We start from the raw sequence: 57671 nt of genomic DNA, 5'->3' as shown, positions 1-57671 counted from the left end.
TTCGGATCGGCTGGCAAGAGTTCGAAATTTTAGCGCGCTGGGCCTTGGGGCAAACGGAAGCGATTGCCCAAGCCGTGAACCGCGAAACCACTTTGCGTCTCGATGCGAGTCAGGTCGGCGCATTCGCTCAATTTTTATTGCACAACAACCTGCTGCGCCTGAGCGGCGATGCCGGGCTGCAACGGCTGCGGCAACAGGTGGCGATGCGCAAGCAAAGCTGGGCGCAATGGCTGTTGCATAATTATCTGTTTTTTAAAATTCCCTTGCTAAAACCGGATGCCTTACTGGCTTGGCTGTATCCGCGCTTGGCCTGGATCTACAGCGGGCAATTCGCCGTGTTGTTGATGGGTTGCGCGCTGCTGGCCGGGTTTTTACTGTCCCGGCAATGGGAACGCTTCTTGGCGACATTTCCGCACTTTTTCAATTGGTCCGGGTTGGCGCAATATTTTTTGGCTTTAATGCTGGCCAAGACGCTACATGAATTCGGTCATGCCTTGACCGCGCATCGCTATGGTTGCCGAGTACCGACCATGGGTGTCGCGTTCATGGTGATGTATCCAATGCTGTATACCGACGCCAGCGAAACCTGGAAGCTCAGTTCGCGTCGGCAGCGGGTGGCGATTGCCGGGGCTGGGATTGCCGCCGAGTTGGGCTTGGCGGTATTTGCGGCCTTGGCCTGGAGCTTCCTGGCGGACGGTCCGTTACGTAGCGGGGTGTTTTTATTGGCAACCTCAACCTGGATCATGACGCTGGCCATCAATCTCAGTCCGTTCATGCGCTTCGATGGTTATTATTTGTTGGCCGACTGGTTGGGAATCGAAAATCTGCAACCACGGGCATTTGCCTACAACCGCTGGCATTTACGGCGTTTGCTATTTGGATTGGATCAGACGCTGCCGGAATCGTTACCTAAACACTGGCACTGGTTTTTTATCGGCTATGCCTGGTGCACTTGGTTGTATCGTTTCTTTTTGTTTCTGGGTATCGCACTACTGGTCTATCACTTTTTCTTTAAGTTGTTGGGGCTGTTGATGATGGCGGTGGAAGTGGGGTGGTTTATTCTGCGTCCGATCTGGTCTGAGCTGGCGGCCTGGAAAAACCTGGGAGCCGATGTTTGGACTAGTCCGCGGAGTCGAACCTCTCTGTTGGTACTAATCCTGGGCATCGCGGTTTTGATTGTGCCGTGGCAAGGCCATGTCAATGCGCCGGCACTGATTAAGGCGGAGCGTTACGCCGAAATCTATTTGCCAACCGCGGCGCGCCTGGATGCCTGGCAGGTCAAAACCGGACAAGCGGTGAAAAGCGGCGAGTTGTTGGCGCAACTAAGTTCGCGCGAACTGGATTTTCAAGCCCGCAATTCCTCGCTGGAAGGGCAGTTGGTCGAATGGCAACTGGCATATCAGGGATTGGAGCAAAACTTGAATCAGCGCCGGCAGGTGTTGCTGAAGGAACTGGAATCGGCCGGCGCAAAGCAAGCCGGTTTTCGGCATCAGCAAACCCAGTTAACGATACAAGCACCGTTTGACGGCTTGGCGTTGGATTTAAACAACCAGGCCCAAGCGGGGCAGTGGTTGAAGGAAGGCGAGGCCTTATTGATTGTAGCCGATCCGCGCAGCCAATTGATCGAAGCCTATGTGGCCGAAGAGGATTTACAGGCGGCGGGGCAGGCCGATGGTGCGGTGTTTTATCCCGATCAACCGGGGATGTCACCGATAACCTGCCGAGTGGAGCGTATCGATCAAGGCGGGGCGGCTCGGATCCCGGCGCTGTTGGCTTCGATGCACGGCGGCGATATTGCTGCCCGGTCCGATGCGCAGCAACAAGCTGTGCCGGAAAGCGCCGTTTACCGCATCATCTTAAGGCCGGAGGCTGAGAGTCAGAACCTCGCTCATTTTCCGGGGGAAAGGCGTGGTAGTGTCAGACTGGATACTCCCGCCACTAGTCTGTTGCATCGTCTTGTCCGGCAAGTGGCGACGGTGCTGGTACGCGAATCCGGGTTTTAAGCAAATGCCTAAGCTTGATTCCAAGAAAGCCAGCGTTTATAGGTTCAAACTAAATCGCAGGTATCGAAAAACAGTTCCAACCTATCCAATTCGCTGTTGGCCATTTCCAACGCCGCATCGAAGGTTTGAAAATCGTCTGCATTCGACGCGATGTCCAGCATTAGATCGCACAGGGTTCCGGTTTTAAGCAGTGAATCGTGCTTTTTGCCGAGGTTTTCCAGTTGGTCTTCCGTTATCAGATAAAATTTCATTTCTATGTCCTTGTTAGTCCGAAGTGAATATTCACGGCCATTTGCGAAGTCTTGCCGATACAAATTAATTTTTTAGGCAACTTTCTTTGTATGATTTTGCGATGCAAATAACAAATGCCGAGCGTTGCGCATATCTTCGCCTTGATGGTAGTCAGTTCGGTATTGTTCTAGCGTACAGGTCTCAGCGATTTTTTTGGCAAAAGCACGGGTGTGAAGTGATTGCTCAAGCCGGGTTCCGACTTAGGCGTATTAACTGGGCCAATTCGTTTTAGCTGTCATTGCCATATAAGTGGGAGCGATGATATTCAATAGTCGGGTTCAATTAGGATAATTTCCCATTTGGCGAAAGGATGTAATCCCGCCGAGCTTCAGGTTAAACTTCCCAGCTCTAAGGGAGGATATTTGTTGTGAAATAGCGTGTTATGGGTTTTATAACCATTCATCTCCGCGGATTACATCGATTTGTTAGTAAAGCGCAAATCCTCGTTACCCAATAGATCAGTAAAATGACATCAGGCATACCAAGGAAAAATTTATGCACCCGATAAAAATGGCCGGAATGGCCGCCGTCTTATTGGCTTCGGCCGCGCAAGCCGAAACCGTATTCGTCACACTGGAAAAAGATAATGCGATTGCCGTGCTCGATCCCGTCGAAGGCAAGCTGGTCAAAACCGTTCCGGTCGGCCAGCGGCCACGCGGCATAGCGATAAGTAAGGACGGCAAGACCTTGTTCGTTGCCACCAGCGACGACAACACCATTCGCATAATCGACTCGGAAACGCTGAAGGAAATAGGCAAACTGCCGTCCGGCGAAGACCCTGAAACTTTCGCGTTAAGCCCGGACGGCAAATTCATGTACGTGTCCAATGAAGATGATGCGGAAGTGACGGTGATCGACATTGCGGCGAAAAAAGCCGTCGCTAAGGTCAAGGTAGGCGTCGAGCCGGAAGGCATTACCGTCAGCCCTGACAACAAATGGACGATTAGCGCTTCTGAAACTACCAACATGCTGCATTGGATCGATACCAATACTCGGCAAATTTCGGATAACACGCTGGTCGATCCGCGGCCGCGCGCTGTGACGTTTACCGACGACAGCCAGCAATTGTGGGCCACCTCGGAAATGGCCGGCACGCTGACCATCATTGATGCGGCGTCCAAACAGATCGTGCAGAACATCAAACTGGACGTACAAGGCGTCAGCAGCGATCAGATTCAGCCGGTGGGGATCGCGATTGATAAGGAGCGCCGTTACGGTTATGTGGCGATGGGACCGGCCAATCGCGTCGCGGTGATTAATGCCCAAACCTATAAAGTTGAAAAATTTTTGCTAGTTGGGCAGCGGGTTTGGAATCTGGCGTTTTCGCCGGATCAAAAACGTCTGTACACCACCAACGGCGTCAGCAACGATGTATCGATCATCGATTTGGAAAATCACAAAGTCATCAAGTCTGTGGCGGTGGGCCGTTATCCTTGGGGCGTGGCGGTTAAACCATGACCGAGATTGCGTTAGCGGTTGAAAACCTGAGTTTTGCCTACGGCGCGAAAAAAGCGCTGGATGCCGTGAGTTTTAATGTGCAATCCGGCGAATGCACGATTTTGCTGGGGCCTAACGGTGCCGGCAAAAGCACGCTGTTTTCCTTGATCACCCGGCTTTACGATGCCAGGGAAGGGCGCATCGAGCTTTGCGGTTTTGATCTAAAAAAACAAAGTCTGCAAGCCTTGGCGCGCTTGGGCGTAGTTTTTCAACAAACCACACTGGACCCGGACTTATCGGTGACCCAAAATCTGCGCTACCACGCGGCCTTGCATGGAATAGGCCGAAAAGCCGCCGACAAGCGCATACAGGAAGAGCTGGAGCGTTTGGCTATGTTCGAACGGCGCGGTGAAAAGGTCAGGCAATTGAACGGCGGCCACAAGCGCCGGGTGGAAATCGCAAGAGCTTTGCTGCACAAGCCCAGTTTGCTGTTGCTGGACGAGCCAACCGTGGGCTTGGACATGCCGAGCCGTCAGGCTATCGTTAGCCATGTGCATGACTTGGTTAGTCAGCAGAATCTAGCAGTGCTGTGGGCGACGCATTTGATCGACGAAATCGCCGCCGAGGACAGTTTGATCGTGCTGCATAAGGGCCAGGTCAAAGCCAGCGGCAAACTCTCGGAGATATTGCAGAGCACCGGTTGGGCCGATCCCGGCCAGGTATTCCAAAAACTGACTCAAGGATCGCAAGCATGAGGCTGTTACATTACTGGCGGGCAACGATCGGCATCGTTGGTCGCGAATTACTGCGTTTTTTACATCAGCGCGAACGCTTCGTTTCCGCCTTGGTGCGGCCCTTGGTATGGCTATTCGTATTTGCCGCTGGTTTCCGCGCCGCGTTGGGCATTGCGATTGCGCCGCCCTACGAAACTTATATTCTCTATGAGGTGTATATCACCCCTGGCCTGCTCGGCATGATTCTGCTGTTTAACGGCATGCAAAGCTCGCTGTCTATGGTTTACGACCGGGAAATGGGCAGCATGCGCATGTTGCTGGTTTGCCCGTTGCCGCGCTGGTTTTTGTTGTGCAGCAAACTGATCGCCGGTACGGCGGTGGGTGTGCTGCAATCCTACGCTTTCCTGGGCATCGCCTGGCTGTACGATATTCAAGCACCGTTGATCGGCTATGTCTGGATTCTGCCGGCGTTGGTGTTGGCTGGCATGATGCTGGGCGCCTTGGGTTTGTTGCTGTCGTCGTTCATCAAACAATTGGAGAACTTTGCCGGGGTGATGAACTTCGTGATTTTCCCGCTGTTCTTCATGTCTACGGCGCTGTACCCCCTATGGAAGATCAAGGAGTCTAGCGAGGTATTGTCAACCCTGGCGCAATACAACCCATTCTCGCAAGCAGTGGAATTGATTCGTTTTGCGTTGTACGAGCAATTTAACCAGCAAGCGCTGATCTTTACAGGCGCCGCATTTTTACTGTTTATGGGGGCGGCAATCATGGGCTATAACCCGAGTAAGGGCATGATGGTTAAAAAAGGTGGTGGAGGAGATTAGTAGCGAATTGCCGAATTTTCTTTAGATGGCCGCAATCCCCTAAAGTTAAGCCGTGCGTGTTGAGCACTGCTAAACCATGGGCTGTTTAAGCCTTCATCCTGCGACAGAGCAAGGCCCGCATCGCAAAAACCAAGCGATAATCTTTAACTCAGCCACATTAGTTGGCGGGGAATTGATCTTATTTTGCTTCGCGACATAACGTATTGCCTTATAGAAAAGAGTATCCGCAAGACCAAAGTCCTTGCCTCACATTAGAGGTGACCCGGACGTGAGAAAAAATGAGTTGCAATTGTTGCTCAGTGGCGGCATTAAGAGCAAACGGATTGGGTTTGGTATGCTGTTCGCGGGGAGTCTGCTTTGTCGATAGCGATTCCGGATGGTTTGCAAATAGGCGTGTCCTAGGTATTTTTCCATGGTGGTAACCCGCTTGATTTCGGCTACACACAATGTAAGGCAACGACCCGTTTTTAATGACCCCCTTGGGTTACTTTTAATGTGAGGCCATTCCGGGATTTGGACGACGTCATCCCCTGGGAAGAATCTACGATATAATTCCAAAATTTTCCGGCAACACATATCGCATTGCCGGAAATGTACTTTTAATTTTGTGTATATAGCTATGTACACAACTATGCAAATTCAAATAAAACAATCAATGGAATTCCCTGAATACAAGCGGCGCCGCACTTTTGCCATCATCTCCCACCCCGACGCCGGTAAAACCACCATCACTGAAAAATTGCTGCTGTTCGGCGGCGCCATTCAGTTAGCCGGCTCGGTCAAAGGTCGCAAAGCGGCCCGCCACGCCACCTCCGACTGGATGGAAATGGAAAAAGAGCGGGGGATTTCCGTCACCACTTCTGTCATGCAGTTTGAGCATAATGATTGCATCATCAATTTGCTGGACACCCCGGGCCATGAAGACTTTTCCGAAGATACTTACCGGACATTAACAGCCGTAGACTCGGCGTTGATGGTGATTGACGTGGCGAAAGGCGTAGAGGATAGGACCATCAAATTGATGGAAGTATGCCGGCTACGGGATACACCAATCCTGACCTTCATCAACAAACTGGACCGCGAAGGCCGCGAACCGATCGAACTGCTTGACGAAGTCGAAAGCGTGCTAAAAATTCAATGTACGCCAATGACTTGGCCGATAGGTATGGGCAAGCGCTTCAAAGGGGTTTATCAGCTGTATAAAGATGAGATATTGCTGTTCAGTCCGCACCACGGCGGTCGTATCGCCAAGGCCGAAATCATCAAAGGCTTGAACAATCCCAAGCTCGACGAACTGCTAGGCTATCAGGCGGAAGAATTGCGCGACGAGATTGAACTGGTAAAAGGTGCCAGCCACGAATTCGATCATGCTAAATATTTGGCGGGTCAACAAACGCCGGTGTTTTTCGGTTCGGCGATCAATAACTTCGGCATCATCGAATTGCTGGACGCCTTTGCGGAATACGCGCCAGGTCCTAGATCACGCCAAGCCGAGCAACGCGAAGTGATGCCCGATGAAGAAAAATTCACCGGCTTTGTGTTTAAAATCCAAGCCAATATGGATCCGGCTCACCGCGACCGCGTGGCTTTTTTAAGAATCTGTTCCGGCAAATTCGATAAAGGTATGAAGGTCAATCATGTGAGGATTGGCAAAAACATCCAGGTCGCCAACGCCATTACCTTTCAGGCGGATAGCCGTAAAAACGTCGAGGAAGCATATGCCGGCGACATCATAGGCTTGCATAACCACGGCACCATTCAAGTCGGCGACACCTTTACCCAAGGCGAAGTCTTGAAATTCGGCGGCATCCCTTACTTCGCGCCGGAATTGTTTCGCCGTGTGGTGTTAAAAGACCCGCTCCGTGCCAAAGCGCTGCAAAAAGGTTTGATTCAATTGACCGAAGAAGGCGCTACCCAGCTGTTCCGCCCGCTGAAAAACAACGATTTAATCCTTGGTGCGGTGGGTATTTTGCAGTTTGATGTCACCGCCCATCGTCTAAAAAACGAATACAACGTGGAATGTGCTTACGATGTTTCGCCGATCAATACCGTGCGTTGGGTCAGCGCGAAAAATCCGGCCAAACTGGAAGAGTTTAAGAACAAGGCCTTTGAAAATCTTGCCGAAGATGGCGGCGGCTATTTGGTTTATCTGGCCAGCAGTCGGGTGAATTTGCAATTGACCGAAGAGCGTTGGCCCGACATTCATTTTAGTCAGACTAGAGAGCTTTGAAAGCTCATTCAAAGCCAATCTTTTAAGTCGAAATCATGCGGAATCGCTTGAGGCCAAGCGATTCCTGCAAAGCTCTTCCACGGCCGACACCATCACCCGCAGCGGTTGATTGTCCACGAAAGACCCCTTGCCGCTATACCCCAGCACAACAACTCAGCTCAATAAAAATTTGCTAACCAATTAATATTTATAGATATATTTGCGCAAGGGATATACACTGCCGAAGCCAATCCGATAAAGATACGACTTTAAGCAACATCCGCAGGAGTAAGCTTATGCGCACACTTTACTATAGTCACCCGGATTTTTTGGGCCACGACACCGGCGTAGCCCATCCAGAGAGCATCGACCGGCTCCATGTGATCGAACAAGCGTTGTCGGCACCCCAATTTGCACAATTGCAAAGAATCGCACCCGATATTCCCACCGATATCCAAGATAAGATTGGCTTGATACACAGCAAAGCCATGATAGCGAAAGTGCTATCAACTATCCCTGAACAAGGCTACGCCAATTTTGACGCGGATACCGTGGTATCGCCCGGCTCCAAACCAGCGGCTCTGCGCGCGGTGGCCGCAGTGTGCGATGCCGTCGATAGAATTTGCACCGGTCAAAACGCCAGGGCCTTTTGCGCTACCCGCCCTCCCGGCCACCATGCCATGCCGGATTATGCGATGGGGTTTTGCCTGTTCAACAATATCGCCATCGCCGCCGAATATGCCCGCAGCCGCTACGGCCTGACCAGGATAGCCATCGTGGATTTTGACGTGCACCACGGCAACGGCACCCAAGCGGCTTTTTGCGAACAGCCGCAAGTGCTCTATGCGTCCAGCCATCAATGGCCGCATTACCCCGGCACCGGCCATCCCTCGGAATGCGGTGTCGGGAACATTATCAATGTTCCCCTACCCACCGGCAGCGGCGGCGAGGTTTTTCGGGATAAATATCGCCAGTCCATTTTGCCGGCACTGAAAACATTCAACCCCGAACTGATTTTGGTTTCCGCCGGTTTCGACGCCCACAGAGACGACCCTTTAGCATCACTTGGCCTAGTGGAAGACGACTATCGCTGGATTACCGACGAATTGCTTTGCATCGCCGATGCCTGCTGCCAGGGGCGAATCATTTCAGCATTGGAAGGCGGATACAATTTAAGCGCGTTGGCTAACAGTGTTGCCGCCCATGTCGGCAGTTTGATGGGCAACCCAATCAGAGGCGAATGACCCCGCCTCTTGTCTCAAAAAAAAAAAAAACGCGTTTATTGGAGATTAGGCAGGGTATAAACGTAGTCGCTGTCTTTCATGGGCAAATGGCAAGCGAAACACGGCGCTGATTTTTCTTGATCCAGCATTTTTAAGCTTTTGCCTTCCCAAATGCCGAAACCCCAACCGCCGGTATCAGCGTATTTCTTGCTGTCTTTCACCATCGCTTCCGCAGCGGTGAATTCGCCTGGCACAGTCGCTTGTTCCCAATTCGGATGCTTTCTTTCGCCCCACTTAATTTTGGCGATGATGCTGCCGTCCGGCCATGGTTTGACTTTACCTGCACGTGCGGCGGCGATAGCTACATGGTTACCGACAATGGCGCGCATGCTGTTTTTGTCGTGGCGCAAAGATACACCCAACAAACGCCAGTCTCGGTATTCGCCATGTTCGGGTTTAGCAGGCGGTTGGGCTTCCGCGAAAGCCAAGCCAAACGGCATTAAAGCCAAAGCAGCCAAACATAAACCGCTGAAAATCGTTCTGTTCATCTTCTCGTCCTCCTTTATCTGTAATGGATAGCAAGTCTTAATTATACGCCGGCAAGTCAGCGGCTAAGGCCTATTCAATCCAATTGAACAAAACCAGCCAATGGCGGTGGCGAATTGACGGTAAAACTGTTCAAAACAGTAGGTTTCCGAGCTAATCCGCCAACAGCAATTGACGCTGACATGCTACCATTTTGCGAACTCTATCACGCAGTACACCGATTACAATCCAAAGGAACTCGCCATGTCTGGCCCCAACAAACAAGTACCGTCCATTTTTTTCTGGGCTTGCGTCGCCCTGACCGGCGCCTTCGCCGTCGGCGGCATTGCTTTGCAGCGCGGCGAATCCATTAATAGCATGTGGCTGATCGTCGCGGCGATTTGTATTTACGCGCTGGGTTATCGTTTCTATAGCGCATTTGTCGCGACTAAAGTTTTGGTATTGGACCCAAGCCGCGCCACCCCCGCAGAGCGTTTCGACGACGGCCGCGACTTTATGCCTACCCATAAATGGGTGGTGTTCGGGCACCATTTTGCAGCAATCGCGGGTCCCGGCCCCTTAATCGGGCCGACCTTGGCCGCCCAATTCGGCTATCTGCCAGGCACCCTTTGGATACTGGTGGGAGCAGTGCTTGGCGGCTGTGTACAGGATTTTGTCACGCTATTTTTCTCGATCCGCCGGGATGGCCGTTCACTAGGGCAAATGGCGAAAGACGAGTTGGGCGCTATTGGCGGCACCGCAGCCATGATAGGCGTGATGATGATTATGGTGATCCTGATCGCGGTACTGGGGTTGGTGGTCGTGAATGCCATGAAACACAGCCCTTGGGCCACTTCCACAGTAGCGGCTACCATTCCGATAGCCGTACTGATGGGCTGTTACTTACACCATTTAAGACCGGGCCGGGTGTTGGAGGCCACTTTAATCGGGGTCTCGTTGTTGATATTTGCGGTCCTCGGCGGCGGCTGGATCGATGATAGTCCGACAATACGCAGCTGGTTTGATTACGACGCCCCGCAATTGGCGGTTATGGTCATTTTGTACGGCTTCGCGGCGGCGGTATTGCCGGTCTGGCTTTTACTTGCGCCGCGCGACTATTTGTCCACCTTTATGAAACTGGGCACCATCGCCGCGTTAGCAGTTGCTATCGTCGTGTTACGCCCGGAATTGAAAATGCCGGCGCTCACCCAATTCATCGACGGCACGGGGCCGATATTCGGCGGCAAACTGTTTCCGTTTGTGTTTATCACCATCGCCTGCGGAGCCATTTCCGGCTTTCATGCGCTGATCTCCTCCGGGACTACGCCCAAATTGCTGGCTAACGAGCAAGACGCCCGCTTCATTGGCTACGGGGCGATGATGATGGAATCCTTCGTCGCCATCATGGCGATGATTGCCGCATCGGTGTTGGAGCCTGGCGTGTATTTTGCGATCAATAGCCCGGCTGGCATTGTCGGTAAAGAAGCGGTGGATGCCGTCGCCAAGATCAGCAGCTGGGGCTTTCCGGTGAGCGTCGAGCAGATGCAGACCCTGGCCAAAACCATGGGCGAATCCACGCTGTTCGCCCGTACCGGCGGCGCGCCGTCGCTGGCGGTAGGTATGGCCAGCTTATTCGCGCAGGTGTTCGGCGAGCACCTGCTGGCAGCCTGGTATCACTTCGCGATCATGTTCGAGGCTTTATTCATTTTGACCACTCTGGACGCAGGCACTCGTGTCGCCCGCTTCATGCTGCAAGACATTCTGGGTAATGTGGGTCTGGCGAAAACCAACAGCTACCCCAGCATCTTGTTGACCAGTGGATTGGTAGTCGGCGCTTGGGGCTATTTTCTGTACATGGGCACCATCGACCCCTTGGGCGGTATCAACAGTCTGTGGCCTTTATTCGGTATTGCCAACCAAATGCTGGCGGCAATTGCCTTATGCGTAGCCACCACAATCTTGGTGAAGTCGGACAAATTGAAATATGTGTGGGTGACGGCAACCCCCTTAGCCTGGTTGATTATCGTCACCAGCACCGCCGCTTGGGAAAAATTGTTTGCCGCCGATTTGCGGGTGGGATTTTTATCGCATGCCGCGGATTTATCCGCCCGACTCGCCAACGGCGCTCTCCCAGCCGAGCAAGTGAAAAACGCGCCCCATTTGATCTTCAATGACTATTTGAATGCCGGCTTAACCAGCTTATTCATGCTGATCACCTGGCTATTACTGGCAGACACCCTGCGCGTGATCTATTGCGTCATCGCGGGCAAAAACCACCCGCAATCCAGCGAATCTCCGCATATACCAAGCCGGCTGGTTGAAGCGTGGGTAAGGGATTAAAGCTTACGTTTACCGATTTGGCCGCGGGCACGATTTTACTGACATGATTCCTTGCTTTGGAATTAGTTAAAATGAGTGCCGCCACGGACGCTCCAGCGTCCGTCACCAAACGTCGATCACCATCAACCCCATCAAGCCCTCATAGTTAGCGGCGCTAGAATAGCGCCAATGCTGCGGCAAATTCACGTAACCGCGTTTAACCGGATTGACGTGGATATAAGCCAGCTTTCCCGCATTATCGCTTCGTTCAAAATCAATTCGGCATGCACGCCTTCTTGCCAGAACTGATATTCGCGATCTTGTTTATGCGCCGCTTTGGCAAAGCACCGCCGTTGGAGCAGGAGCTCCGCTTTTTGTTGCTGCAAATGATTGATGATCCTGCGGGCGGTATAGGCTTTGAAGCTGGCCACGTATTTGTCCAGCTCCGGGGCCTGGGCGATGAAGTGCGGATGATTTTCCAAGATCACGTAGCCGTAAAGTTTCAAACCGATGCGTTGGCGTTGATATTGCCAACTGTCCAGGACGACTGGCCCGGTTCCGGGCGCGTGAAAACGGCCAGCCATTCCACTACCGTGCAGGTGATGACATGCGCTTTGTTGGCTTCGGTGATGACCTAGCGGCTTCTGCCCATGTTTGCCTTGTTCAGCAGGACGCCGGAGCGTCAGAGGCTGCGTTCCTACGCCAGAGCCTGGGAACGATGATTAATTCGGGTTCGCCCGGCTAAGCGGCGGCGGTTTGTGCGCAAATTGACACAATTGTTTAGCCAAGACGCGGATAAGCTAATCGCCCTCGTCAAAAACCAACTTTAAACTTTTCCAGCAACTGGTTTACTTCCGGATTTGTAGCCGCCGAGTCCTGGTAAACCGCACAAATCGTGCGCCGAATTTCCGGATCGGATAAATATCGGGTTTTGAGCTTATCGCCCCGGTTCGGTACACTGAATTCCGGCATCAACGCCAAGCCTATCCCGGCCCGCACCATGCTCAATATCCATTCCTCGCTGTTGCTTCTATAAGCCGCATAAAGATTGATCTGCCGGCCTAGGCAAACGCCGCGCAAGGTTTCGCGTAATTCGCAGTTTAGCCGGTCCAGATAAGGCTCGGATTGGATGGTCGCCAAATCGATGACCGATAATTGATTGAAGCGATGCTTGTCGTTAAAAACCACGACATAACGCTCTTCGTAAAGCTTTAAGGACTGTAAATGCGCCGGTAGCGGCGAGGTCGGCGCACTGACCATCAAATCCAGCCGCCCCTCGTCCAATTGTTGCAACAGATTACACTCGTTATCCACCACCAGTTCCAATTCCACATGCGGCCGTTCTTGCTGGAAGTCGGCGAAGAACGGGCTGAGATGTTGCGCGGCAATAGTAGCCATCACGCCTATGCGCAGCGGCACGGTGTTCAAGCGGCTGAAGCGGACAGCCTCGGCCTTGATGGTTTGCGCCTCGCGAAAGATCTGCCTCAGGCTCGGCTCCACCAAACGCCCCAGTGATGTCAAACGACAGCCGCTACGTTCGCGGCTGAATAACTCCCCGCCCAGTTCGTCTTCCAACTTTTTGATTGCTTGCGTCAACGACGGCTGCGCGACGTAAGTCGATTGCGCGGCGCGGGTAAACGAGCCCTTATCGCAAACTGCCAGGAAGTAGCGTATTTGTTGCATTTCCATGTTTAGCTCATCACTTGAATAGGCAAAGCCTATTATTCCATAGAAAACCGGTATTTTACTAATCAACAAAATAGGAGTCTCATAGCATCTCCCCTTTACAAAAACATTCGAGAAACCTATGAAATCAGCAAAATTAATTGTGATGTATCCAGTACCGACCGATCTGGAAACCTTCGAACGCCGCTATGCCGACGAACACGTGCCGATGGCCGTTGAAAAACTGGCCGGCAAAACCCGTTTCGTCGCCTCCCTGATTAAATCCAATGCCGACCAAAGCGCCGCGCAGTTTCATCGTATCGCGGAAGTGTACTTCCCTACACTGAGCGACTTGCAAGCCTGCCTAAGTTCGCCTGGCGGCCAGGAAACGGCTGCACATGCGGTCGAGATTTCCAGCGGCGGCGCGCCGACATTTCTGTTTTCCGAAGTGGAAACCTTCGATTTCTAATTGCGTTGACCAGCTTAAGTTAAACGCGTTGCAGGAGGAACCCGATGAACACCGCACATAACAGTTATAAAAGTCAGGGAACAAGGTTGGCCTTGACCTTGGCGCTGGCCTGCCTGCTGTTGGGCAATGCCCACGCTCATCGCGGCGCGGCCGAAGAGGTCGATAACTGCAATGCGCGAGTGGGCTTTGAACGCGTGCATTTTACGGCGTATACCCCGACATTGTCGGGCAACCGGGAATACTGCAACATCATTCCCGGCGTCGGCCCCACCAAGCTAGTGTTCGATTACGAGGGCAAAAGCCTGCGCCATGTCAGCGTCGAATTCGAGATCACCAAAGAGCCGTATGGTACGCGGGTGTTTTATCAGGAACCACAAAAAGTCAAAACCGGCACGGCGAACGTCTCGGTGGACTTTAGCCGTTATGGCGCCGGCAATTACCTGGCGCATATTGCTATCGTTGATAAGGATAAGCGCCTGGATACCCATATTCCGTTCTCAGTCGGGCTGGAGTTGGTACCGGGTAAAAACTACACGCCGCTGCTGATAACGATAGCCAGCCTGTCTTTGCTGGCTTACGGCTTATTCCGGGCTGCGTTAAAGCTAACACCCAAGCAAAATCCGGAAGCCTAAACCAAGCGTCGAACCCATCAAGGGAGCCATCAAAATGAACATTGCGCAGTTAAAGTCCTATCTTTTTGAAAGCAATCGTTGGCAAAAAGTCTTGTTCGGATTGCCGGTAATAGCGCTGGTCGGCATGCTCTGGCTGGATCATAGCGGCGTTCCGGTGGAACTCGGGCAAACCGTTTACCGACCGGATATGCTGCATGGCGCTTGCCTGCCGGACCTATTGAGTGGCGATGCCGGAGAAACGTACGGGGAAGAAACCGAAAACGGCATAAATTACAACGTCCGCACCCCTAAGAATTATGATGCATCGATTGCCCATCCTTTATTACTGGTATTTTCACCGGCGGGCGCGAATCGCGCCAAGACGGAGAAGATGACTGGATTCACTTTACCCGCTACCCGCTCCGGCTTTATCGTTGCTTATGCCGATCATCCCGAGCTTTCGCCAAGCACGACCGTGGAACTGGGTACGATCCCCCATGCGATGGCCAAAAAATGGTGTATCGATGAAAAACAGGTCTATGTAACCGGCCATTCCGATGGCGGCACCTCGGCAATGGCTTTAGCCTTTATGACCGGCACCCGGCACGTTCCTACAGCAATTGCCCCCAGTGCCGCCGGCGTAACATATGAGGACTTACGCGACCGCAAATGCCCGGAACCCTTGCCGGTGATGATCATGCACAGCAGCAAGGACCGGCTGTTTCCGGGTTACGGGCAGCAAACGGCCGGCTGGTGGGCGGCCTGTAACAAATGCGAGCCGATTCCCGATACGATAGGCAACGGTTGCGTGGCCTATTCCGGTTGCGCCAATGGCGTAAAAACCGTGTATTGCGAAGGCGACAAACCGCATGCGCAATGGCCGGAACAGCGTAGCGATGCCATCATCGATTTTTTCTTGCATCACCACGCCAGTATGTAACCGGCGGCTGCGGGACAATGAACACTGCAAGCCTAAGCGTCAGCCGTTAAGCAAGGTAGCGACGACTTCCAAAAGCAGTGTGCTGAATGCCGCCAAGTCGGCGTATCGGCTGGCGTTTCCCTCCCACAAGCGCATTATCCACGTCGCCCTAATCGACAGTCATGAAGAGCCGGAATCGTTTCGCGTGCTTTTAAAAAACGCACATAAGGCTGTCAGGGCCATAAAGACCTTAACGGGCATAATACCGGACGGACCGCACTATGCCCGTTATCGTGTTCAGGTCTAAAAGCCAAAAGCCCGCTTAGACCTTAGGCATAGTGCGCAGCTTTTCAACCACTTTGTCGCCAAACTCAACCGTGCTGATCATGGTCACGCCGCTACCGGGTTTGGATAAGTCGGCGGTAGAGTAGCCGTCGGCAAATACGCCTTGCATCGCCGCCCAGACGTTTTTCGCTTCCGCTTCCATGTCGAAACTGTTTTCCAGCATCATCGCCACCGAACCTATCATCGAGTAAGGATTAGCGATGTTTTTGCCGGCGATGTCCGGCGCCGAACCGTGCGAAGGTTCGTAATAGGCTTTATCCGGACCGATACAGGCCGAGGGCATCAAACCCAAGGAGCCCAAGATACCGCCGCCTTGGTCGCTGAGAATATCGCCGAACATGTTTTCCATCACCATCACATCGAACTGGGTCGGTTTCAGGCATAGCGCGGTGGCGGCGGCATCGACCAGCATATTCACGACTTGCACGTCCGGATAATCTTTCGCGACTTCTTCCATCACCTCATTCCACAACACACTGGATTTCAGCACGTTGCTTTTATGGATGTTGTGCAGCAATTTCCGGCGCTTACGGGCCAATTTGAACGCTTGCTGCATGATTTGCTGAATTTGCGACTCGTCGTATTCCAGGGTTTCGCGGACGTAACGCAAACCGGCATCGTTGACGCCCATTTCTTTCTCGCCGAAATACAAACCGCCGACCAATTCGCGGACGATCACCAAATCGATACCTTCGCCGATGATTTCCGCTTTTAACGGCGAGAAATGCGCCAGCGATTTAGGCAAGGACACCGGACGGAAGTTGGCGTAGGTGTTGTAACGGCGGCGCAGAGGCAGCAACGCGCCGCGTTCGGGCTGCTCGTCGATGGGAATGCGCTTGGAGTCTTCGTGGCTCAAGCCAATTGGACCTTTCAAGATCGCGTCGGCCTCGTCGCAAATGGCTTTGGTTTGATGCGGAAACGCCGAACCGGATTCGAAATACGCGCAGGCGCCGAAGGCAGCCGGCAACAATTCGAAGCTTACGTCGTTACGTTCTTCAATCACTTTCAGAACCTTAACGGCTTCCGCAGTAATCTCAGGGCCGATGCCGTCGCCGGCCAATATTGCGATTTTGTAATTTTTCATGGGTTGGTGAGTGCTAAGTGGTTAAAGCGATAAATCGGGAATGTTTGATCGATAAATAAACTGCGGATTTTATCAGATTGGTGGCAAGCCTTCCCCCGAAAAACCGCTGCCCCGGCAAACCTAGGCAAAACCTGAATGGAAGGGGCTTTATAGAAGTATTAGCTGATTTACCGGGCGGCCAAATCGGCTTGAGTAAGCCGCCCATGCCGGGAAACCGAGCAATTATCTCCAACGTTCGAACTCAGAGCTGCAAGGTTTTAGAAATTTTCCGGAACGGCCGAGCTCCGGACTCGAACGATGAAGAACATTTCTGCACCGCTCTAACGCCCAGCTCGAATGACCGAGAAAAAAGCTCGGCCGATGGAGAAAATTTGTTCAACGGCCGAGTAGAAAAGTAACGCGGTGGCAAATGGATAGTCGGCAGCCGGCTACTTTACCGTAGCGAACGCATTCGTCTTTATAGTTCCCACGCCCTGGCGTGGGAACTATGAAAATTTGTCAGGCATAATCTACCCAGTTACGTTCTTGCCGGCCGTTTTTCCACTCGAATTTCATTTTCGATTCGGGGCGGTGGTTCACATGTTTGTCGTCGCCGGCGGCTATTCCTTCGTCGGGTTCCGCGTCGAAGGTATCGCGGGTCGATTTTTCGCCTAGCTTGCCGCCGTATTTTTTCGCAAAACCTTCGTCAGTGACGAACACGTTATGAATGCGGGCGTAGACGGTCGTATCGATGCCGTGGTCGTGGAGACGGGCGTGAAATTGACCGGCAAAGCTTTGGTCGCCCTTGCTTAGCAGGTTGGATTTAAAGTAGGCCCCACGCGCGCCCTTGCAAGACGTGATGCTGATGACTTTAACCCTGGGCATTCCCAGTCGGTGTAGGGTATCCGCCATGTCCTCGCCTTTGATACCGCCGGAGGTCGCTTCAATCCAGTCACCGTGGCCTCGAATATAGACCCGCGACTTGTCGGTCAATTTCACCAATTGTTCGCGCAGTTGAAACTCTAAAATCTTGAATTTGGTACCTGAGGCATGCGCTGGGTAGGTGATTACCGTTGAACTGATTCCGTTCTGGGTGGCGCGTTTGTTCAGCGCTTCCGAACCGGATTTGATGCTTTCGTCGCCGGAACTGGTGAGTACTTGAATAATAAGTTGTCGATCGTAATTCGGCATGATGGGCTCCTGATTGATTTGTCGAGTTGAACGCCAGTCGCTCATATTGAGCAGCTGGCGATGTCCAACTGACGACGCAAGCTTCGGGCCATGGTCTCGGATGGCGGCAAGTCTTTGAAATTTTTCGGATAATTCTTGGGGGACGGAAGGGTTTTCAAGAAAGTCCTGTCGATATTTCGTGCGACTTACGGATTATCGTAAATGGGCAAAAACCAATTCAGGTGCCGGTTAACGATCAGTGTCGGCTTTGGCGAGCTCGTAGCGTGCGGTGAGGTAACGATCCGCACGGAACGCGTTTAAGTCAATTCGTGCTCTGCAATGTTTGATAAGCCGCGCCAATCTGTACTTGCCTCATACTAATGCAGTCGACTATTGATCGACGGAAACCAACCCATCGCCAGCACTATTTGTCATCATCAGGCATTTCAGGAGCCTTCCAAGAACCTCGTTTATGTGCATCCATAACTGTTTGCCAACCATCCTTTACTTCCTTTTCGGTGATGCCGAAATGCTGAAGAATTCCATCAAGCCCGGACGGCAGGTCAAGCCCTGGTTTAGCGCTACCATTTGGTGCATCTACACCCTTCTTTGGAGAAGATGACATTAGCACACTACCATTGATGGGCTTGATGGCTCCCTTGACGCAACGGGCCTGATCGTCGGTGTAAAGAGTTTTTCCTTCCACTACGCACTTCATAGGTTCCGCCAACGCCTGAGAATCCGGAAAAAACACGGACATGCTAAAGCCGATCAGGAATAGGATTTTCATGGCTTCGCTCCATCAATACATAAGAATGACATTCACTGCCTGAACCTGGATTATTTTGGATAAACTGGGCTTGAGATGTTGTTGATACATAATTCTAATTACCACGATACGATGCGCCAAATTAGAGCAATCATTCATCGTTCCCACGCTCCGCGTGGGAACGATGAATAGTATCTTGCGTTTGGTGTCATTGCCGTTGGCGTCAGCAATTTTGCTCCCGCATGTCGGGTCGGTAGATACGCACGCAATTCCTGCCTTCGCTTTTTGCGTAATACATCGCCGTGTCCGCGCGATTGATCAATTGCTGTATTTCATCGGCATGATCCGGATAAACGGCTAGGCCGATGCTAGCGGAAATGCCGAGCGTCAAGCCTTCGATCTCGAATGGCTGACTTAACTCGTACCGGACCTTTTCCGCGATTTCCAGGGCATTTTTCTCGGTTTTGATGGCCGGCAACAGCACGACAAATTCGTCGCCGCCGATTCTGGCCGGGGAATCCGATTTGCGCAGACAGCGGCCAATGCGTTCGGCGACGGCCTTTAATAGCAGGTCGCCAATGCCATGTCCGTAGCCGTCGTTCACCGGTTTGAATTTATCCAGATCGACAAACATCAGGGCTAGCGCGCTTCGTTCGCGTTCGGCGGTGGCGATGGCTTGTTGCAGGCGATCCCGGAACAGCGAGCGGTTCGGTAAACCGGTCAGCGTGTCGTGATAGGCTAAATGTTGAACCCGGTCTTCCGAAATCTTACGGTCGGTAATATCGTAGAACCAAACCAGAAGCGCCGATTTATTTTGATATTCCACCGGAAAATAGGATGTCAATGTCCACTTAATCCAGTGAGGTTCGCCTGGGCTACGCAACTCGACCAGTTGGTTGGTGACGTGTTCGCCCTTACTCAGCCTGTCCATCACCTCGGCATATTCTTCCGGACGGGCATAAAAATCGGTGGTAAAGGCACCGATGGCCCGATCCGGCGTGGTATCGATCAGCGAGGCGTAGCTTAAGTTGGCAAAAATCACCCGGCCGTCGACGGCATCCTCGATGCAGGTCGCGATTGGGCTGCTCTCCAGCATATGGCGCAATCGGAATTCGTTTTCGGTAGCCCTTAATCGCAATCGTACATTTTCCTCCAGGTGCAGACGCGTTTGTCTGGAACTAGCCAATAGGAACAGCAAAAACAGGGTTTCCATCGCGCTCATGCCATAGGAGAGCGTATCGTCCTGTAAGGCCAGAAAAACAATTTGCGGCAGCAGAACCGTCAATAAAAAGCCGACTACGGAGAGGCGGTCGATCGCCAGGGTCGAGGCGGCGCCGGCGCACAGGCCGCCCAACGCAAAGGATACGTAGACCTTATGACCGATATCGCCCAACGGCGCAAGCACGATGCCGCCGATGCCCCAAACGACCCCGCCGGCAATCGTCCCGATGCGGAACCATCGGAGCCAGTCGTCCAGATCGTCGATTTCGCCGCTGGAATAAGCGTGTTTTCGCCAAAAAACAAACAGTATGCCTCTTGCCATTAAAACCAAGCTCAATATGCCGAACCAGGCGAGCAAGCGATGGGAATTGCTTGCCGGCGTTAAAACGAACATCAGGATGCAAGCAAGCAATCCGCTAATGCCGATGGAAAAAGGCAGATTGGAATAAAGTAGATGGACTCGTGCGACTTGCTCGGCGGTTGGCGATGGTTGCCGGAGGCCTGGCGGCTCGGATATGAACCGGGGTTGTTCATTCGAGCCGTGCATCTTGCCGTTTTGATTTTGTTTTTCCACGATAAGCGTATTTTCGGAACCCAGCGGCGAATTTTAAGACTGTTTTCCAGCCGTTGCCCGGTTTTATCTGTCCCAAGTTCAGCGGCGCATGAATTCCTGGGCTCCGCAAGGTGCGATTTCGCAGAACGGCAAGGTATCTACACCGTTGTCTGTGGATTGCCTGTCATCTCGTGTAATTGAATATTGATCAATTTGATCGTCGCCAAAATCCCGGCAAACACCTGGTTGACATGTACGCCGCGGGTTTTGCGCAGCTCGGTGCCGCAATCCCAGGTAATCACGCATTCGGTCAGGGCGCTGGTGTGGCCGCCTTTTGGAATGCGAATTTCATAATCGGCCAGGGTCGGCAAAGTGTAATCGTAATGTGGCAGCACTTTGCCGATGGCATCAATAAAGGCATCGAAGCCGCCGCTGCCGGCGCCGGTGGTCTGATGTTTCTCGCCTTTCACTTCGACGCGGATGCTGACGGTGGACGGTAAATCCAGGCCGCTGTTGATCGAGCAAGCCAGTAACTTGATGTGCTGATAACTCTTGCTTTCCAGCACGTCGGCGATGATGAAGGGCAGGTCGTCGGTGGTGATGGTCTGCTTGGAGTCGCCGATGCTGACGATGCGCGCCAGCACTTTTTTCTGGTCTTCTTCCGACAGATCCAACTCCAACTGTTCCAGGTTTTTTTTCAACGAGGCCTTGCCGCTCATTTTGCCTAGCGCATAGCTGCGAATCCGCGAAAAACGCTCCGGCCCCAGTTTGGTTTTATACAAACCGCCTTTTTGGTCGCCGTCGGCGTGGATGCCGGCGGTTTGTGTGAAGACATCGGCGCCGACGATAGGGGCGTTGGCGGCAACGCGCTTGCCGGAAAAGTTCTCCACCATCTCGCTGATGCGCACCAAATGGCTTTCGTCCACGGACAATTCCATCGCCATTTTATCGCGCAGCACCACCGCTACTTCGGCGATAGAGGCGTTGCCGGCGCGCTCGCCCAGGCAATTGACGGTGCAATGCACCGCGCTGACGCCGGCCCGCACTGCGGCCATCACATTGGCGGTCGCCAGGCCGTAATCGTTGTGCGGATGGAAATCAAATTGCAGGGCAGGGTAGCGCTGGCACATATCGCTAAAGCTGGCGAAAACTTCGTCCGGCGACATCACGCCCAAGGTATCGGGGAGCATGAAATGACTGATCGGGGCTTGTTGCAAGCGTTCCATCAAGCCGTAGACATAACCCCGGCTATCTTTGTAACCATTCGACCAGTCTTCCAGATAAACATTGATCTTCAAGCTTTGCTCGTGGGCATAGGCGATGGTTTGCAGGACGTCGGCGCTGTGTTGCTCCAGGGTTTTACCGAGCTGTTCGCGGCAATGTTTTTCGCTGCCCTTCGCCAGTAGATTGATCACGCTGCCGCCGGTCGATTTGATCCAATCGACGCTACGGGTATGATCGACAAAGCCCAATACTTCTACGCGCTCGGCAAAACCTTCCTGCCGCGCCCACTGATTGATCAGGCTGACCGCTTCCTTCTCGCCTTCCGAAACCCGCGCCGAAGCGACTTCGATACGGTCAACGCGCAAAAACTGCAACAAAGCTTTGGCTATGCTGACTTTTTCCATCGGCGTAAACGCTACGCCCTGGGTTTGTTCGCCGTCGCGCAGCGTGGTATCCATTAACTGGATGTGTCGTGAATGGGTAGACATGATTTTTGTTATTCTCGATGCGTCCTGTAGCTGTATCTGACCAAGTGAATGCCGTAGACAGGGTACAGCGACACCCCGCGCGTCATTTAGTCAATGGCCTTTGTGCATAGCCCGTCGCACGGCTTATCAGCAATCTGATTGCTTATTCCGGCAGAGACTGAACTATGCGTAACTTGCCATTTTCACCTAAAACAGAATGAATTGGCAATTTGCGGCTAATTCCGGGTCTGCGAGAAGCCAAACTCATGGGAGGGAAATCGGCTCTCAGAATCCTCGTTTTGAGCCAGAGAGTTCTGGGCGGAACGATAATGAAATGACCGAATTTTTTTGATGGTTAGGCGGAGTTTTTACTTTCCGCCTATTTTCGCCGAACAATCGGAGTGGGTGTTTGCCCGTAACCCCTACGGTTCAGCTTAAAACATGGTTACTCTTTGGTCCACTTGGCGGCTAATTGCGCAGACAACTGGCCAAAATATGTGCCCACCACAATCGAGATCGAAATCACCAGCAAAGGATTGCTCAGCGACGCGCCGAACAAGACTTCTTGCGTCAACTTGTCCGGTGTTTGCAATAAATAGGCGAATGTAGACGAATAGCCCAAAACGCTGGCGGGAATGGTCGCCAATTGTGGAAAATTGGCGGCCAGACACATCACCACGACCGCAAAAGTTACCGTAATGGCGGCCATTGCCGGAAAACCTAAGGCGGTATCCGGCGAAATACCGGTCAAGATAATCGCTGTTACCCAGGCCATGAATACGCCGAAAATCCCGCAGACAATAGTATTTTTCAAGGCTTCCTTGGTCGCACCCAAGAAAAAATAGGCTGCCCAGGCAATGGTGGCGGCCCAGATAAAGAACACGCCGCTAGCCGGCCCCACCGCCAAAAATGTGGCGACTCCAGCCAATACGCCGATGCTTAAAGAAAGTGCTGTAAGTTTGTCCATTATGGTCCCTCTGATATTGCGCCTCATCGATAGTGGTGTGCTCGATCATGCATTGAGGCTGCCCTGCAAAACCGAAATCCATTTACGGCCAAGCAATCCCGCCTTGACCGCTCCGAATGGTAGCAGAGAATAGACTCCAGAGGTACAAATGCTCATTTGTTTTAAACGGATGCTTTATTATCAGAAGGCATCATTTCGACCGGCGGAAATGTCAGGTAACGCTAGCGCGTAACCTGACCTACTTGGCGACAACCATTGAAGAAACCGCCAACACATTCGAGGGCTGACGGCTAAGAATATTTAGGATAGAGAGATCAGGCATTAACAAGGATTAGACAAGCCGCGCGGCGACACCGCGACGACTGTAGCCGACAAAACCGAGCAGGGTTGAACCAAACAACCAAAAAGCGGCAGGAACGGGTACGGGGGCTGCGACGACTGTTCGCGCAAATATGTCCGAGCAAGTTGGGCCGGTTTGGACTGCACAGGCTGTAGTGGCGATTTCCAGACTCCCTTCAGCGTTAACAAAATCCACCAAAATTGGATCGCCGTTCCCATCCAGAACCGGCGCACCGTTTTCATCCAATTTCGGGCCCCTAACCGTGCCGTAAAAATACATAGTCAATCCCGACGCATAAAACTCGTAGTTGCCGGCTGGGGCGGCGCCATTGGTTGCGGTAAAGTTGCCAAGCAAATACTCAAAGCTATCGCCAGGGTTTAAGGCGATATTCTGTTGGGTGAGGATACTGTCCGGGCTACTGGTGTCGAAGTTGAATTCGTAAGGTCCGGAAGAACAGGTATCGGCCAGAAATGTACCGTTACAACCAATAGAGGTACTGAAAGAAATACTATTCACGGCGATGAGTACGCCATTGTTTATGTAGATGCTTTGGCTAGTGTTTGAATCGTAATAAGAAAAATTGGTTGGGTAGTTGGCTGGATTGATGCCAAACGGCGGGGTACCGCCACCCGTGTTGGAATAAACCAAGGGATCTGATGCGGCGTCCAAACTTAGTTTCAACCAAACTGGAATGTTATCGGTCGCAACGACAGTGCCGGTAGGTTGAACAAAAGATAGACTACCGCTATAGGCCGCCTGCGCATTGGGTAGCCAAGCCAACGCCAATGTGGAAACAACAAATCTTAATTTAGACATAACGTATTTCTCCAATTTATAAGCGCTTGAAAATCATTTTCCCCAAGAGGCCTAACCCTTTAGCTTGATTACTAATTCAACCCGTCAATATCGCCGCTCTCACGAAGGAGATAGCCCTGCGCTTAAAATGGTTTGCTTCGCGATCTAAAGGCGCTCGCCCCGCGGGAACGAAGAATGCCGGGAATGTAAGGGCCGGGTTAATATTCTAGGCAGATAGCAGCCTGCATATGCGATTCTGATCATAACAAAATATTGCCGGGTTTATATGACAATTACGCTTTATCGAATTGCCCCGTGTGTAACTGAGTCGCCCCGGATTTCTTGGAGGCTCCAGCCTTTGAGAGAAGGGAGCAATGAGACGGAAAAGGTCAAACCAAACTTCATCGGAAATCCGAGAACCGGCCGTTCGCATGGTGCGCGAGCATCAAGGCGAATACTTGTAGGAATGGGCCGCATGAGCACTTTGAAACTTTTCGCTGCCGAAGCCCGTTACATCGGTACATTAAGCTGACATGCAAATCATCTTGATCAGACACGGCAAACCGGCCGTCGAACTGTCTGGCATGGCTCGCGGCAGGGATTTGCCCGCCATCGCCATGGCTTACGACGCATCCGGCATCGTCGACCGGCCGCCGCCGGAAACCTTGGCGGAGCTGCGCCATACCAACTACGTGGCGTGCAGCGACTTGCTGCGCTCCGTCGAATCGGCTCATGCGTTGGGGTTTGCCCAATTGCCTGCGGCGGATAGCTTGTTTCGCGAATCGCCGCTGCCGCATTTCGGCAGCGGCGCGATACCGCTACCCATTACGGCGTGGGTGACGGTTTGTCGATTGCTCTGGTTGGCCGGTTTCTCGCAAAACGGCGAAGCTTATGCGGTCGCCAAATGCCGGGCGCGACAGGCCGCAAACCGGCTGATCGAATTGGCGGAAGCGCACGACAACGTCCTGCTGGTCGGCCACGGCCTGATGAATTACCTGATTGCCGAACAACTGCGCGCCAACGGCTGGCACGGCCCGGCCAAGCCGGGAAAACGGTTTTGGGCGTATGGAGTTTATCAATGCGGTGGCAACAGTGGTGGGCAGCGCGAGAACGTAAAACGCTAATCGCTTAGAATGGCCTGATTACGAAATAGTACTGGCTGGTCCCTGATTAAAGCCGACCCTAGCAGCCGCAGCTTCAAGTTTTCAAACGGAAAGTATTCCTGCAAAAGCAGACAAACGATTCGGGCGCGGTGAGGCACGAATCGCATCAATCGAGAAAATTATCGACATAAACCAAAACGATGACTGACTATCGCCGCCGACCTGCTCTTGAGTCGGCAGGCGTTTTTACGGGGAAATCAGGGTTAACTTTTAACCGTACTATGATTAAGTAAACCGAATTTTGGAAAATACAGGAAAAGAAATAAAGTTGGGGGCGGTTTGAAACCACCTATTTTATTTGGTATGGCGAAGTACTCGATCGCACTGGATGATTGGGAGCGTGGACAAGGTAGATGACGCATTATTTTTTCAGTAGCGGCAATCGCTTTTGCACGGCAGGGGGCATGATGAAAAGTTTGACAGTATCTCTTGTGACCGCCGCGCCAGTATTGATCTGGGCGACAGCCTCGCTGGCCGCACCGTCTATCGAGGAAGAAGACTTGGCACAGATTTACGGCAGCGAGGAAATGGTCAGCATCGCCACCGGCACTCGGCAGCCGGTGAGCAAGGCGCCAGCGGTGGCGTCGGTCGTCACTGCGGCAGACATCAAGGCCATGGGCGCGACGGACATCGACGAGGTGCTGGAAACCGTGCCAGGCTTGCACGTAGCGCGCAGCAATAGCGGTTACAACCCCATTTACACTTTTCGCGGAATCCATTCGGCATTCAACCCGCAGGTTCTGGTGCTGGTTAACGGCATACCCATCAGCAACTCGTTTGCCGGCGATAGGGGGCAAATTTGGGGCGGTATGCCGATACAGTCCATCGCCCGCATTGAGGTGGTGCGCGGGCCGGGGTCGGCCGTGTATGGCGCCGATGCCTTCGCCGGGGTGATTAACATCATCACCAAGACCAAGCAGGACATTGAAGGCACGGAGGTCGGTGGCCGCGTCGGCAGTTTCGACACCTACGACGGCTGGGCCTTGCACGGCGGCGAATGGGCCGGCTTCGACGTGGCCGCAAGCGTGGAATACCACACTTCCGCCGGGCAGAAATCCATTATCGAATCCGATTTGCAGACCCAATTGGACCAGGCTTTGGGCCCCCATGCCTCGCTGGCGCCCGGTCCGGTCAATCTGTCGCGCGACAATTTGGACGCACGTCTGGATTTGTCCCGCGACCATTGGCGGTTCCGCGGCGGCTTGCAGCACCGCAGCAATTTTGGCAACGGCGCCGGTGTCGCCCAGGCTCTGGATTCCACCAATCGTTACGGCAGCGACCGCTGGAATGCGGACCTGACCTATCAGAATGCCGAGTTTGCCGATAACTGGGAGGTCACGGGGCAACTCAGCTACCTGAACACCAGCCAGATTGTCGAGCGTAATCTGACCCTGTTTCCCCCCGGCGCTCGCCTGCCCATCGGCGCCAACGGCCAGATCGATTTTGCCAATCCCGTGGGTTTGGTAGCCTTTCCCAATGGCTACATCGGCAACCCGGAGAACTGGGAACGCCATGCCCGCGGCAACCTGTCGGCGATTTATAACGGATTTGAAAATCACATCTTGCGATTCGGCGCCGGCATCAACTACGACAGCATTTACAAGGTTAAGGTCAGCCAAAACTTCGGCCTGGATCCGGCCACGGGAACCCCGATTCCTTTCATGCCCGGTGTACCGCTGATCGACGTCTCAGGTACCACCTCGACCTTCTTGCCGACAAAAGACCGCAAGGATTTTTTCTTTTTCGTTCAGGATCAATGGATATTCGCCAAGGACTGGGCCTTGACCGGCGGAGTGCGTTACGACAGGTATTCTGACTTCGGCGAAACGGTAAACCCGCGCGCGGCCCTGGTGTGGGAAACCCGATACGACCTCACCACCAAATTCATGTATGGCAGCGCCTTCCGCGCGCCGAATTTCGCGGAATTGTATGCCACGAACAATCCGGCGCAGCTGGGCAATTCAGGTCTTAAGCCGGAAACTATGGATACCATCGAGCTGGCCTTCGATTACCGGCCCCACGATAAGCTGCGGCTGGGCTTGAATGTCTTCAATTATTGGTGGAAGGACATCATCCGCTACGTACCTGACACCCAAGCGCCTTCATCCACCGCGCAGAACACCGGTACCCAGACCGGCTACGGCGGCGAACTGGAGGCCGAATGGAAAGCCCTAGACAACCTCAAACTGGCGGGAAGCTATTCCTATCAGAAATCCACGGACAACGCAGCCCAACAAGACGCCGGCTATGCGCCGCATCACCAAGTCTATCTGCGCACCATCTGGGAATTTGTCCCTGACTGGCAATTCACCCCTCAGGCCAAATGGATCATCGGTCGCGAACGGGCCGCCGGTGACAACCGCCCTGCCATAGACGATTACACTTTGGTCGACCTGACCCTGCGCCGTAAGAATATCCACGATCATTTCGAAGTGGCGTTCTCGGTGCGGAATTTGTTCGACGTGGACGCCCGCGAACCCAGCTTGGCCGGCAATCCCACGGCCGCTATCCCCAACGACCTGCCCTTGGCGGGTAGGAGTTTTTACGGGGAAATCAGGGTTAATTTTTAATCGTGCTAATTTTAAATAAACCGAATTTTGGAAAATAAACGAAAAGAAATAAAGTATGGAGCAGTTTGAAGGTAGCCCGGAGGATGCGGTAAACAACGTGCTCCGCATCGTTCGCGATTGGTGCGGATCGTAAACTCACCACACTCTATGCCTCTATTGGCTGAATTTTTGCAATTGGCATTTTCGTTTCTTCTGGCGAATTTTGGCCGAACTGACACAATCAGATAAGCATTTGAGCATGAAAGCCGTGCGAATATCGAAGAATACTCGCACGGAAAAAGGCCTCCCATTCTTCCGAAAACGCTTCGCTATTTCAGGCCATGCAGGCCAACGTTTTGTCGATTTCTCCGCTTCAATCTCGAGCAAGACCATAGCCATATGGGCTTTGCCATCAGTTCTTCGGCCCATTACTGTTGGGCTTGCGAGTTTTGTGCGTAATCCTGGGCATTCCTGCGATAAGTATTCAATGTTGTCTCCTGTTTCACTCTGTAGGGGTTACGGCTGGCGTGCTATCCGCGCTAAAACCGCCGTTATCAAACTCGCCGCGTTGCCAGCCGGTATCGTTGGCCAAGCGATTGCAGCCACCGATCAGCGCCTTGATGGATGCGGTGACGATGTTGCCGTCCAGGCCGACACCATAGGTGGTTGGGCCGTTCGCAGTTGCCAGTTCGACAAAGGCGCAGGCCTGGGCATCGCCGCCACTGCCGACCGAGCGTTCCTCGTAGCTGCACACCGACACTGCGCCGCCGAGCGAGCCTAAAGCCTGGACGGCGGCGGCTATCGGCCCGTTACCCACGCCGGTTAAAGCGCATGGTTCGCCGTCCAACTCGATTTGCAGTTGTATGCCTTGTCCTTGCGCATGCTCGAACAATTGATGGCCGAGGTAACGCAACGGCTTTGCTACATCGAGATACGTCTGTGCGAACAATCGCCATAACTGGCCCGCGCCGATTTCACCGCCGTGGCGGTCGGCATGGCCTTGCACTATTTGCGAAAACTCCACCTGCAAACGTCGCGGCAACACGACGCCATAATGGCTTTCCAGCAAATTGGCGATGCCGCCCTTGCCGGACTGGCTGTTGATGCGGATCACCGCGTCGTAACCGCGGCCGACATCGGCCGGATCGAACGGCAGATAGGGCACGTTCCAGACGCTACCGGGATGCTGGGCGGCAAAGCCTTTTTTGATAGCGTCCTGGTGTGAGCCGGAAAATGCGGTGAACACCAATTGGCCGGCATAGGGTTGGCGCGGCGGTACGCTCAGCCCGGTGCAAGCCTCGAAATCACGCACCACCGCATCGATGTCCGAAAAATCCAAGCCCGGTGCCACGCCCTGGGTATACAGATTCAACGCCAGCGTCACCAAATCTACGTTGCCGGTACGTTCGCCGTTGCCGAACAAGCAACCCTCGATGCGCTCGGCGCCGGCCATCAACGCCAGTTCGGCGGCGGCTACCGCGGTGCCGCGGTCGTTGTGCGGATGCACGCTGAGGATGACGCTGTCGCGGCGGGCGATATGGCGGTGCATCCATTCGATCTGGTCGGCGTAGACGTTCGGCGTCGCCGTTTCCACCGACGCCGGCAAATTCAGAATGATCTTGTTGTCCGGCGTCGCGCCCCAGGCGGCACTGACCGCATCGCAAACCTCGACGGCGAAATCCGGCTCGGTGGCGGTGAAGGTTTCCAGGCTGTATTGCAAGCGCCACTGGGTTTGCGGCTGGTCGGCAGTCAATTGCTTGACCAATCGCACCGCATCGACGGCCATAGTCAACACCTCGGCACGGCTCTTGCCCAATACCAATTCGCGAAACGGTGGCGAGGTCGCGTTGACGATATGGACGATGGCCGAGCGCGCGCCGTGCAAAGCTTCGACGGTGCGGCGCAACAATGGCTCACGGGCGTGGCTTAGAACTTCGATGGTGACGTCTTCGGGGATCAACGCCTCGTCTATCAAACGGCGCACGAAGTCGAAATCGGTTTGCGAAGCCGACGGAAACGCTACTTCGATTTCTTTGAAACCGATGCCGCACAAGGTGCGGAACAGGCGCAATTTGCGTTCGGCGTTCATCGGTTCGAACAAGGCTTGGTTGCCGTCGCGCAAGTCGGTGCTCATCCAGATCGGCGCTTGGCTGATTGTGCGATTGGGCCATCGGCGGTCGGCAAGCGCCACAGGTGGGAATGGATGGTATTTGCAAGAAGGATTGGTCAACATGGCTGAATGCTCTCGGTAAATGGGATGCCGATAAGATAAGCCAAACCGTCCGCTAGGCGATTGCGTTTATGCCATATAAAACGCAATTCATTGATAGAGTATTGCTATATAACTGGAATATTGTTTATTTAATTGTTTTAATGTGTAAATAACGGGTATTTTATGGAACTGGATCGATACGACAGGCAAATCTTGAACATCCTGCAAGCCGACGGCCGCATCAGCAATCAGGAGTTGGCTGATCGCATCGGCTTATCGCCGTCGCCTTGCTTGCGACGGGTGCGAGCGTTGGAGGAGGGCGGCTTGATCGTCGGCTACCGGGCGCTGCTGGATGCCAAAGCCTTGGGTCTGACGCTGATGGCCTTGATCCACATTTCGATGGACCAACACACGCCGGAACGTTTCAATGCGTTCGAAGCGGCGGTTGCCGGGATTCCGGAAGTGATGGAATGTCTGTTGATCACCGGCCAGACCGCCGATTACCAGCTCAAGGTTATGGTCAAGGACTTGGACGCCTACCAGGAATTGCTGCTGAAACGTATCACTAGTATTCCGGGCGTGACCGGGGTGCATTCCAGCTTCGTGTTGCGGCGCGTGGTGGATAAGACGGCGTTTCCGGTCGGGGTAGGGCTATGATCGTTCCGAACCCATTGCTGGCCGAGTTTGCTAACATGGCAAAACACTGACTCAAACCGTTACACAAAAAATGAACACTGTAATCATCACTCAACGCGCAACTACTTCCGATGTTAAAGTCTGCCATCGCGTAGGCTCAAGGCCGCACTGTTAAAACGTTTGACTGTAATGGGCTCGCCAAATACTATCCTCGTACCCCATTAGCTTTGGTAAAAGCCTCGCAGCCCCAGCCACACGGGCTTAAAATCTTGCTGGCCGACTAATCGATGATCACCCCTTCAAGGACCAGATGAAAACCTATTTGACATATTTAAGCGCGATATTGCTATTGCTAAGCGGTTGCGCCGGTTCGCCGCCGCTAAAGCCGGATACGGTACAACGCGGCGATTACAGTTACCTCAAGGCTCATCTTGCCTGGCTGATTGAACAGGAAATGTCCGAACAGGATGTGGAAGGCTTAAGCATCGCCGTGGTGGACGATCAGCAGGTCGTCTGGTCGCAAGGTTTCGGCTATGCCGATCAAGCCAGGCAGATTGCCGCCACACCGGAAACGGTTTATCGAGTCGGCTCCATCTCCAAGCTCTTCACCGATACGCTGGTGATGCAACTCGCCGAGCAAGGCAAACTGGATATTGATCGACCGTTGCAAACCTATCTGCCAAATTTCGCGATCAAAAGCCGCTTCCCGGAGGCCGGTCCGATTACCCCGCGCAATATCATGACGCATCATTCCGGTTTGCCGGGCGATAGAGGCAATGGCATGTGGACTAAAACTCCGGCGCCGTTCAGTCAGCTTGTCGGCATGCTGAAAGACGAATACGTCGCTTATCCGCCCAATCGTATCTGGGCCTATTCGAATCTGGGCATCACCTTATTAGGGACGATGTTGGAACGGCTTACAGGCCAGGATTTCAGCAGTTATGCCGACCGTCAGTTGTTAAAACCGCTCGGGATGACGAATGCGGCTTTTTCGCTTGGCATCGAGGGGGAACTGGCCTCGAAAGCCTATAAAAATGATCAGGAAAAGACGGAAGTGGCACTGCGCGATATGCCGGCCGGGGGCTTGAACGCGAATGTCTTGGACCTAAGCCGCTTTATCGCCATGGTCTTGGCGGACGGCAAAACCAATGGCCGGCTCATATTGAAACCGGAAACTCTGCATGAAATGCTGCGCCAGCAAAACCAGGATGTGGCGCTGGATGTGGGCACCAAAACTGGTTTGGGTTGGTTCTTTACCAGCAAGCCCGGTATCGGCGATGTCGCCGCACACGGCGGAGCCACGCTTTTTCATCGTAGCTTGCTGACGGTGCTGCCGGAACACAAGCTGGGCGTGGTCGTGTTGGCGAATTCCCCGCCCACCGGCGACTTGATCGACAAAATCACCGATAAAGCCCTAAAACTGGCGGTTGCGATAAAAAACGGTATGCCGCTGCCGGAAGAAACCGAAACACCCGTGATCGAAACCCGCGGCTTAATCCCGCAAGAACAGCAACTGGCGGCAGGGCAGTATGCAACCGCGCTGGGCTACATCAAGTTAACGGCGGATGGCGATACTCTGACCACCGAGCTGAACGGTAACAGCATGGATTTGGTCGGTAGAGACGATGGTAAATTCGGCATTCGCTACAAGCTGCTGGGATTGATTCCGCTACAACCCAAGCAACTGACCGAAGTGGGCGTATCGGTGCGCCATGTCGACGGTCATGACCTGGCGCTGGCCCATTGGCAAGGGCAAACCTTTGTGTTGGGCGAAAAAATTCAACCCGTACCGATTCCTGCCTCCATGCGTAGTCGTCTGGGCGAATACGAGATTGTGAATCTTGCCGAAGGCGAGGCGATGGTTCCGGAAAAATGCGCCCTACGCGAACGGGACGGTTTTTTGATGCTGGAGTATTCCATCCCCACTTTCGACATAAATAATCTGACTTTTCCCATTGCACCGGTATCGGAAAATGCAGCCGTCATTCTTGGGCTGGGACGAGGCATGCAGGAAACCGTTCGGCTGGAGACGATCAACGGCCAAGATTTTGTCGCCTATTCCGGATATTTATTGCGGAAGAAATAAGCAAAACCATTAGGTCTAACAGACTCTCAAACAATTGGCATTCTTCAACACTTTCACACGCATGGACGTTTTATCACCGCATAAGCTTTGCCATTGCAGGATGCGTGGCGGGTTACAAACCTTCGCCCCGGTGGGCGACCCATGTCTTAGCAAAGCTTCGATACGCTTTAACCGATTTTCCAACCGATAGGCTGTTCCATGGCACTAACCTCAATTATTGGCAACAAAAAATATACGTCCTGGCCGTTACGCCCTTGGCTGGCAGAGGAGCAAGTAGAAACCGAAATCATTCAGGCGTTTGCAGAATGAGAGTTAAGGTTTGGGCCGCGTTGCTGGCCGTTTATCTGGTGTGGGGATCGACTTATTTGATGATCCGCTTCGTGGTTGAAACGTTACCGCCATTTTTGTCGGCCGGATTGCGTTTTGTGGTTTCCGGCGCCATTTTGCTGGCCTGGCGGCGTTTGGCCGGCGATGCCGCGCCGACCTTAAGGCAGTGGCGTTCGGCCGCTATTGTCGGTATTTTGTTATTGCTCGGCGGTAACGGCTTGGTCTGTTGGGCCGAACAAACCGTCCCGTCCGGCGTCGCCGCACTGATCATCGGTGCCGTGCCTATGTTTCTGGTGATTGCCGACGCACTCAGACCTAACGGCGTCCGGCCGACGCTACGCGTACTGGTCGGTCTTATCATAGGCTTTCTGGGAATTTACCTGCTGGTCGGTCCGTCGGTGTTTTCGGACGGTATGCCATTAAACATGCCCGGTGTAGCGGCGCTACTGCTCGCCAGTTTGCTTTGGGCTCTGGGTTCTATCTACAGCAAGACCGCGGATTTGCCGAAGACGGCGCTGATGACAACCGGCGCGGAAATGCTGGCCGGCGGCTTTGCCTTGTTGCTTGTCAGTGCGCTAAGCGAACAATGGAGTGTTTTCAACCTGGCCCAGGTATCGCTTAACTCCTGGCTGGCCTTGGCGTATCTGATAGTGTTTGGCTCTATGATCGGTTTCGCGTCCTACGCCTGGCTACTGCAGAATGCGCCGATCCCGTTGGTAGCGACATACGCTTACGTCAATCCGCTGGTAGCGGTGTTGTTAGGTAACTGGTTCGCGAACGAACCGCTCACGCCGCGCATCCTGAGTGCGTCGGCGATCATTATCGGCGCTATCGTATTTATGAATAGCGCGCACGGATCACGTGCCAAGCCGGCAGCGGGGCGAGGCGTGAACAAATGATGCATCTCAACACGAGTGAGCCCTCTTGAGTCTCGGCGCTGAAAGCAAAAATCGAAATGCTCTTTTAAGCCAACGGCCATCCTTTTGTTTGTTAAGCGATACCCCATGACTCTCGATATATTTATTGCCGATACCGACGCCGAAATTCAAGCCTGTTTTTCGGTGTTCCACGAGTTGCGCCCGCATATTGAGGCGGATCAGTTTCTGGCTCAGGTTCGCCGCCAGCAAACGCAGTCCTACCAAATTCTGGCTGTTAGACAGCAAGGCACGGTTAAAAGCGTGGCGGGTTTTCGTTTCGCCGAGTTTTTGGCCTGGGGCAAAGTTTTGTATATTGATGATTTAGCCACGCTAAGCGGCGAAACGTCGCAAGGCTTCGCCGGCGCCTTGCTCGATTGGCTGATCGAACATGCGCAAGCGAACGGCTGTCCGGGTGTGCATTTGGATTCCGGCTATCAGCGCTTTTCCGCTCATCGATTGTATCTTAACAAGGGCTTTCGACTGAACAGCCACCACTTTTCCCTGGTATTTAACATTTAGCTTTGCAATGAAAATACTGGCTTTATCCGGCAGCTTGCGGGCGGCGTCCATCAATTCCGCCGTGCTGCGGGCTCTAAGAACTTTGGCGCCGGCCTCTATCGATGTCTGTTTGTTTACCGGGCTGGGCGAATTGCCTTTATACAATCCGGATTTGGAAAGCGCGCCTCCAGACGTTGCGATCCAATTACGCAACGCCGTTGCCTCGGCGGATGCCTTACTAATCGCCAGCCCGGAATATGCTCACGGCGTCACCGGTACCATTAAAAATGCATTGGATTGGCTGGTGGCATTCGAGGGCTTTGCTTATAAGCCGGTGGCGGTGTTGAACGCTTCGCCACGCGCCCATCATGCCGACGCTGCACTCCGGGAAACCTTGATCACCATGTCGGCCAAGCTGATCGAAGCGGCATCCATCACATTGCCTTTGCCAAGCGCTAATATCGGCGACGCAGACCTGCTGGCTATGCCAGAAATAGTCTCTTTATTCACCGGCGTGTTAGTGAAAATCGAACGCGCGGCGATGAGTCCATATTTGGACAGTAGTCTTTATATCGATAGCCAACATCCGGCCATCGTCGCCCAAGCCGCAAAACTGGCGGACGGCTGCGCCGATGAGGTAGCAATCACCAAGCGCTGTTTCGAATTCGTCCGCGACCAAATCAAGCATAGCTGGGACTACCGACTGAACCCGGTGACCTGTAAAGCCTCCGAGGTGTTAATCCACGGTACCGGCTACTGCTATGCCAAAAGCCATTTGTTGGCCGCGCTGCTGCGGGCCAACGCCATTCCGGCCGGAATGTGTTACCAGCGGCTGATGTTAGACGGCGACCAGCCGCCTTTCTGCCTGCACGGTTTGAACGCAGTTTACCTGCCGCAACACGGTTGGTACCGGGTTGATGCGCGCGGCAACAAGCCCGGCGTGGAGGCTGACTTTTGCCCGCCACTGGAGAAATTGGCCTTTCCGATTATGAATCCCCTGGAGCAGGATTTGCCCGGCATCTTGGCGGAACCTTTGCCGGCTGTCGTCAAAGCCTTAACCGAAAACCAGACCGTTGAGCTGGTTTACCAGAATTTGCCGGACATTGCCGCTACCGAGCCATGACGACAAACTCGCCGTTGATTATTCGTCCCGCCGCAGCGACCGATGCCGAATGCGTCAGCCAACTGATTTGCAGTGTTGCCAACTGTTGTACGATTTCCCCGGCTGGCGACGGCGCCGAGTTGTTTTATTCGAGCATCAGCCCTCAAGCGATTGGCAGTTATATCAACGATGCCAATTTTCTTTATCTCGTGGGTTGGCTAAACGGTAAGCTTGCCGGCGTCGTTGCCGTCCGCGATGCCCGGCATCTGTTTCATCTGTTTGTTGCGCCTGCCTGCCAATACCAAGGTATCGGCACGGCATTGGCGTTGCGCGCCATCGCGTTATCGTTGGCCGCAAGCCCGTCGGAGACCTTCACGGTGAATGCCTCGCTGCCCTCTGTGCCGTTTTATGTTCGGTTGGGCTTTCAGCCGCTGGGGCCAAAGATTGAGGACAAAGGCGTGGCATTTGTACCGATGCAATTGCCAACCTCAGCCCTAAACTCCGGTTCGTAGCGATGATGGCTGTTTCCCCAAGAAACTTTTTACTAAGAGGGTGTAGACAAAAATTAATCACCCGGCGGACCGGCAAGCCGGCATTCTGGTTTCTGCCGGCCAAACCCAGGCTACAGAAACCGGGTCAAACTACCATGGTGCGTGACCAGCCAGACTCGTTTCAGGTAGGGGGCGTTCGGCGACCCAACGTTCGGGTAACACGGTGGAACCGGTCTTGTTGGCCGGCATGAGACCAGCGCCACATGCCGTTTGGGTATCGTAAGCGGATGGTTCGCCCTGCTACGGATTACTGAAATGTTTCACGATTTGCCGGCGGTTTTGTCCTTGGGTTTCTCCGCCGGCTTTGCTTGAGCTTCCACCACGCTCACGGTTTCGCCTTCCACCAATAGATCCGAGGGGCTGGCGACCAAGGTATCGCTGGCGGAGATGCCTTCCAATATTTCCAGTTCGCGGCCGAAGTCGCGGCCCAATTTTACCGGGCGAAACGCCACGCGATGTTCCGCATCGACCACTACCACATGCGGACCAGCTTGATCGATCACCAACACATTAGCCGGCACCACCAAGGGGCTGGATTTGCCGGCGACGTTGATGGAGATTTCCACGTAGGAGCCGGGCAGTAACTTACCGTCCTTGTTGGGCAGGGTAATATCCACCTGCCGGGAACGGTTGACCGGGTCCAGCGCGCCGGCGACATGATCCACATGGGCGCTAACCGGCTTGCCTTGCGAATCCAGTACTCTGACCGAGACTTCCTGGCCGGCCTTGATGTCGTCCGCGTAGACTTGCGGCACCCAAACCGTCAACCGCAAGGGGTCGGTTTGAGTCAAGGCAAACAACTCCTGACTGCCGGCCACGATTAAACTGCCCACATCGACTGCTCGGCGGGTTATCACCCCGGAAAACGGCGCGACGATGCGCCGATAGCCTTCGATATTTTCCAGACGTTTGACATTGGCTTGCGCGGCAGAGAAATCGGCTTCGGCTTGCAGGAAAGCACTACGTTTTTCGTCGAATTCCTGTTGCGTGCCGCTGTCGGTGCCGTTTAACTGCGTCCAGCGCTGCAGGGTGGTGCGAGTTAGTTCCAGCCGGGCTTTCACTTGGGCCAGCGCCGCCCTGGATTGGGCCAGTTCCTGTTCAAGCTCGGGTACGTCGATCACCGCCAACAAGTCACCTTTCTTAACCTGATCGCCTATGGTTTTGTGCCAAGCGCTCAAGTAGCCGTTGCTGCGCGCGTAGAGTTGGGTTTCGGTGTTGCCGCGCAAACTGGCGGGCAATACCAGTTTGCGGGTCGCCTCGCCGGGCCGGGAATGCGCCGCAATCACGCTACGCTGCTGGCTGGCCGCAGTTTGTGCCTGCAAGCTCTCCGCTTGCTGTAGGTTCTGCGCCAAGCGCCAGGCGCCGGCCAGCAGGAGCAACAGCAGTAGTCCCAAACCGAGCCGTTTTACTACCAGCAGGGTGCGGTGCGAATGGTCGGAAGCCGGTCGAGCAAAGGGTGATGAAGGGATGCTATTCATAAGATTTTATGGAGTTACAAAGCTTGTACGATGCGAAAGTCGGTGTGCCAGCCAGCGATGGGCGCCGGCAAACACCAGTGGCACGAACAGTAAAGTGGACACCGTGGCAAAGGCCAGGCCACCTATCACCGCGCGGCCCAGCGGCGCATTTTGTTCGGCGCCTTCGCCCCAGCCAATTGCCATCGGTAACATGCCGACGATCATCGCAAAGGCGGTCATTAGTACCGGTCTGAGCCGGGTGGCGGCGGCTTCCAAAGCGGCCGTCACCGGTGGTACGCCATCAGCCAAGCGAGTACGGGCAAACGACACCAGCAAAATGCTATTGGCGGTGACGACGCCCATCGCCATGATGCTGCCGGTCAAGGCCGGGATGCTTAGCGTGGTGCCGGTCAAAAATAGGGTCCAGGCGATGCCGGCTAGAGCGGCGGGCAGGGCGCTGACGATAATCAGCGGGTCCAGCCAGGATTGAAAATTGACTACCAGCAGCAGATACAGCATCACAATCGCCACGGCCAAGCCGGCACCCAAACCGGTGAACGAGCTTTTCAGGGTTTCGATTTGGCCGCGCACGCTCAATTCGACGCCGCGCGGCAAATGGCCGCGGCTGTCAGCAACCAGCGTTTCGATTTCCCGGCTCACCGAACCCAAATCGCGGCCTTCGACGCTGGCGTAAATATCGAACACATTATTGGCGTTGTAATGCGTTACCGCGACCGGTAACACGGTGCGTTTCAGTTTGACTAAATTGCCCAGCAATTGCGGCTGGCCGTTACCGCCGCCGACCGGCGTGCGCATCAATGCATCCAGATTGTCCAAGTCCAGCGGATTACCCATCACGCCGATATTCACCGAATTGCCGTTGGCCGGATTCAGCCAGAATGACGGCGCGGTCTGCATGCTGCCGCTCAGGGTCAGTAAAAGATTTTGCGCCAGATCCCGAGCTGACAAACCCAGTTGCTGCAATTGCTGGCGATTCATTTCCAAATCCAGCGCCGGCCGATTCATGCGTTGATAAATATGCGCATCGACGATGCCGGGAACTTGCCTCAAGCGATTTTGCAAGGCGATGACCTGCGGCATCACTTCGTCCGGCTTACCACCGATGAATTGGATGTCGATAGGGGCGGGCACGCCGAAATTCAAAGTCTGGCTGACCTGATCGGCGGGTTGGAAGAAGAATTCCAGGTTGGGGAAGCGTCCGGGCAGTTCCGCGCGCAGGCGTTTGATATAGTCGGCGCTGGGGGCATGGTTGCCTGGTCGTAGCGAAATCATAATTTCGGTGTCGGCGGTTTCCACGGTGCCGGAATTGCCAAACAAGGTGTTACGCGTGCTATAGGGGCCGCCGATGATGTCCAGTAGATCGGCAATCTCCTCGGCGGGAATGATGCCGCGAATGACTTTTTCCACCGCGTCGATCTGTTGCGGCATTTCCTCGATGCGGGTACCGGACGGTGCGCGGACGTGCAAGCGAATCTGCCCGGCATCCACCGCCGGAAACAAATCTTCTCCGAGCAGCGGCACCAGACCCAGGGATGCCAAGCAAAAGCCTAAAATCGCCGAACTGTAGCGCAAGCGGTGTTTGAGCAAATGACTGGCCAAGATCAGATAGTGGCCGCGAAACTGTTCGAAGCCGCGTTCGAAGGCGTGATGCAGGCGTTGAAAGCCCCGTGCCAGCGCGTTGGTCGGCGGTGCATCGGTATGGCCGTGATGGCCGGACATCACATACATCACCAGCGTCGGTACAAGGGTGCGCGATAAAACGTAAGACGCTAGCATGGCAAATACCACCGCTTCCGCCATCGGCACAAACAGGCTACGCGCTACGCCGGACAGGAAAAACATTGGCACAAACACGATACAGATGCATAAGGTCGACACCAACGCCGGCATCGCGATTTCCGCTGCGCCGTCCAGGATGGCTTGATGCGGATTCTTGCCCAGCAGCATTTGCCGCTCGATGTTTTCGATCTCCACGGTGGCATCGTCTACCAATATCCCCACCGCCAAGGCCAAACCGCCCATCGTCATCAGATTGATGGTTTCGCCGACTAGATATAGGGCAATCAAGGAACACATAATCGACAGCGGTATCGACACTGCAATAATACAGGTGGTGCGCCAGTTACCCAGAAACAGCAGGATCATCGCCGCAGTGAGGCCGGCGGCAATCAGTGCCTCGTGCAACACGTTGCCGATTGCGGCTTTCACGAACAGCGATTGGTCGAACATCAAGCGCATATTGATACCTTCCGGCATCATCCCCAGCATTTTCGGGATGGTCTGCCGGACGTGTTCCACTACTTCCAGGGTCGAGGTGCGACCGACTTTGAAAATTGAGGTCAGAATGCCACGCTCGCCATTTTGGCGGGCGATGGTGGTCACTGGCGCCGCGCCGTCGCGCACTGTCGCTACGTCGCGGACCAGCGTCGTCACACCGTTCACGGTGCGCACCGGCAGGTCGGCCAGACGCGGAATCGCGGCCACCGCCCCATTCAGGCTGACGTCGTATTCGTTGCTGCCGATTTTTACGGTGCCGGTGGGTAGAATCAGATTTTGCGCTGCCAACGTATCGTTTAAATCGGCGGGAGACAGACCGCGCGCCAGTAGAGCCGGCGCATCGACATCCAACGTAATTTGCCGGCTTTTGGCGCCGAACGGATTAGTCATTGCCACGCCGGGCTTGGATTGCAATGCGGTTCTGGCGATGTTATTCACCAGATCGTTGACATCGGTTTCCGGGACGACGCTACTGGAAATTCCCAACTGCACCAACGGCAGGTCGGCGGCCGAATACTGAATGACTTGCGGCGGTGCGACATTGGTCGGCAGCGAGCGGTAAACCGAGTTACTGCTGGACATCACCTGGGCGATAGCGGTGCGAATATCCGTGCCCGGATGGAAAAATACTTTTACCACGGCCGCGCCGCTGTAAGACAAAGATTCACTGTGTTCTATGCCGTCGATCAAGGCCATGGAGCGTTCGACCGTGGTCGTTAAGCGGTCCGCTATTTCCTTGGCGGTCATGCCGTTGTATTGCCACAGCATCGCTACCACCGGAATATCGATGGTTGGGAAAATATCGGTGGGCATTTTCCGCAGCACGTAGGGCGTAGACAATAGAATCAACAGCGCCGCCACGATAAAGGTATAGGGGCGGCGTAAAGCAATATTAACGATCCACATGGATTTCTCGGGAGATCCGATTGGTTAGCGAGGTCCGGCCGGTTTTAAAACTAGCGTTTATCCGGCAAAGGCAATTTAGTGTTTGTCTTAAGCAAGTGCTATACCAAGCAATCTCCATCGGTTTTTACAAGCATAGTGTCCTGCATGCGCTTGAGCTTAGGTGAGAATCAGCAGCATAATTTTTGCCGGCAAATGTTCCAAGCTGTTGGTATGCAAACAGGCGGCGATCAAAAGCTGCTGCTTTGGCAGCAGGACGCGGGTCTAAGCGCCTTTAGCCTGAGAACAGCAACCCGGCGTATCAAGCCTTGGTGCGGTCAGCTTTGCCTATCGACTCGCCGGATAATTCTTCCTGATAGAGTTGGGTGATCGCTTTGGCCTCTTCGGCTTCTTCGCTTTCCTTTACCGCATTACGAAATCCCTTGATCGCATCGCCCAGATCGGCGCCGACATTTTTCAGGCGCTTGGTGCCGAACACCAAGACCACAATCGCTAAAACTACTAATAAGTGGGGAATGCTCAAGCCCATGTTTTTCTCCAAAGTTGAAAGTTGCGAAATTTAGGTAAGTCGCTTGTGAATATTGACTTAGCCTTTTCAATCCGGTCTTCAGCAAGATAAGGGCCAATATGCTGGGTGATTGCTGGAATACGCCAAATTACCCCTGTGTTCCAGGCAGATCGACAACACCCGTTTGAGTTACCGAACATGGAAGCACGCGGGTTAACGGCAAATATCCAAAAAAATGCTGATTTACCAGCATGGCGTCAGCAAATGCTGCTGGTATACGAACAGGTCGAAACATAGCGGGCATGTTTGGTGAACGATTTCGGCTGACTGGGCTTGTCGAAAAAGCCCGACTCAATTGGATTAGCGCGAAAAAGGCCAATGCTTCGCAAGTAAAATTCAGACTCATGGAAATGTGTTGATATATCAACACTTAAACAACAGATTATGTTGCTGTGGCAACATTGGTGTTTCGCAAAAACCCGTAATCCTTTATTATGTGCTGTAAATACGAAGTGGCATGAACCATGCTTGGAGCCTGGTATCTCGCTGTTATTTTCCGAGCATTTTGTCTCCATAACATCCACTTCTGCTGACCGGACCGCCGGAAGCCAGTTTGTCCCCAAAGGACTGCTGGCTTTTTTTTGGCCTGTGCTCAGCGAAAGCGCCGGTTTGTGGACTGACTTTGGGCACGGTAAGGCTGATTTTTGTTTGGTGTTTGCGTTTCGGCAGTTAACTTGTGATGCCGCGACGAATCACTATTTTTGACATCTTAGGAAAAGATCTTTCATGGATATATTTTTGAGTGACGGCATCGTTGCTCGCAGTGCAGGGGAAACCGTATGACATTATTAGCATTTGACGAATTGCAATTACGACAGCTGTCGCACACGGTGCGGGCCACGGCGATGGTGTTCGAGGATCCGGTTTCACGAAAACTGTTGGAGCACATCGAGCGGATCGCGCCTAGCGATGCGACAGTGCTGATCATCGGCGAGACGGGCACCGGCAAGGAATTGGTCGCCAGGCATGTCCATGCACTTAGTAAGCGCGCCAAAGGACCTTTCGGTGCTTTAAATTGCGCGGCACTCAGTGAAAACTTGATCGAAAGCGAATTGTTCGGCCACGAAAAAGGCGCTTTCACCGGCGCCTTGAATACAAAAGAAGGTTGGTTCGAAACCGCCAATAAAGGTAGTTTGTTTCTGGACGAAGTCGGCGATTTACCGCTGGGCTTGCAAGCGAAATTATTGCGGGTATTGCAGGAAAGGGAAGTGGTAAAGGTGGGTTCGCGCACGCCTTCGCCGGTGGATGTCAGAGTCATCGCCGCTACCAATGTTAATTTGGAAGAAGCGGTGGCGGCATCGCATTTTCGCGCCGACCTGTATTACCGTTTCAATGTGGCCGCGATTCATCTTGCGCCTTTGCGGGAACGGCCGGGCGATATTTTGCCCTTGGCCAGGCATTTTCTGAAAGTCTACGGCGACCGCTTAGGCTATGGTGAAATCAAATTATCGCCTTCCACCGAGCTGGCCTTGTTAAATTACGACTGGCCCGGCAATATTCGCGAGTTGGAAAATGCGGTGCATAGGGCCTTGTTGGTCTGCCCAGGCAATCGTTTGCGTCCGGAGGACTTTAAGTTGTCGGGGGTACGAGTCTCGCAGAGCGGGCCCATAGTTTCAACCTCCTCGCTGGAAAGTTCGCTACTGCGCTTGTGCGAACAAGCGCCGCCTAAACTGTTCGATATCATCGAAGAGACCGTGATTCGCACGGCATTCGAGTTTTGCGAAGAAAACCAGGTGCAAACTGCGCGCTTGCTGGATATTAGCCGCAATGTGCTGCGCCACAAGTTGGGGCTGTATGGCATGTTGGCCAATGGCCAGAGAAAATTGGCCGTCGCTTATCAAGAAGGCGAAGAGTAATCTCCGCAAACTCCTTCAACCACTTTGTCGATGGCAGGGTGCTTAGTTCAATCTGACTGGTAAGAATCTTCAGCTGAGCGTCATACCCGCACGGATACCCACTGGGCACAAGAGCGGGTATCCAGTGCCATGGATGGTAAGCTTCGAATCATCCATGAAGCCTGGATTCCGGCAATCCCTGCCGGAATGACGATCTTTTGGGTGCTAGCTGAAGATTCTTGCTAATCAGGTACTTCAAAGCTATTTTCCAGGTGCAGGGGTCGATGTAGCCGGACCGATGCCGACAATCTGTAAAACCGTGTCTTCGTCCTTCGCGCCGTCGTAATGGATTTCGTTACCGTAATGGGTGACGAAGCTGCCCGCTGGTACCGGTTGCAAATGCTCGGGGTCGTAATTACTGCCGGTGCCGACCCACCAAGTGCCTGAAATCACAGTGATGAAGCGGTCGTTTGGGTGCGAATGCGGCTTGCTGTTGTGATGAGCCTTCCATTTATTCAGCACCACATACAGGCCGGGTTTGTTCGGATCGCCGACCAGTACCGCGCTTTCCGAGCCGCTGGGATTTGCGACCCAATTAATTTGGTCTGGCAGCTTGATGGAAATGGCTTTGGGGTCAAGTTCCACGGCTGCCGCAGAGTTATAAGCTAAAGATAACGCGATTGCCAAGGCTGGTAGTGATAACTGCCGTCGAATACGTGCATGTAACATTTTAATCTCCAAATTTAGGGTATTAGTGCCATGGGCTTGGGGGTATCCGGTTGTGGAGTGCCTGTTCCTTTTGACTTAATGGCAGTAACCCGTCTGCCAAACATCACTTCCAGATACCCCGAAACCCACGGCTGTTAAATTGAATGCAGCGTGCTGCGTTTTTTGCCCAATCTGCTTCAGGGCTTATTGCCCGCCATTGGCAGTCGAAATTTGGTTAAATCGGGAGGGGCGACCGGATTTTCACTATGCGGTGTGCCCGCGGATACCCAATCGTAAGGTACCGGTTGGCCGCGATATACCGCGTTATTGGCCGTGGCTCGGCCGGTCACAGCGTCCTTACCAGTACGAAAATACGGGTTGATGTATTCCCAGACTATGTCGCCGTCGCTTGTTACCTGGAATAATCGGCCGCTCTGGCCTTCGTCTATAAAGGTATTGCCGTTAGGCAGGCGGCGGGCGGCGCTGATGTGTGTGCTACGAAACGACCAACTGGGGCCGCCGGAGCTCTCGCCTGTGTATTGCCAGACAATTTCTTTCTTGATCGGATCGATTTCCAACACCCGCGAACCGCCGGTGCGCGGCACCGGAGCCGGCGGATAACCGGCGATGCCTTGATTGTCGAATACCAGTAAATTACCCGCTCCGGGCAAGCCTTCCGGGATGATATGCGCATCGTGTTGGGCACTGATTTGATCGACCGGGCGCGGTACTTTGCGGGCCAGTTGTTCTTCAATGGACGCGGCTGGGTAGTGCGGTCCCAGGTTCCAGACCACTTTGCCGGTCTTGCGGTCGATGATGATAATGAAATTGGCGTTGCGCGCATCGATCAACAGATTATCGGGATGAAAACGCTGGTCGCCGGCCGCATACCAGCGGTTCGGGCCGACTACTTTTAGATTGTTCACATGCAGGTAGTCGGCAATCTCGGCATTGCGGACCAATTTAAGTTCGGCCGGCGTAAAGCCAAATTCCTGCAAATGCTCCGAGGCAATCCATTTCCAGACCACTTCGCCTGCCGGATTGACTTCATAAATCACATCGTCCAACACTTGCGGCTGCTTAAAGCCTTTCACCGGATGCACGAGGTTAGCCAATACCACGGTATTGCCGTTGGGTAATCTGGCCCAGTCATGATGTTGTTGCGCGGCGCCGCCAGGCGCTTTGTCGCCGAAGCTCCAGACGGTTTTGCCGTCCCAGTCCAGCTCGGCGATGGTTTTGGTGATCTTCTTACTGACTTGGCCGGGCACCAAGTCGGTACCTTTGCCTTCGGTGGTTTCCTGCGTGACAAATACATGTCCCAGTTTACCGCCGTTCACGGCGGGATTGATAAGAGTGCTGTGGCTGGCGGCATCCGGCCATTCGTGAACGGAATTGCCGTTTAAATCGATCAGATGCGCGATATTGTCGCCGCCGCTGAACAATACAAACGAGTTATACGCTTTGCCCGGGTCGTAGCGTGTGGTGCCGGTAGGGAATACGCTCGGTCCTGATAAGGCCGAGACGCTCAGCGCGGTTCCCAGCACAATTAACGCCGCTTGCTGCCAGGCTTGGGATTTACGCGATGGTCGGTTTGGTTTGCGGCCGCGTGCGGTTACGGATGGTTTTATTTGGGTCATTGCTTATTCCTTTATGAACGGGCTGATGGCTGTGCTGGTGCTCGAGGATGGCTGTAAGCAATGATCAAGCCAACAATTTTAATTTAATCCATTTGCCTGCCGAAAACCTCCACCTAATAAACTAAAACCCGATAAAGGCCTCGTGAATCAAGGCCTTGCCATCAATGCACCGTTGCTGCCGGGAAATGTTTTCAAGCAAGCCGTGCTGCAAATTGATCTGGAATATATCGGCTTCTGGCTGAGCTTGTTGAATGGCGGGCAGGCTGCCAGCAAATTGTATTTCTAATTCAACAGATGCCGATCAGGTGCTCAGCAAGGCTGATTCAGGCTAACAACAAAGGCTATTCATTCTGTCAGCAGCTGCTGTTTGAGTTTCAGCAGTTTTACGTAAAAACGCTGAGTGACTTTTTGTTTGTTCTCGCTGATTAATAACTTGTAGAAAATTTAAAAAATAAATAAAAACATGTAGTTGTGAATTATTTTGCGAATGTAATTCGCCTGTTAGCGCTATTTACTTACTGCTGGCATGCCTATTGCAAAATTGATATTAGAGCCGGTTTTATTTTGTTGCCGGCAGAGTTTTGATGTTGGTTCATATCGATTTTTTTTAACATTCGTTTAGGTGGAATAGTGAGCGATAAATTAGCAAGTGCTTTTTCAGTAAGCGCTACTCGACAGGATGGAGTTCCTCAAGCAATCAGTGCGCGCCGTAGGTTATCGACTTGCGTGGCAATGGCTATCGCCGGGGTGTCCCTGGTATCGGCATTTGACGTGGAAGCCGCGCCGAAAAAAAACAGCAAAAGCAAAAGCGTAAATAGCAAAGCGGTTAGCGATTTGGAAGCGGAAAATCAGGCTTTGCGTCAGCAGCTTGCCGCCGCCAAACAACGTGAATTGGAATTTATCAAGCAAGGTGCAATAGGTTCTGCGCCAGCCGGAGCCGCTGTAACCTCTACAGAAACCACTGCCGCGCAGAATGAAGCGCCGGCTGAGGCTTTAGCCAAGAACGACGAAGACCAAAAAGAGGATTTGGGTGAAGTGGTTGTGAAGGCCAAACCCAAATTGGCGAAATTACACGAAGTCGCGCAATCGGTATCGGTGGTATCCGGTACCGAACTTAACCGGGAGCTGTCCAGAGACTTGGGCGACATCACCCGCCGCGCTTCCAACGTACAATTCAACCAGAACAACACGCGTGGTGCCTCGCTATCGGTGCGCGGTTTGGGTAAACGAAGTTTCACCGAAACCCAGGACCCCAGCGTCGGTGTGACAGTGGACGGCGTACCGTACGCCTTAACGCAGCTGGCTAACTTCAGTTTTTACGACGTGGAAGCGGTGGAAGTAACGCGCGGGCCGCGCGGTACCGAAGGCGGTCTAGCGGCAAGCTCGGGTAAGGTTAATGTCACCTCTAAACTACCGACCTTCGCACCCACGGCAGAATTGTCCGCTGCCTATGGGCAACGGGAGTCGCTGATATTGCAAGGTGCCTTGGGTGGGACGATAATCGATAATTTTCTGGCCTGGCGCGGTTCGTTTATCGTCGACAAGGCCCGCGGCTTTTACGAAAACGAATACGACAGAAATTACACGCTATACAACCGCGATCGCTTGAGTGGTCGCGCCCAGTTGCTATTTACCCCAACGTCCAATCTGACGGCCAGATTCATCGCCGACTTTGAGCCGAAACAGCCGCAGCTGCAAAACGGTTTGACCTTCTACCACGATCAGCCTTTCAGATTTACCGACGGTAGCCTCACCGACCGAAACGGCACGTCCGCTTATTCCAAACTCAATGGCTATTTCAGTCACAGCAATCAATTTGCGCTGACCGATACCACCAGTCCGGGGGCGATCAGCGCCGTAGGCTCAAGGGCGGCAGCCGGACAATACTTTGCTAATCGGGGCTTTACCTATAACGACTACATTGGCGGCGAACAACGCGGCACCGTCTGGTTCGACCAAAATAAAGGCCAAACCGTCAACAATCAGGGCGCGGCGGCCTTAATCGACTGGGAAGTCGGCGATCATGTGTTGAGTTCCAGGACCGGGGTGCGCGAGTATCGCTTCGATGCGCACAACGACGAAGGTACGCCGTTTGACATCAGTGTCGATGGCGGCGGCGGGGTTAAATACAATCAATGGACGCAGGAATTTAAAATCGTCAACAAACCGGGCGGCTTTCTGGATTACAAGGCCGGCGTGATCGGTTTATGGACCAAGGATAACGTCGACTCTAAAGCCGGGTGGGGCGCCGACGCCGGCGCCTGGTTTGCCACCAATGGCCAATACAATGCCTTATATAGAAACGCCGGCAGCAATCGCGGCGCCGGCGAAGCGATTCTAAAAGACTTGTTGCAGGATGCGCGCACCTTCGAATCTACCGAGATCCGCACCCAATCCGGCGCCTTATACGGCGAATCGGATTTGCACTTTACCGATAAATTCACCCTCACCGCCGGGGTACGCGCCACACATGAAGATCGTAAGTCGCGTAACTTTAAGATTATCGGCCGAAACGGTGTGGGTGGGGCTTTTAATCCTGTAACTGTCCGCGATGTAGCAACTGGCGGCTTTAACTCCGATACCGCCCAGTCTTTTACGGTCGATCAGGATGGCGACGGGGTGATCGACAAAAATCCCGATGGGACCAATAAAACAGTTACTAACACCTTCTACGGCTCTACCGCAAACTACGGTAAGCTCAATGCGGCGCAAACTGCTGTTGTGGCCGGCGACGCTGTAGTGAATAGTGCGGAGCAAACCGCGCTGGCCGACTCCTTGGCGGCGCGGTATTTTGGCGGCTCCAGCTATGCCGCATTGACTGCCGCGCAGAAAACCATGGTCGCCAATGCCAAAACCCTGCGGGCTTCGCAGATTGGTCGCTTGAACCAAACCGTCGAAGACGATTACCAGGACGTGTTGTATACCGCCCAGTTGTCGCCCAGCTATAAAATCAACGACGACCTGACTACTTACCTATCCTGGCAATACGGCGAAAAGTCCGGTTCGGTCGCGCCGGTCAATGGCCGACCGTTTACGGTTAAGCCTGAAGAAACCCATGCATTGGAGCTGGGTTTGAAATCATTCTGGCTGGACAAGTCGATAGTGCTCAATGTCGATGCCTTCGTGATGGATATAAAAAACTACCAGCAGGCCGTGCAGGTGGTGGACGAATTCCAAACCCAAGTGAATATGGAGCCAGGCGGCTCCGGTTTGACGGCCTATACCTCATCGCAGGGTAATGTCGGTCGGGTGCGTGTACATGGTGTGGAACTGGACAGCGTGATCAATACCATTCCCGATTTGTCGATCCGCTTCAACGGTGCCTATAACGTTGCCGAATACCTGGATTACAAAAACGCGCCCAAACCCGATGAGCTGGGATATGTATCGGCGGATTATGTGGATATGACCGGCCAGTATTTGCCAGGCGCTTCCAAGTGGAATTTCAACGTCGGCGCCGAATATACCAAGCCGATTTTCGAGAGCAAATACATCGCTCACACCAGCTTTAATACCAATTACCAAACCGAGTTTAATAACACCGATAACTTATCGGCGTACGGTTGGGTCGGCGATAGAGCGCGAACCGACGCGGCGATCGGTATCGGCACCCGCGATAAGCACTGGGATTTAAGCTTGATCGGTAAAAACATCTTCAACGATAGGGCTCATGAAGTCGGCTGGAACTCGTTCGGGCCGGACCCGTATCCACGCTGGTTCGGTATACAGCTAAGCGGAAAAATTTAGGGTGAAAGACCGATCAAAAAATGCCATTCAGACCAACTCGTAAACTTGGAATAGAACTGTTGACAGGCAGACAGATGGTCAGCAAGGACTGATGACCTTTCAACAGTTTTTCAGCTGGCGGCTTTCTTATGGTGTTAGAGGGATGGATAAATTGGGTTTTAAAGTTAGTTATTAAATTCAATTGTTTAAATCTAATTAATGGATGGCTAGGCGGATGTTTATCATCCTGTGGCACGGTCGTTGCGTTGAGCGTTACAGAAAGTTCGGATTGCGGGCGTCGTCGTGGCGTTGGCTCGAATTGGTTTTTGTAACATTCGAATAGGTGAGATCGTGAAGGAATATTCAATTGGGAGTCTGTCGGCAGACAACATTGAAACGGTGAAAGTGCCGCTGCACATCAGCAATCGGCGCGGTTTGTCGGTGTGCGTGGCAATGGCAATAGCAGGTGGTTCAATGTTACTTGCTAACGATGCGACCGCCCAAACGGCATCGGTAAAAAAGAGCGCGAAAAAAACCGGAAACAAACAAGTTGCCGATACCCAGGTTAGCGATTTACAAGCACAAGTCGAGCGCTTGAGCCGGGAGCTGGAAGCCTCAAAACGGCGTGAGCAGGATCTGCTCAAGAAAGGCGTGGCGGCCGCGCCTGCTGCGGTTGGCAACGCCGACGCAGCTGCGTTAAGCAGCCAGGAGCCTGACAATGTCGTTGCCGCTGCTGAGCCGGAGCCGGAAGAAAAAGCCGACGAGCCGCAAGACCTTTCGGAAGTGGTCGTCACGTCTCGACGTAAGGAAGAAAAGTTACAGGAAGTGCCGATTCCGGTGGCGGTAATCAACCGGGAAACACTGGAGCGGGATAACGTGGTGTCGGTACAAGATTTCTCGCGGCGCGCGCCCAACCTGGGTGTCACGTCGGCTAACGCTCGGCAAACCAGTATTGCTTTGCGGGGTTTGGGTAAAAACAGCGGTAACGAATCCATGGAACCCAGTGTTGGGGTGATGGTGGATAACGTCTGGCGGGCCTGGACCGGGGCGGCCTGGGCCAACTTTGCCGACCTGGATCAGGTGGAAGTGTTACGCGGTCCGCAAGGTACGCTGCAAGGTAAAAACAGCAACCTGGGTTTGCTGAACATTACCACCAAGGCACCGTCGTTTAAAAACAGCTATTACGTGGATGGTTTTGCCGGAAGCCGCGATGCGCTGCAAGGCAAGTTCGGCGCCACAGGCACCATCTTGCCCGGCTTATTAGCCTACCGGGCTTCGGGTTTTATCGATAAGCGCGACGGTTTTGTAAAGAACTTTGATGTGCATCGTAGCGAGGGTGATTTAGGCGAAACCAACGCCCTGGGCGGCCGTTTGCAATTTTTGTTTACGCCGAGCGAAGATTTGAGCGCGCGGCTGATTGTCGATAAAACCGCCTCGACCCAAACCATGAGTGTGCAACCACTCATCGCCGATCCAACGCGATTTGATGATGGTACCCTGCGGACTACGACCTTCAGCACCCGCTTGGCCAGGGATTGGTTTAATACACTGCGCAGCAACGGGCAAGCCGTGACCGTCATCGGCGATCCTAGGGCGATGGCGAATAATGAAAGACGCCAATCGCGCGGCGACGGGTCGGGTGTGTCCGCCGAAATTAACTGGGATGTGGCAGGACATCGCTTTACCTCTATCTCCGCTTATCGGGATGCGTTGTTTGAACCGAATCATGATGGCGAATCAAGCACCGCTGACGTCGAGCGCATCTCCGGTTGGACTGTTAAAAACGAGCAATGGTCGCAGGAACTCAGGTTGGCGTCTAAAGATCCCGGGCCAGTCGATTACCAATTTGGGGTATTTGCGATGCGGGCTATCGCCGATACGTTTAATCAACGCCTTTTCGGCGTTGATGCTGGCGCCTTCCACGCAAGCAACAGCCAATATGCCCTATTGAATGCCACTCCGGCGTCCCGGCAATTATTGGCGGCGTCCATGCGCGATACCATGTTGACGCAAAACGTTGTGCCGGCCACCGATAGCTATGCGGGCTACGGTCAGATCAACTGGCATGTCACCGATGATGCGACCTTGACCTTGGGCTTGCGCAACACCTTTGAGCGTCGGGAGAACACTGGTTACAGCCGGAATTTAGGCGGGGTCAATCTGGATACTTTGGGCGCGTCATTGGGCGCCAACGCGGCGCAAATTGCCGCTGCCAAAGCCATCCGCAGCAATCGTCTGGGGCCGGAATGGGATGCGCCGCGTCAGGGTTTCGATCAGAACTCGCAAAACTGGCTGATTAATCCCAGCTACAAGGTCAATAAAGATCTGATGGTCTACGGTTCGGTGGCCGGTGGCCAAAAATCCGGTGCCGCGCAATTCAACTTTAATACCGGGGCCACGGAAAACGTCAAACCGGAAGACGTGATGGACTACGAATTTGGCTTTAAGAGTACATGGCTGGATCGTAAGCTGGTGTTCAACGTCAACTTATACCAAACCGATATTCAAAGTTTTCAATCGCAGTTGGTTGCGCCCGATCCATTGCGCTCAGGCCAATTTTTGTCTCAGCTGGGCAATATTGGCGGTATCCAATTGCGCGGTATCGAGTTGGAAACCAATTGGGATATTACTCAAGGTTTGAATGTGTTCCTGAATGGTTCGTATAACAAGGCCATTTATACCGACTTTGCCAACGCGCCTTGCCCGCCGGAGGCTAATAACACGGGTTATTGCGATCAGACCGGCAAAACCATCCCCAACGCACCGGCCTTTACCGCCAACTACGGAATAGATTACCGGGCACCGCTCACCTTTGGTTACGGTAACGACTACGGTCTACAGTGGCATGCCTATCTGATCGATAGCTTTAAATCGGCGGCTAACTACAACGCCAGTTTGTCGCGTTACGGTAAGCAGGATGCCTATCACGTCACCGACGGCGGGATTGGTGTGGGTACCAAAAATGGTAAGTACAACCTGGATTTGGTCGGTAGAAACATTTTCGACACCATCTACTTTACCAATGCCAGTAACTTTTCCGGCACCGGCGCGGCTAGTGCGTCATTCGGCGATGCGCGTTACTACGGGGTGCACTTTAGAGCCAAATTCTAATTTGAATAGTCGCCGGGCGGTTAGAGCGCCGCTCGGCAACCTGATTGATCGAAACATTTGCAAAGGAAATACTTATGTTATCTAAACACTTATATTTACTTGGTTTTGGGGCGTTGATATACGCGGCGGCCGCTTGCGCTGACGACCCGGTTACGCCGGCTATTCCCGGTGTCTCCGCCGGTGGCGTGGTTGCCGAGCTAATCAAGGATGGCTTTAACGGCACGGAGGGACCCATTGGCTATACCGACGGCAGTTTATTGTTCACCGAAACCCAAGCCAACAAAATCATCCGTATCGGCTTGGACGATAAAGTATCGATGTTTCTTGAAAATTCCAACGGCGCTAACGGTCTGGCTTTGACGCCCGATGGCGAAATCGTCGCGGTACAAACTTTAAAGACCAAAGTCGGCGTGATTTATCCGGCTAACAAGAAAAACACCTTGGCCGAAAACTATCAAGGCACGGCATTTCAGCGTCCGAACGATTTAGTGCGCGCCAGCAATGGCGGCATTTATTTTACCGACAGCGGTACCCGGCCGAGTAAGGAAAATCCTAATCCGCCGCCATCGCATCCCGGCGTGTTTTATATTTCACCGGGCGGCGATCTTAAGCAGTTGGCTACCGATATTGAGCGTCCCAACGGGATTCAATTGAGTAAGGACGAAAAGGTCTTGTACGTTGCTAATACCCAAGGCGAACACATTTTGGCTTACGACATTGCTGCGGACGGCTCGATTCAGAATCGCCGTAATTTTGCCAAGTTGGACGGTTGGAAAAAAGGTGAAGACGGCACTTGGTCCAGTGGTGCCGATGGCATTGCATTGGACGATGAAGGCAGATTGTATGTTGCCTCCAACTCCGGCGTGGAAATCATCAGTGCTAAAGGTGAGATTCTGGGCGTGATTCCGCTACCCAAAAAGCCGCAAAACCTGGCATTCGCCGGTATCGATAAGAAAACGTTATATGTAGTCGGTCGCGGCGCGGCCTATAAAATTCCGTTGCTGACTGCCGGTATTAGCAGTCGGCCGAAATAACATGGTGCTGTTGGTGCATCTGAATTAACCGGACTCTTAAACCATCGTCGCGCTGGCGAATTTAAAGGCTACCGCAATCATTCATCAAGCTCTCGTGGTGATAACCTCTAACGGGCAAGGATTTATCCTTTGCCCGTTTTTTTTGTCCGGTGTTTTTTGCCGAGATCCAAGTTTCGCAGATCGGGAAGTTACAAAGTGCCTGCTCGGCCTATCTGTATGCCTCCTTTCTTCATACCAAAACCACTTTATCAACACCGCCCTCAGTACCGCTCGCCTTTATGCCTTTGAGGGAACTGTCGAATGGCCAAGCACCTCAGGCTTCGACGAACTCAGCCCGAACGGGGCATCAGGGATAAATCGGGCCGGGTTAATCAACGGTTGGTGTGGTGCTAGCCCAGCAACAGCGCATGTTGCGCCCCTGCTGAATTTCCACCAGTTGCTTGGGCTTTACTTGGATATTTATGGATTTATCAAGTGTTATTGAATGGGGTGTGGAATAAATATACCGTTTTAAATCAATGATTAACAAGCTAATTATCGTTTTTGGTGGCAGGTGTTTTTTGAGTGGCATGCTAGTTGCTTTTTACCTAATGAGGAACCTTATTTACGCGCGCTAAACCGTGCAGTTAGCAAAATTAATAACAGGAAGAAATATTGATGAAAAACACGACCACTGCTGCTTTATTAGCTCTGATCTTGGCCGCTCCGGTAGCGTTTGCCGCCGACGCGGATGCAGGCAAAAAAACCGAGGCGCCGGCTGCGCGGCCTTATACCTATAAAACCCCAAAATTGAAGCGCGCTGAAATCGATGCCTTGCTCGCCAAGCCCGAGCAAGTGTTGTTTATCGATGTGCGTCGTCCCGATGAAATCAGCAAGATCGGTACCTTTCCCGTCTATTTGAACGTACAAATTGATGAGCTGGATAAAGTTTTACCGTTTATTCCTAAGGAGCGCTCCATCGTCACCGTCTCCAATCACGCTGGCCGTGCCGGTAAATCCGCCGACTTGTTGGCTGAGAAGGGATTCAAAGTGGTGGGTGCGATAGGTTCGCAAAACTATGAAGAGGAGGGCGGCAAAATTACCAAAATCGTTCCTCCCGCGCCTAAGCCTGAAGAACTGTAGTGGTCTAATAAAAACGGACACCCGAATAGGTTGATAAACTATCAACCTTCAAGGTGAAACGAATGAAACGAGAAAGGCGAAGTTTTGATGCGGCGTTCAAGCTGCAAGTAGTACAAATGATCCATGAACAGGGACTCACGGTTCCTCAGGTTTGTCAGGAGCTGAAGCTGGGCGAGACTGCGGTACGTCGCTGGCTGAAGCAGGTGCAGGCCGAGCAATCCGGTCAACCGGGCATAGGTAAGCCGTTAACCCCTGACCAGCAGCGGATTCGGCAGCTGGAATTAGAAAATCGGCAACTGCGTTCGGATAACGAATTGCTAAAAAAGGTTTCGGCCTTCTTTGCCAAGGAACTGCGATGAAACACCAAGTGATTCACCAGTTAACGGCAGAGAAGGTCGTCACGGTGCAGCAGGGTTGTCAGTTACTGGGCGTCAGTCGGTCGGGATGGTATGCGGCCCAGAGACGAGCACGGCAGCCTCAAGCGCTTTGCGGCACGCGGGTTCGACTGCGCAGTCTGTTCGAAGCCACCGGTCAATGCTATGGCAGTCGTCGTCTGCGCAAGGAACTGGCGGAACAGGGAATCGAGATTGGCCGTCATCGGGTGCGCAGCCTGATGAAGGAACTCCAGATCAAGCCGATCTGGAAACCCAAGTTTGTGCATACCACCGATAGCAACCACAACCTGCCGGTGTACGAGAACGTGTTGGATCGCCAGTTTGAGCAAGCCGAGGCCAACCGAGCTTGGGTCTCGGACATTACTTACATACGGACCCTGAGCGGTTGGCTGTATCTGGCGGTGGTGTTGGATCTTTATTCGCGCAAAATCGTCGGTTGGGCCATGGCACCCAACATGCCGACAGAACTGGTCTGCACCGCCTTGCAAATCGCCATCGCCCAGCGCCGACCGCCGCCGGGCCTGATCGTCCATTCCGACCGGGGTAGTCAGTACGCCAGTCACGAATATCGGGCGTTACTGGCCCATCATGGTTTTCAGGGCAGCATGAGTCGTAAGGGCAACTGCTGGGACAATGCCGTAATGGAGCGATTCTTTCTGAATCTTAAAATGGAGCGCGTCTGGCACCGCCAGTATGCCAACCATACCGAGGCCATCCGAGACGTGACCGACTATATCGTCAATTTCTACAACAGTCGGCGCTTGCATTCGTCATTGGGCTACCTGCCGCCCAACGGCTATGAAATGAAAATGGCAGATCAACAACCTATTTTGGTGTCCGAAAAAAGTTGACCACTACAAACATGCCACAGAGCAAGAGCACAGCAAAGGCCATAAGCACAAAGGTTAATTTCCGAATGAGGCTGGGTGATCCCGGCTTCGTTCCATCAAGCTGACATTTTGGAGGAATTCAATGAAAATCAAACTCTATTGCGCTGTGGTCTGGGGGCTGGCAATTGCGCTCTCAGACGCAGCCCAGGCAGCCGATGAAAAGCCGGCCACCGAAGCGGCTGCGCCAGCCGGACAATCCAAATCCAAGCTCTGGTCGTATCAGCCGGTAAAAGCGCCGGCCGTTCCTGACGTGCAGCAGAAGGATTGGGTGAGAACCCCTATCGATGCTTTTGTGTTGGCGCCTCTGGAAGCCAAAGGCATCAAGCCATCGCAAGATACCGACCGCGCGTCGTTCATTCGCCGGGCCACGCTGGACGTTTGGGGCGTCATTCCAACCCCGGAAGAAGTCGATGCGTTTGTTAATGACAAATCGGCCGATGCTTACGAAAAATTGGCTGACCGTTTGTTGGCTTCGCCGAAATACGGAGAGCGTCAAGGGCGTAAATGGCTGGATTTGGCACGTTACGCCGACAGTACCGGTTTTCAAAACGATAACGACCGCTTGAACATGTGGCGTTACCGCGATTACGTGATTAACTCATTTAATCAGGACAAGCCGTACAGCAAATTTATTCAGGAACAATTAGCCGGCGACGAATTGTGGCCGGGCGACGAACAAGCCTTGGTTGCCACCGGCTTCATGGCGCAATTCCCGGATAACAGCAACTCCCGCGACTTGGTGCAGCGCAAATACCAAATTACCACGGATATTACCGATACCGTGGGCAAGGTGGTGCTGGGTCAAACCGTGGAATGCGCGCGTTGCCATAACCACAAATTCGACAAGATCAGCCAGAAAGATTATTTCTCGCTACAGTCGTTCTTTGCCAACATCGCGCCGGTAGACAATATCCCCGCTAAGAAAGGCGAGGTGGAAAAAGCTTACGAACAGCAGTACGCCAAATGGGAAGAGGCGACTAAAGATATTCGCGCCAAGAAAAAGGCCATTATCGATACACATAGGGAAGAGGCACTTAAATATCATAAGGAACGTTATTTGACTGACTCGCGGGAAGCGATCTTCAAACCCAAAGAGCAATGGACCGCTCGCGACCGTTGGGTAAACCATCGTTTGGCTAATGTGACTGACGAAGGCAGCTTGGAATCGTATTTTCGCGAAAAAGGCGAAAGTACCGATGCTAAAACTCGCGATCCAAAGATTGCCGAGCAATGGGCCGAGTTGGAAAAACTGGATAAAGAACTTAAAAAATTCAGCGATCTGAAACCCACCACATCCTCCAACACCATTTCGGCGATGACCGAACTGGGTCATCCGGATGCGCCGCCTAGCTACGTATTTGCGGTGGGCGATCACGAAAAACCGTTGGAAGAAGTCCAGCCGGCTTTCCCGGAAGCGATTACTGACGAAAAACCTGACATCAAACCGTTACCGTTTTCATCCGGTCGCCGTTCAGCGCTGGCTAAATGGATTACCAGCCCAACCAATCCATTGACTGCTCGGGTATTTACCAATCGGATTTGGGATCAGTATTTCGGTAAAGGCATCGTGACCACCGTCAGCGATTTTGGTAAAGCCGGCCAAAAACCGACGCATCCGGAATTACTGGATTACTTGGCGCATAAATTCGTCAACGACGGTTGGAGCGTGAAGAAACTGCACCGCGAAATTTTGTTGTCCAGCGTTTACCGTCAATCGTCCGCTTACCGCGAAGATGTGGCCCAAGCAGACGGTGAAAACCAGTTGCTGGCAGTGTTTCCGCGCCAACGTCTGGAAGCGGA

General features: G+C 53.3%; 43 protein-coding genes (2 of these 43 cut by a window edge). 26 read left to right on the top strand and 17 right to left on the bottom strand.

Annotated features, from left to right (window positions below; genetic code table 11):
• Positions 1-2003, top strand: partial view of an efflux RND transporter periplasmic adaptor subunit gene (locus tag G006_RS0101725; protein WP_020481432.1) — the 3' portion only. It extends 130 nt beyond the left edge of the window; 2003 of the gene's 2133 nt are visible here — the last part of the coding sequence; its start codon lies off the left edge, out of view; it ends in the stop codon at positions 2001-2003.
• A gap of 44 nt (positions 2004-2047) precedes the next feature.
• Here G006_RS0101725 and G006_RS0101720 read toward each other — a convergent pair whose 3' ends face one another.
• Positions 2048-2254: a hypothetical protein gene (locus G006_RS0101720; RefSeq protein ID WP_020481431.1), complete on the bottom strand. Its 207-nt coding sequence runs from the start codon at positions 2252-2254 to the stop codon at positions 2048-2050.
• Between the two features lie 535 nt (positions 2255-2789).
• On the opposite strand from G006_RS0101720, the gene G006_RS0101715 reads away from it, so the two are divergent.
• The 5 genes from G006_RS0101715 to G006_RS0101695 all read left to right on the top strand — a co-directional run bounded on the left by G006_RS0101715 (position 2790) and on the right by G006_RS0101695 (position 8745).
• Positions 2790-3752 (top strand): PQQ-dependent catabolism-associated beta-propeller protein, encoded by a 963-nt coding sequence (locus G006_RS0101715; RefSeq protein WP_020481430.1) that lies wholly within the window; start codon positions 2790-2792, stop codon positions 3750-3752.
• Positions 3749-4486 carry an ABC transporter ATP-binding protein gene (locus G006_RS0101710; protein WP_020481429.1) on the top strand — a complete coding sequence of 246 codons (738 nt, stop codon included), beginning with the start codon at positions 3749-3751 and terminating at the stop codon, positions 4484-4486. The genes G006_RS0101715 and G006_RS0101710 overlap by 4 nt, the downstream gene beginning before the upstream one ends.
• Complete coding sequence (locus G006_RS0101705; protein WP_020481428.1) at positions 4483-5292, top strand: ABC transporter permease; 810 nt, start codon at positions 4483-4485, stop codon at positions 5290-5292. Before G006_RS0101710 ends, G006_RS0101705 begins: the two co-directional genes overlap by 4 nt.
• A 631-nt stretch (positions 5293-5923) precedes the next feature.
• A complete protein-coding gene (locus G006_RS0101700) occupies positions 5924-7522 on the top strand; it encodes a peptide chain release factor 3 (protein ID WP_268743560.1) in 1599 nt (532 codons plus the stop codon).
• A 275-nt stretch (positions 7523-7797) separates the two neighbouring features.
• Positions 7798-8745, top strand: coding sequence for a histone deacetylase family protein (locus G006_RS0101695; RefSeq protein WP_020481426.1), 948 nt, complete (start codon positions 7798-7800; stop codon positions 8743-8745).
• A 35-nt stretch (positions 8746-8780) separates the two neighbouring features.
• On the opposite strand, the gene G006_RS0101690 is transcribed toward G006_RS0101695, so the two are convergent.
• A complete protein-coding gene (locus tag G006_RS0101690; RefSeq protein ID WP_020481425.1) occupies positions 8781-9272 on the bottom strand; it encodes a cytochrome P460 family protein in 492 nt (163 codons plus the stop codon).
• Positions 9273-9513: 241 nt separating this feature from the next.
• On the opposite strand from G006_RS0101690, the gene G006_RS0101685 reads away from it, so the two are divergent.
• On the top strand, positions 9514-11589 hold the full coding sequence (locus G006_RS0101685) for a carbon starvation CstA family protein (protein ID WP_020481424.1): 2076 nt from the start codon (positions 9514-9516) through the stop codon (positions 11587-11589).
• Positions 11590-11771: 182 nt separating this feature from the next.
• Here the strand turns inward: G006_RS0101685 and G006_RS26535 are convergent, their stop codons facing one another.
• Both G006_RS26535 and G006_RS0101675 read right to left on the bottom strand, forming a co-directional pair.
• Complete coding sequence (locus G006_RS26535) at positions 11772-12152, bottom strand: transposase (protein ID WP_327036664.1); 381 nt, start codon at positions 12150-12152, stop codon at positions 11772-11774.
• Positions 12153-12381: 229 nt separating this feature from the next.
• Positions 12382-13257, bottom strand: a complete 876-nt coding sequence (locus G006_RS0101675) for a LysR family transcriptional regulator (protein ID WP_020481423.1) — start codon at positions 13255-13257, stop codon at positions 12382-12384.
• 118 nt (positions 13258-13375) lie between these two features.
• Here G006_RS0101675 and G006_RS0101670 point away from each other — a divergent pair, with 118 nt between their 5' ends.
• From G006_RS0101670 to G006_RS0101660, 3 genes are read left to right on the top strand one after another with little or no spacing between them, the layout of a single operon-like run.
• Entirely contained in the window at positions 13376-13702 is a 327-nt protein-coding gene (locus G006_RS0101670; protein WP_020481422.1) for an EthD family reductase, read from the top strand.
• 44 nt (positions 13703-13746) lie between these two features.
• Positions 13747-14334, top strand: a complete 588-nt coding sequence (locus G006_RS0101665) for a hypothetical protein (protein WP_020481421.1) — start codon at positions 13747-13749, stop codon at positions 14332-14334.
• A gap of 34 nt (positions 14335-14368) precedes the next feature.
• Positions 14369-15253 (top strand): alpha/beta hydrolase family esterase, encoded by an 885-nt coding sequence (locus tag G006_RS0101660; RefSeq protein ID WP_020481420.1) that lies wholly within the window; start codon positions 14369-14371, stop codon positions 15251-15253.
• Positions 15254-15554: 301 nt separating this feature from the next.
• Here the strand turns inward: G006_RS0101660 and leuB are convergent, their stop codons facing one another.
• The 7 genes from leuB to G006_RS0101620 form a co-directional block, all read right to left on the bottom strand.
• Positions 15555-16661, bottom strand: coding sequence for a 3-isopropylmalate dehydrogenase (leuB, locus tag G006_RS0101650; RefSeq protein WP_020481418.1), 1107 nt, complete (start codon positions 16659-16661; stop codon positions 15555-15557).
• A 498-nt stretch (positions 16662-17159) separates the two neighbouring features.
• The gene (locus G006_RS0101645; protein WP_020481417.1) at positions 17160-17831 is read right to left on the bottom strand and encodes a C80 family cysteine peptidase; all 672 of its coding nucleotides are present in this window, start codon (positions 17829-17831) and stop codon (positions 17160-17162) included.
• Between the two features lie 403 nt (positions 17832-18234).
• Complete coding sequence (locus G006_RS0101640) at positions 18235-18600, bottom strand: hypothetical protein (protein WP_020481416.1); 366 nt, start codon at positions 18598-18600, stop codon at positions 18235-18237.
• A gap of 202 nt (positions 18601-18802) precedes the next feature.
• Positions 18803-20374 carry a sensor domain-containing diguanylate cyclase gene (locus G006_RS0101635; protein ID WP_020481415.1) on the bottom strand — a complete coding sequence of 524 codons (1572 nt, stop codon included), beginning with the start codon at positions 20372-20374 and terminating at the stop codon, positions 18803-18805.
• A gap of 137 nt (positions 20375-20511) precedes the next feature.
• A complete protein-coding gene (locus G006_RS0101630) occupies positions 20512-22065 on the bottom strand; it encodes an alpha-isopropylmalate synthase regulatory domain-containing protein (RefSeq protein WP_026146773.1) in 1554 nt (517 codons plus the stop codon).
• Positions 22066-22489: 424 nt separating this feature from the next.
• Entirely contained in the window at positions 22490-23011 is a 522-nt protein-coding gene (locus G006_RS0101625) for a DUF1097 domain-containing protein (protein WP_020481413.1), read from the bottom strand.
• Between the two features lie 331 nt (positions 23012-23342).
• Complete coding sequence (locus G006_RS0101620) at positions 23343-24167, bottom strand: hypothetical protein (RefSeq protein ID WP_020481412.1); 825 nt, start codon at positions 24165-24167, stop codon at positions 23343-23345.
• A 512-nt stretch (positions 24168-24679) separates the two neighbouring features.
• On the opposite strand from G006_RS0101620, the gene G006_RS0101615 reads away from it, so the two are divergent.
• Together G006_RS0101615 and G006_RS0101610 are read left to right on the top strand one after the other, a co-directional pair.
• Positions 24680-25270 carry a histidine phosphatase family protein gene (locus G006_RS0101615; protein ID WP_020481411.1) on the top strand — a complete coding sequence of 197 codons (591 nt, stop codon included), beginning with the start codon at positions 24680-24682 and terminating at the stop codon, positions 25268-25270.
• 392 nt (positions 25271-25662) lie between these two features.
• Positions 25663-27879: a TonB-dependent receptor plug domain-containing protein gene (locus tag G006_RS0101610; RefSeq protein ID WP_020481410.1), complete on the top strand. Its 2217-nt coding sequence runs from the start codon at positions 25663-25665 to the stop codon at positions 27877-27879.
• A gap of 481 nt (positions 27880-28360) precedes the next feature.
• Here G006_RS0101610 and leuA read toward each other — a convergent pair whose 3' ends face one another.
• Positions 28361-30091, bottom strand: coding sequence for a 2-isopropylmalate synthase (leuA, locus tag G006_RS0101600; RefSeq protein WP_026146771.1), 1731 nt, complete (start codon positions 30089-30091; stop codon positions 28361-28363).
• Positions 30092-30253: 162 nt separating this feature from the next.
• Here leuA and G006_RS0101595 point away from each other — a divergent pair, with 162 nt between their 5' ends.
• The 6 genes from G006_RS0101595 (at position 30254) to G006_RS24660 (ending at position 36148) form a co-directional block, all read left to right on the top strand.
• Positions 30254-30727 (top strand): Lrp/AsnC family transcriptional regulator, encoded by a 474-nt coding sequence (locus tag G006_RS0101595; protein WP_020481407.1) that lies wholly within the window; start codon positions 30254-30256, stop codon positions 30725-30727.
• A 289-nt stretch (positions 30728-31016) separates the two neighbouring features.
• A complete protein-coding gene (locus G006_RS0101590) occupies positions 31017-32792 on the top strand; it encodes a serine hydrolase domain-containing protein (RefSeq protein ID WP_020481406.1) in 1776 nt (591 codons plus the stop codon).
• A gap of 305 nt (positions 32793-33097) precedes the next feature.
• The gene (locus G006_RS0101580; RefSeq protein WP_020481404.1) at positions 33098-34018 is read left to right on the top strand and encodes an EamA family transporter; all 921 of its coding nucleotides are present in this window, start codon (positions 33098-33100) and stop codon (positions 34016-34018) included.
• Positions 34019-34123: 105 nt separating this feature from the next.
• A complete protein-coding gene (locus G006_RS0101575; protein WP_020481403.1) occupies positions 34124-34555 on the top strand; it encodes a GNAT family N-acetyltransferase in 432 nt (143 codons plus the stop codon).
• Positions 34556-34562: 7 nt separating this feature from the next.
• Positions 34563-35657 carry an NAD(P)H-dependent oxidoreductase gene (locus G006_RS27475; RefSeq protein WP_020481402.1) on the top strand — a complete coding sequence of 365 codons (1095 nt, stop codon included), beginning with the start codon at positions 34563-34565 and terminating at the stop codon, positions 35655-35657.
• The gene (locus G006_RS24660) at positions 35654-36148 is read left to right on the top strand and encodes a GNAT family N-acetyltransferase (RefSeq protein ID WP_020481401.1); all 495 of its coding nucleotides are present in this window, start codon (positions 35654-35656) and stop codon (positions 36146-36148) included. Before G006_RS27475 ends, G006_RS24660 begins: the two co-directional genes overlap by 4 nt.
• Positions 36149-36447: 299 nt before the next feature.
• On the opposite strand, the gene G006_RS26530 is transcribed toward G006_RS24660, so the two are convergent.
• The 3 genes from G006_RS26530 to tatA form a co-directional block, all read right to left on the bottom strand.
• Positions 36448-37665, bottom strand: a complete 1218-nt coding sequence (locus tag G006_RS26530; RefSeq protein ID WP_020481400.1) for an efflux RND transporter periplasmic adaptor subunit — start codon at positions 37663-37665, stop codon at positions 36448-36450.
• Positions 37666-37671: 6 nt separating this feature from the next.
• Positions 37672-40848, bottom strand: coding sequence for an efflux RND transporter permease subunit (locus G006_RS0101555; protein ID WP_020481399.1), 3177 nt, complete (start codon positions 40846-40848; stop codon positions 37672-37674).
• A 298-nt stretch (positions 40849-41146) separates the two neighbouring features.
• The gene (tatA, locus tag G006_RS0101550; RefSeq protein ID WP_020481398.1) at positions 41147-41374 is read right to left on the bottom strand and encodes a twin-arginine translocase TatA/TatE family subunit; all 228 of its coding nucleotides are present in this window, start codon (positions 41372-41374) and stop codon (positions 41147-41149) included.
• An 818-nt stretch (positions 41375-42192) separates the two neighbouring features.
• Between tatA and G006_RS0101535 the strand changes: the two genes are divergently transcribed.
• On the top strand, positions 42193-43269 hold the full coding sequence (locus tag G006_RS0101535; protein WP_020481395.1) for a sigma-54 interaction domain-containing protein: 1077 nt from the start codon (positions 42193-42195) through the stop codon (positions 43267-43269).
• A gap of 240 nt (positions 43270-43509) precedes the next feature.
• Here G006_RS0101535 and G006_RS0101530 read toward each other — a convergent pair whose 3' ends face one another.
• Positions 43510-43977: a cupin domain-containing protein gene (locus G006_RS0101530; RefSeq protein ID WP_020481394.1), complete on the bottom strand. Its 468-nt coding sequence runs from the start codon at positions 43975-43977 to the stop codon at positions 43510-43512.
• A 176-nt stretch (positions 43978-44153) separates the two neighbouring features.
• Positions 44154-45593: an arylsulfotransferase family protein gene (locus G006_RS0101525; protein ID WP_020481393.1), complete on the bottom strand. Its 1440-nt coding sequence runs from the start codon at positions 45591-45593 to the stop codon at positions 44154-44156.
• A 142-nt stretch (positions 45594-45735) separates the two neighbouring features.
• Between G006_RS0101525 and G006_RS28570 the strand changes: the two genes are divergently transcribed.
• From G006_RS28570 to G006_RS0101485, 7 genes are all read left to right on the top strand, one after another.
• Positions 45736-45879, top strand: coding sequence for a hypothetical protein (locus G006_RS28570; protein WP_020481392.1), 144 nt, complete (start codon positions 45736-45738; stop codon positions 45877-45879).
• Positions 45880-46325: 446 nt separating this feature from the next.
• Positions 46326-49340: a TonB-dependent receptor domain-containing protein gene (locus G006_RS26800; RefSeq protein WP_020481391.1), complete on the top strand. Its 3015-nt coding sequence runs from the start codon at positions 46326-46328 to the stop codon at positions 49338-49340.
• 330 nt (positions 49341-49670) lie between these two features.
• Entirely contained in the window at positions 49671-52430 is a 2760-nt protein-coding gene (locus tag G006_RS0101510) for a TonB-dependent receptor (RefSeq protein ID WP_231499583.1), read from the top strand.
• 74 nt (positions 52431-52504) lie between these two features.
• Positions 52505-53464, top strand: a complete 960-nt coding sequence (locus G006_RS0101505) for an SMP-30/gluconolactonase/LRE family protein (RefSeq protein WP_020481389.1) — start codon at positions 52505-52507, stop codon at positions 53462-53464.
• A 657-nt stretch (positions 53465-54121) separates the two neighbouring features.
• Complete coding sequence (locus G006_RS0101500) at positions 54122-54586, top strand: rhodanese-like domain-containing protein (RefSeq protein ID WP_020481388.1); 465 nt, start codon at positions 54122-54124, stop codon at positions 54584-54586.
• A gap of 62 nt (positions 54587-54648) precedes the next feature.
• Positions 54649-55832 (top strand): IS3 family transposase gene (locus tag G006_RS0101490; RefSeq protein WP_235048809.1). Its coding sequence is split into 2 segments (ribosomal slippage): positions 54649-54913 and positions 54913-55832, totalling 1185 coding nucleotides; the frame shifts between segments, so codons are not numbered across the junction.
• A 121-nt stretch (positions 55833-55953) separates the two neighbouring features.
• Positions 55954-57671: the 5' portion of a DUF1549 and DUF1553 domain-containing protein gene (locus G006_RS0101485; protein WP_020481385.1), read on the top strand. Its footprint extends 619 nt past the window's final position; only the first 1718 of its 2337 coding nucleotides appear in the window; its start codon is at positions 55954-55956; the stop codon falls past the right edge of the window.

It is taken from the genome of Methylomonas sp. MK1, from assembly GCF_000365425.1.
Classification (GTDB): domain Bacteria; phylum Pseudomonadota; class Gammaproteobacteria; order Methylococcales; family Methylomonadaceae; genus Methylomonas.
This window is presented reverse-complemented; position numbering and strand designations above follow the sequence as displayed.

Bases quoted from the DNA above. Each gene is read 5' to 3' on its own strand.
- G006_RS0101720 (WP_020481431.1), bottom strand. From the start codon at position 2,254: ATGAAATTTTATCTGATAACGGAAGACCAACTGGAAAACCTCGGCAAA.
- G006_RS0101715 (WP_020481430.1), top strand. From the start codon at position 2,790: ATGCACCCGATAAAAATGGCCGGAATGGCCGCCGTCTTATTGGCTTCG.
- G006_RS0101710 (WP_020481429.1), top strand. From the start codon at position 3,749: ATGACCGAGATTGCGTTAGCGGTTGAAAACCTGAGTTTTGCCTACGGC.
- G006_RS0101705 (WP_020481428.1), top strand. From the start codon at position 4,483: ATGAGGCTGTTACATTACTGGCGGGCAACGATCGGCATCGTTGGTCGC.
- G006_RS0101700 (WP_268743560.1), top strand. From the start codon at position 5,924: ATGCAAATTCAAATAAAACAATCAATGGAATTCCCTGAATACAAGCGG.
- G006_RS0101695 (WP_020481426.1), top strand. From the start codon at position 7,798: ATGCGCACACTTTACTATAGTCACCCGGATTTTTTGGGCCACGACACC.
- G006_RS0101690 (WP_020481425.1), bottom strand. From the start codon at position 9,272: ATGAACAGAACGATTTTCAGCGGTTTATGTTTGGCTGCTTTGGCTTTA.
- G006_RS0101685 (WP_020481424.1), top strand. From the start codon at position 9,514: ATGTCTGGCCCCAACAAACAAGTACCGTCCATTTTTTTCTGGGCTTGC.
- G006_RS26535 (WP_327036664.1), bottom strand. From the start codon at position 12,152: ATGGCTGGCCGTTTTCACGCGCCCGGAACCGGGCCAGTCGTCCTGGAC.
- G006_RS0101675 (WP_020481423.1), bottom strand. From the start codon at position 13,257: ATGGAAATGCAACAAATACGCTACTTCCTGGCAGTTTGCGATAAGGGC.
- G006_RS0101670 (WP_020481422.1), top strand. From the start codon at position 13,376: ATGAAATCAGCAAAATTAATTGTGATGTATCCAGTACCGACCGATCTG.
- G006_RS0101665 (WP_020481421.1), top strand. From the start codon at position 13,747: ATGAACACCGCACATAACAGTTATAAAAGTCAGGGAACAAGGTTGGCC.
- G006_RS0101660 (WP_020481420.1), top strand. From the start codon at position 14,369: ATGAACATTGCGCAGTTAAAGTCCTATCTTTTTGAAAGCAATCGTTGG.
- leuB (WP_020481418.1), bottom strand. From the start codon at position 16,661: ATGAAAAATTACAAAATCGCAATATTGGCCGGCGACGGCATCGGCCCT.
- G006_RS0101645 (WP_020481417.1), bottom strand. From the start codon at position 17,831: ATGCCGAATTACGATCGACAACTTATTATTCAAGTACTCACCAGTTCC.
- G006_RS0101640 (WP_020481416.1), bottom strand. From the start codon at position 18,600: ATGAAAATCCTATTCCTGATCGGCTTTAGCATGTCCGTGTTTTTTCCG.
- G006_RS0101630 (WP_026146773.1), bottom strand. From the start codon at position 22,065: ATGTCTACCCATTCACGACACATCCAGTTAATGGATACCACGCTGCGC.
- G006_RS0101625 (WP_020481413.1), bottom strand. From the start codon at position 23,011: ATGGACAAACTTACAGCACTTTCTTTAAGCATCGGCGTATTGGCTGGA.
- G006_RS0101620 (WP_020481412.1), bottom strand. From the start codon at position 24,167: ATGTCTAAATTAAGATTTGTTGTTTCCACATTGGCGTTGGCTTGGCTA.
- G006_RS0101615 (WP_020481411.1), top strand. From the start codon at position 24,680: ATGCAAATCATCTTGATCAGACACGGCAAACCGGCCGTCGAACTGTCT.
- G006_RS0101610 (WP_020481410.1), top strand. From the start codon at position 25,663: ATGACGCATTATTTTTTCAGTAGCGGCAATCGCTTTTGCACGGCAGGG.
- leuA (WP_026146771.1), bottom strand. From the start codon at position 30,091: ATGTTGACCAATCCTTCTTGCAAATACCATCCATTCCCACCTGTGGCG.
- G006_RS0101595 (WP_020481407.1), top strand. From the start codon at position 30,254: ATGGAACTGGATCGATACGACAGGCAAATCTTGAACATCCTGCAAGCC.
- G006_RS0101590 (WP_020481406.1), top strand. From the start codon at position 31,017: ATGAAAACCTATTTGACATATTTAAGCGCGATATTGCTATTGCTAAGC.
- G006_RS0101580 (WP_020481404.1), top strand. From the start codon at position 33,098: ATGAGAGTTAAGGTTTGGGCCGCGTTGCTGGCCGTTTATCTGGTGTGG.
- G006_RS0101575 (WP_020481403.1), top strand. From the start codon at position 34,124: ATGACTCTCGATATATTTATTGCCGATACCGACGCCGAAATTCAAGCC.
- G006_RS27475 (WP_020481402.1), top strand. From the start codon at position 34,563: ATGAAAATACTGGCTTTATCCGGCAGCTTGCGGGCGGCGTCCATCAAT.
- G006_RS24660 (WP_020481401.1), top strand. From the start codon at position 35,654: ATGACGACAAACTCGCCGTTGATTATTCGTCCCGCCGCAGCGACCGAT.
- G006_RS26530 (WP_020481400.1), bottom strand. From the start codon at position 37,665: ATGAATAGCATCCCTTCATCACCCTTTGCTCGACCGGCTTCCGACCAT.
- G006_RS0101555 (WP_020481399.1), bottom strand. From the start codon at position 40,848: ATGTGGATCGTTAATATTGCTTTACGCCGCCCCTATACCTTTATCGTG.
- tatA (WP_020481398.1), bottom strand. From the start codon at position 41,374: ATGGGCTTGAGCATTCCCCACTTATTAGTAGTTTTAGCGATTGTGGTC.
- G006_RS0101535 (WP_020481395.1), top strand. From the start codon at position 42,193: ATGACATTATTAGCATTTGACGAATTGCAATTACGACAGCTGTCGCAC.
- G006_RS0101530 (WP_020481394.1), bottom strand. From the start codon at position 43,977: ATGTTACATGCACGTATTCGACGGCAGTTATCACTACCAGCCTTGGCA.
- G006_RS0101525 (WP_020481393.1), bottom strand. From the start codon at position 45,593: ATGACCCAAATAAAACCATCCGTAACCGCACGCGGCCGCAAACCAAAC.
- G006_RS26800 (WP_020481391.1), top strand. From the start codon at position 46,326: ATGGCTATCGCCGGGGTGTCCCTGGTATCGGCATTTGACGTGGAAGCC.
- G006_RS0101505 (WP_020481389.1), top strand. From the start codon at position 52,505: ATGTTATCTAAACACTTATATTTACTTGGTTTTGGGGCGTTGATATAC.
- G006_RS0101500 (WP_020481388.1), top strand. From the start codon at position 54,122: ATGAAAAACACGACCACTGCTGCTTTATTAGCTCTGATCTTGGCCGCT.